The sequence below is a fragment of the Stenotrophomonas sp. WHRI 8082 genome, from assembly GCF_040223995.2.
GTDB lineage: Bacteria > Pseudomonadota > Gammaproteobacteria > Xanthomonadales > Xanthomonadaceae > Stenotrophomonas.
This window is the reverse complement of the sequence record NZ_CP167826.1, coordinates 514060-567910: the sequence shown is the minus strand read 5'-3', so window position 1 is coordinate 567910 and position 53851 is coordinate 514060. Positions and strand designations below refer to the sequence as shown.

At 65.4% G+C, this 53851-nt stretch carries 57 protein-coding genes and 7 tRNA genes (2 of these 64 running past the window's edge); 51 read left to right on the top strand and 13 right to left on the bottom strand.

The window, feature by feature from the left end; translation table 11 throughout:
* The 9 genes from ABRP17_RS02555 to ABRP17_RS02515 form a co-directional block, all read left to right on the top strand.
* Nucleotides 1–777 carry the 3' portion of a hypothetical protein gene (locus tag ABRP17_RS02555; RefSeq protein ID WP_349984775.1) on the top strand. Its footprint begins 636 nt before the window's first position, so only the last 777 of its 1413 coding nucleotides appear in the window; its start codon lies off the left edge, out of view; it ends in the stop codon at nucleotides 775–777.
* The gene (gene uvrC / locus ABRP17_RS02550; protein ID WP_188324457.1) at nucleotides 774–2615 is read left to right on the top strand and encodes an excinuclease ABC subunit UvrC; all 1842 of its coding nucleotides are present in this window, start codon (nucleotides 774–776) and stop codon (nucleotides 2613–2615) included. The genes ABRP17_RS02555 and uvrC overlap by 4 nt, the downstream gene beginning before the upstream one ends.
* Nucleotides 2616–2624: 9 nt before the next feature.
* Nucleotides 2625–3248: a CDP-diacylglycerol--glycerol-3-phosphate 3-phosphatidyltransferase gene (gene pgsA, locus ABRP17_RS02545; protein ID WP_188324456.1), complete on the top strand. Its 624-nt coding sequence runs from the start codon at nucleotides 2625–2627 to the stop codon at nucleotides 3246–3248.
* A 48-nt stretch (nucleotides 3249–3296) separates the two neighbouring features.
* Nucleotides 3297–3372, top strand: a tRNA-Gly gene (locus tag ABRP17_RS02540).
* Between the two features lie 86 nt (nucleotides 3373–3458).
* Nucleotides 3459–3534 (top strand) — tRNA-Gly (locus ABRP17_RS02535).
* Between the two features lie 154 nt (nucleotides 3535–3688).
* A tRNA-Gly gene (locus ABRP17_RS02530) sits at nucleotides 3689–3764 on the top strand.
* 154 nt (nucleotides 3765–3918) lie between these two features.
* A tRNA-Gly gene (locus tag ABRP17_RS02525) sits at nucleotides 3919–3994 on the top strand.
* Between the two features lie 67 nt (nucleotides 3995–4061).
* Nucleotides 4062–4135 (top strand) — tRNA-Cys (locus tag ABRP17_RS02520).
* Between the two features lie 490 nt (nucleotides 4136–4625).
* On the top strand, nucleotides 4626–5030 hold the full coding sequence (locus tag ABRP17_RS02515) for a hypothetical protein (protein ID WP_188324451.1): 405 nt from the start codon (nucleotides 4626–4628) through the stop codon (nucleotides 5028–5030).
* A 436-nt stretch (nucleotides 5031–5466) separates the two neighbouring features.
* Here the strand turns inward: ABRP17_RS02515 and ABRP17_RS02510 are convergent, their stop codons facing one another.
* Both ABRP17_RS02510 and ABRP17_RS02505 read right to left on the bottom strand, forming a co-directional pair.
* Nucleotides 5467–6120, bottom strand: coding sequence for a glycoside hydrolase family 19 protein (locus tag ABRP17_RS02510; RefSeq protein ID WP_349986499.1), 654 nt, complete (start codon nucleotides 6118–6120; stop codon nucleotides 5467–5469).
* Between the two features lie 259 nt (nucleotides 6121–6379).
* Entirely contained in the window at nucleotides 6380–6553 is a 174-nt protein-coding gene (locus ABRP17_RS02505; RefSeq protein WP_349986497.1) for a hypothetical protein, read from the bottom strand.
* Between the two features lie 232 nt (nucleotides 6554–6785).
* On the opposite strand from ABRP17_RS02505, the gene ABRP17_RS02500 reads away from it, so the two are divergent.
* Nucleotides 6786–7022, top strand: coding sequence for a hypothetical protein (locus tag ABRP17_RS02500; RefSeq protein ID WP_188324448.1), 237 nt, complete (start codon nucleotides 6786–6788; stop codon nucleotides 7020–7022).
* Nucleotide 7023: 1 nt separating this feature from the next.
* Here the strand turns inward: ABRP17_RS02500 and ABRP17_RS02495 are convergent, their stop codons facing one another.
* Together ABRP17_RS02495 and ABRP17_RS02490 are read right to left on the bottom strand one after the other, a co-directional pair.
* Nucleotides 7024–8070 (bottom strand): 4Fe-4S dicluster domain-containing protein, encoded by a 1047-nt coding sequence (locus ABRP17_RS02495; protein ID WP_349986495.1) that lies wholly within the window; start codon nucleotides 8068–8070, stop codon nucleotides 7024–7026.
* Nucleotides 8067–8360, bottom strand: a complete 294-nt coding sequence (locus tag ABRP17_RS02490) for a hypothetical protein (RefSeq protein ID WP_188324447.1) — start codon at nucleotides 8358–8360, stop codon at nucleotides 8067–8069. The genes ABRP17_RS02495 and ABRP17_RS02490 overlap by 4 nt, the downstream gene beginning before the upstream one ends.
* A gap of 182 nt (nucleotides 8361–8542) precedes the next feature.
* Between ABRP17_RS02490 and ABRP17_RS02485 the strand changes: the two genes are divergently transcribed.
* Nucleotides 8543–8968 carry a group III truncated hemoglobin gene (locus ABRP17_RS02485; RefSeq protein ID WP_349986493.1) on the top strand — a complete coding sequence of 142 codons (426 nt, stop codon included), beginning with the start codon at nucleotides 8543–8545 and terminating at the stop codon, nucleotides 8966–8968.
* A 49-nt stretch (nucleotides 8969–9017) separates the two neighbouring features.
* A complete protein-coding gene (gene hemN / locus ABRP17_RS02480; RefSeq protein WP_349986491.1) occupies nucleotides 9018–10427 on the top strand; it encodes an oxygen-independent coproporphyrinogen III oxidase in 1410 nt (469 codons plus the stop codon).
* Between the two features lie 25 nt (nucleotides 10428–10452).
* Here the strand turns inward: hemN and ABRP17_RS02475 are convergent.
* Nucleotides 10453–10539 (bottom strand) — tRNA-Leu (locus tag ABRP17_RS02475).
* 132 nt (nucleotides 10540–10671) lie between these two features.
* Here ABRP17_RS02475 and ABRP17_RS02470 point away from each other — a divergent pair.
* From ABRP17_RS02470 to ABRP17_RS02455, 4 genes are all read left to right on the top strand, one after another.
* Complete coding sequence (locus ABRP17_RS02470; RefSeq protein ID WP_349986489.1) at nucleotides 10672–11118, top strand: BLUF domain-containing protein; 447 nt, start codon at nucleotides 10672–10674, stop codon at nucleotides 11116–11118.
* A 110-nt stretch (nucleotides 11119–11228) separates the two neighbouring features.
* The gene (locus ABRP17_RS02465) at nucleotides 11229–12515 is read left to right on the top strand and encodes a nucleotide sugar dehydrogenase (RefSeq protein WP_349986487.1); all 1287 of its coding nucleotides are present in this window, start codon (nucleotides 11229–11231) and stop codon (nucleotides 12513–12515) included.
* 65 nt (nucleotides 12516–12580) lie between these two features.
* The gene (locus tag ABRP17_RS02460) at nucleotides 12581–14203 is read left to right on the top strand and encodes an FMN-binding glutamate synthase family protein (RefSeq protein ID WP_349986485.1); all 1623 of its coding nucleotides are present in this window, start codon (nucleotides 12581–12583) and stop codon (nucleotides 14201–14203) included.
* 14 nt (nucleotides 14204–14217) lie between these two features.
* Entirely contained in the window at nucleotides 14218–14694 is a 477-nt protein-coding gene (locus ABRP17_RS02455) for a GNAT family N-acetyltransferase (RefSeq protein WP_349986501.1), read from the top strand.
* Here ABRP17_RS02455 and ABRP17_RS02450 read toward each other — a convergent pair.
* Nucleotides 14680–15930: a TIGR03862 family flavoprotein gene (locus ABRP17_RS02450; RefSeq protein WP_349986483.1), complete on the bottom strand. Its 1251-nt coding sequence runs from the start codon at nucleotides 15928–15930 to the stop codon at nucleotides 14680–14682. The two genes, ABRP17_RS02455 and ABRP17_RS02450, sit on opposite strands and share 15 nt — an antisense overlap.
* Nucleotides 15914–16345, bottom strand: coding sequence for an FKBP-type peptidyl-prolyl cis-trans isomerase (locus ABRP17_RS02445; RefSeq protein WP_188324440.1), 432 nt, complete (start codon nucleotides 16343–16345; stop codon nucleotides 15914–15916). The genes ABRP17_RS02450 and ABRP17_RS02445 overlap by 17 nt, the downstream gene beginning before the upstream one ends.
* A gap of 120 nt (nucleotides 16346–16465) precedes the next feature.
* Here ABRP17_RS02445 and ABRP17_RS02440 point away from each other — a divergent pair, with 120 nt between their 5' ends.
* The 4 genes from ABRP17_RS02440 (at nucleotide 16466) to ABRP17_RS02425 (ending at nucleotide 19440) form a co-directional block, all read left to right on the top strand.
* Nucleotides 16466–16831: a DUF6164 family protein gene (locus ABRP17_RS02440; RefSeq protein WP_349986481.1), complete on the top strand. Its 366-nt coding sequence runs from the start codon at nucleotides 16466–16468 to the stop codon at nucleotides 16829–16831.
* Nucleotides 16832–16859: 28 nt separating this feature from the next.
* On the top strand, nucleotides 16860–17627 hold the full coding sequence (locus tag ABRP17_RS02435) for a sulfurtransferase (protein ID WP_349986479.1): 768 nt from the start codon (nucleotides 16860–16862) through the stop codon (nucleotides 17625–17627).
* 224 nt (nucleotides 17628–17851) lie between these two features.
* The gene (locus ABRP17_RS02430) at nucleotides 17852–18847 is read left to right on the top strand and encodes an LLM class flavin-dependent oxidoreductase (RefSeq protein ID WP_349986477.1); all 996 of its coding nucleotides are present in this window, start codon (nucleotides 17852–17854) and stop codon (nucleotides 18845–18847) included.
* Nucleotides 18848–18942: 95 nt separating this feature from the next.
* On the top strand, nucleotides 18943–19440 hold the full coding sequence (locus ABRP17_RS02425; RefSeq protein WP_188324436.1) for a pyridoxamine 5'-phosphate oxidase family protein: 498 nt from the start codon (nucleotides 18943–18945) through the stop codon (nucleotides 19438–19440).
* A gap of 169 nt (nucleotides 19441–19609) precedes the next feature.
* Here the strand turns inward: ABRP17_RS02425 and ABRP17_RS02420 are convergent, their stop codons facing one another.
* Nucleotides 19610–20272 carry an exopolysaccharide biosynthesis protein gene (locus ABRP17_RS02420; RefSeq protein ID WP_349986476.1) on the bottom strand — a complete coding sequence of 221 codons (663 nt, stop codon included), beginning with the start codon at nucleotides 20270–20272 and terminating at the stop codon, nucleotides 19610–19612.
* The gene (locus tag ABRP17_RS02415) at nucleotides 20256–21566 is read right to left on the bottom strand and encodes a hemolysin family protein (RefSeq protein ID WP_188324434.1); all 1311 of its coding nucleotides are present in this window, start codon (nucleotides 21564–21566) and stop codon (nucleotides 20256–20258) included. Before ABRP17_RS02415 ends, ABRP17_RS02420 begins: the two co-directional genes overlap by 17 nt.
* A 283-nt stretch (nucleotides 21567–21849) precedes the next feature.
* Here ABRP17_RS02415 and ABRP17_RS02410 point away from each other — a divergent pair, with 283 nt between their 5' ends.
* Nucleotides 21850–22476, top strand: a complete 627-nt coding sequence (locus ABRP17_RS02410; protein ID WP_188324433.1) for a DUF47 domain-containing protein — start codon at nucleotides 21850–21852, stop codon at nucleotides 22474–22476.
* A gap of 12 nt (nucleotides 22477–22488) precedes the next feature.
* Nucleotides 22489–23610 carry an inorganic phosphate transporter gene (locus tag ABRP17_RS02405; protein ID WP_188324432.1) on the top strand — a complete coding sequence of 374 codons (1122 nt, stop codon included), beginning with the start codon at nucleotides 22489–22491 and terminating at the stop codon, nucleotides 23608–23610.
* Between the two features lie 100 nt (nucleotides 23611–23710).
* Here the strand turns inward: ABRP17_RS02405 and parE are convergent, their stop codons facing one another.
* A complete protein-coding gene (parE, locus tag ABRP17_RS02400) occupies nucleotides 23711–25600 on the bottom strand; it encodes a DNA topoisomerase IV subunit B (RefSeq protein WP_188324431.1) in 1890 nt (629 codons plus the stop codon).
* A gap of 164 nt (nucleotides 25601–25764) precedes the next feature.
* Here parE and ABRP17_RS02395 point away from each other — a divergent pair, with 164 nt between their 5' ends.
* The 9 genes from ABRP17_RS02395 (at nucleotide 25765) to truD (ending at nucleotide 33296) form a co-directional block, all read left to right on the top strand.
* Entirely contained in the window at nucleotides 25765–25989 is a 225-nt protein-coding gene (locus tag ABRP17_RS02395) for a hypothetical protein (protein WP_188324430.1), read from the top strand.
* Nucleotides 25990–26342: 353 nt separating this feature from the next.
* On the top strand, nucleotides 26343–28007 hold the full coding sequence (locus tag ABRP17_RS02390) for a CTP synthase (protein WP_188324429.1): 1665 nt from the start codon (nucleotides 26343–26345) through the stop codon (nucleotides 28005–28007).
* A gap of 93 nt (nucleotides 28008–28100) precedes the next feature.
* Nucleotides 28101–28931 carry a 3-deoxy-8-phosphooctulonate synthase gene (gene kdsA / locus ABRP17_RS02385; RefSeq protein WP_188324428.1) on the top strand — a complete coding sequence of 277 codons (831 nt, stop codon included), beginning with the start codon at nucleotides 28101–28103 and terminating at the stop codon, nucleotides 28929–28931.
* Nucleotides 28928–29284: a hypothetical protein gene (locus ABRP17_RS02380; protein WP_349986473.1), complete on the top strand. Its 357-nt coding sequence runs from the start codon at nucleotides 28928–28930 to the stop codon at nucleotides 29282–29284. Before kdsA ends, ABRP17_RS02380 begins: the two co-directional genes overlap by 4 nt.
* Before the next feature lie 124 nt (nucleotides 29285–29408).
* Complete coding sequence (gene eno, locus ABRP17_RS02375; protein ID WP_188324426.1) at nucleotides 29409–30701, top strand: phosphopyruvate hydratase; 1293 nt, start codon at nucleotides 29409–29411, stop codon at nucleotides 30699–30701.
* A 4-nt stretch (nucleotides 30702–30705) separates the two neighbouring features.
* Nucleotides 30706–31053 (top strand): cell division protein FtsB, encoded by a 348-nt coding sequence (gene ftsB, locus ABRP17_RS02370; RefSeq protein ID WP_188324425.1) that lies wholly within the window; start codon nucleotides 30706–30708, stop codon nucleotides 31051–31053.
* Nucleotides 31050–31748 (top strand): 2-C-methyl-D-erythritol 4-phosphate cytidylyltransferase, encoded by a 699-nt coding sequence (gene ispD / locus ABRP17_RS02365; RefSeq protein WP_188324424.1) that lies wholly within the window; start codon nucleotides 31050–31052, stop codon nucleotides 31746–31748. Before ftsB ends, ispD begins: the two co-directional genes overlap by 4 nt.
* 34 nt (nucleotides 31749–31782) lie before the next feature.
* Complete coding sequence (gene ispF, locus ABRP17_RS02360) at nucleotides 31783–32280, top strand: 2-C-methyl-D-erythritol 2,4-cyclodiphosphate synthase (protein ID WP_188324423.1); 498 nt, start codon at nucleotides 31783–31785, stop codon at nucleotides 32278–32280.
* Nucleotides 32277–33296: a tRNA pseudouridine(13) synthase TruD gene (gene truD / locus ABRP17_RS02355; protein WP_192093819.1), complete on the top strand. Its 1020-nt coding sequence runs from the start codon at nucleotides 32277–32279 to the stop codon at nucleotides 33294–33296. Before ispF ends, truD begins: the two co-directional genes overlap by 4 nt.
* Before the next feature lie 140 nt (nucleotides 33297–33436).
* Here the strand turns inward: truD and ABRP17_RS02350 are convergent, their stop codons facing one another.
* Complete coding sequence (locus ABRP17_RS02350; RefSeq protein WP_188324421.1) at nucleotides 33437–33973, bottom strand: Smr/MutS family protein; 537 nt, start codon at nucleotides 33971–33973, stop codon at nucleotides 33437–33439.
* 199 nt (nucleotides 33974–34172) lie between these two features.
* Between ABRP17_RS02350 and surE the strand changes: the two genes are divergently transcribed.
* From surE to ABRP17_RS02330, 4 genes are read left to right on the top strand one after another with little or no spacing between them, the layout of a single operon-like run.
* Nucleotides 34173–34952 carry a 5'/3'-nucleotidase SurE gene (surE, locus tag ABRP17_RS02345; protein ID WP_349986760.1) on the top strand — a complete coding sequence of 260 codons (780 nt, stop codon included), beginning with the start codon at nucleotides 34173–34175 and terminating at the stop codon, nucleotides 34950–34952.
* On the top strand, nucleotides 34949–35626 hold the full coding sequence (locus ABRP17_RS02340; RefSeq protein ID WP_188324420.1) for a protein-L-isoaspartate(D-aspartate) O-methyltransferase: 678 nt from the start codon (nucleotides 34949–34951) through the stop codon (nucleotides 35624–35626). Before surE ends, ABRP17_RS02340 begins: the two co-directional genes overlap by 4 nt.
* A 21-nt stretch (nucleotides 35627–35647) precedes the next feature.
* Nucleotides 35648–36262: a YqaA family protein gene (locus ABRP17_RS02335; protein WP_192080526.1), complete on the top strand. Its 615-nt coding sequence runs from the start codon at nucleotides 35648–35650 to the stop codon at nucleotides 36260–36262.
* Nucleotides 36259–37041, top strand: a complete 783-nt coding sequence (locus tag ABRP17_RS02330) for a peptidoglycan DD-metalloendopeptidase family protein (protein ID WP_188324418.1) — start codon at nucleotides 36259–36261, stop codon at nucleotides 37039–37041. Before ABRP17_RS02335 ends, ABRP17_RS02330 begins: the two co-directional genes overlap by 4 nt.
* Before the next feature lie 435 nt (nucleotides 37042–37476).
* On the opposite strand, the gene ABRP17_RS02325 is transcribed toward ABRP17_RS02330, so the two are convergent.
* Both ABRP17_RS02325 and yhbY read right to left on the bottom strand, forming a co-directional pair.
* A complete protein-coding gene (locus ABRP17_RS02325; protein WP_188324417.1) occupies nucleotides 37477–37851 on the bottom strand; it encodes an Mth938-like domain-containing protein in 375 nt (124 codons plus the stop codon).
* A gap of 18 nt (nucleotides 37852–37869) precedes the next feature.
* Nucleotides 37870–38175, bottom strand: coding sequence for a ribosome assembly RNA-binding protein YhbY (yhbY, locus tag ABRP17_RS02320; protein ID WP_188324416.1), 306 nt, complete (start codon nucleotides 38173–38175; stop codon nucleotides 37870–37872).
* 65 nt (nucleotides 38176–38240) lie between these two features.
* Here yhbY and rlmE point away from each other — a divergent pair, with 65 nt between their 5' ends.
* The 16 genes from rlmE to ABRP17_RS02240 form a co-directional block, all read left to right on the top strand.
* Entirely contained in the window at nucleotides 38241–38873 is a 633-nt protein-coding gene (gene rlmE / locus ABRP17_RS02315) for a 23S rRNA (uridine(2552)-2'-O)-methyltransferase RlmE (RefSeq protein ID WP_188324415.1), read from the top strand.
* 63 nt (nucleotides 38874–38936) lie between these two features.
* On the top strand, nucleotides 38937–40889 hold the full coding sequence (ftsH, locus tag ABRP17_RS02310; RefSeq protein ID WP_188324414.1) for an ATP-dependent zinc metalloprotease FtsH: 1953 nt from the start codon (nucleotides 38937–38939) through the stop codon (nucleotides 40887–40889).
* 125 nt (nucleotides 40890–41014) lie between these two features.
* Entirely contained in the window at nucleotides 41015–41200 is a 186-nt protein-coding gene (locus tag ABRP17_RS02305) for a hypothetical protein (protein WP_188324413.1), read from the top strand.
* A gap of 92 nt (nucleotides 41201–41292) precedes the next feature.
* Complete coding sequence (folP, locus tag ABRP17_RS02300; RefSeq protein ID WP_349986755.1) at nucleotides 41293–42189, top strand: dihydropteroate synthase; 897 nt, start codon at nucleotides 41293–41295, stop codon at nucleotides 42187–42189.
* Nucleotides 42189–43142 (top strand): tRNA (adenosine(37)-N6)-dimethylallyltransferase MiaA, encoded by a 954-nt coding sequence (gene miaA, locus ABRP17_RS02295; RefSeq protein WP_349986753.1) that lies wholly within the window; start codon nucleotides 42189–42191, stop codon nucleotides 43140–43142. The genes folP and miaA overlap by 1 nt, the downstream gene beginning before the upstream one ends.
* Before the next feature lie 102 nt (nucleotides 43143–43244).
* On the top strand, nucleotides 43245–43523 hold the full coding sequence (gene hfq, locus ABRP17_RS02290; RefSeq protein WP_188327310.1) for an RNA chaperone Hfq: 279 nt from the start codon (nucleotides 43245–43247) through the stop codon (nucleotides 43521–43523).
* A gap of 14 nt (nucleotides 43524–43537) precedes the next feature.
* Entirely contained in the window at nucleotides 43538–44848 is a 1311-nt protein-coding gene (gene hflX / locus ABRP17_RS02285) for a ribosome rescue GTPase HflX (RefSeq protein WP_188324411.1), read from the top strand.
* A 30-nt stretch (nucleotides 44849–44878) separates the two neighbouring features.
* Nucleotides 44879–45373: a CinA family protein gene (locus ABRP17_RS02280; protein WP_188324410.1), complete on the top strand. Its 495-nt coding sequence runs from the start codon at nucleotides 44879–44881 to the stop codon at nucleotides 45371–45373.
* 36 nt (nucleotides 45374–45409) lie between these two features.
* On the top strand, nucleotides 45410–47092 hold the full coding sequence (gene ubiB / locus ABRP17_RS02275; RefSeq protein ID WP_188324409.1) for a 2-polyprenylphenol 6-hydroxylase: 1683 nt from the start codon (nucleotides 45410–45412) through the stop codon (nucleotides 47090–47092).
* An 809-nt stretch (nucleotides 47093–47901) separates the two neighbouring features.
* Nucleotides 47902–48546, top strand: coding sequence for a transcriptional repressor LexA (lexA, locus tag ABRP17_RS02270; RefSeq protein ID WP_192080535.1), 645 nt, complete (start codon nucleotides 47902–47904; stop codon nucleotides 48544–48546).
* A gap of 155 nt (nucleotides 48547–48701) precedes the next feature.
* Nucleotides 48702–49742 carry a recombinase RecA gene (recA, locus tag ABRP17_RS02265; protein WP_188324407.1) on the top strand — a complete coding sequence of 347 codons (1041 nt, stop codon included), beginning with the start codon at nucleotides 48702–48704 and terminating at the stop codon, nucleotides 49740–49742.
* A gap of 112 nt (nucleotides 49743–49854) precedes the next feature.
* Complete coding sequence (gene recX / locus ABRP17_RS02260; protein ID WP_188324406.1) at nucleotides 49855–50352, top strand: recombination regulator RecX; 498 nt, start codon at nucleotides 49855–49857, stop codon at nucleotides 50350–50352.
* Between the two features lie 104 nt (nucleotides 50353–50456).
* Nucleotides 50457–53108, top strand: coding sequence for an alanine--tRNA ligase (gene alaS / locus ABRP17_RS02255; RefSeq protein ID WP_349985945.1), 2652 nt, complete (start codon nucleotides 50457–50459; stop codon nucleotides 53106–53108).
* Between the two features lie 145 nt (nucleotides 53109–53253).
* Entirely contained in the window at nucleotides 53254–53454 is a 201-nt protein-coding gene (gene csrA, locus ABRP17_RS02250) for a carbon storage regulator CsrA (protein WP_349985946.1), read from the top strand.
* Between the two features lie 81 nt (nucleotides 53455–53535).
* Nucleotides 53536–53628, top strand: a tRNA-Ser gene (locus ABRP17_RS02245).
* A 208-nt stretch (nucleotides 53629–53836) separates the two neighbouring features.
* On the top strand, nucleotides 53837–53851 hold the start of the coding sequence (locus ABRP17_RS02240) for a response regulator transcription factor (RefSeq protein ID WP_349985947.1). It continues 753 nt past the right edge of the window; only the first 15 of its 768 coding nucleotides appear in the window; it begins with the start codon at nucleotides 53837–53839; its stop codon lies beyond the right edge, outside the window.

Sequence of the window (53851 nt, the reverse complement as noted above, 5' to 3'; positions counted from 1 at the left end):
GCGCAGGAGGCGGCGTTCAACCGCCCGCAGTCCTTGGTGGTGGAGCGTGAATGCCTGTACGTCGCCGATACCGGCAACCATGCCCTGCGGCGGATCAACATCATCACCGGCCAGGTCGACACGTTGTGTGGCAACGGGCGCTGCGGCGAGCCGGTGGAGGGCGAGCTGAGCGATCCACGGTCCTCGCAGCTCAATCACCCCATCGGCCTTGCCCTGGCCGACAACGAACTGCACATCGCCATGGCCGGTGACAACCGGATATGGAGCTATCACCTCGGCCAGCGACGCCTGCAGCGGCGCGCCGGGAGCGGGATCATCGATCAGCGCGACGGCGCCGGCAACGTGGCGGCGTTTGCCCAGCCTACCGCCCTGGCGGTAGTGCAGCAGGCGCTGTACGTGGCCGATGCGCTGGGGTCGTCGATCCGGTCGCTGCAGTTGCGCGGTGATCTGGTGCAGACGCTGGTGGGGCAGGGGATGTGGAGCCACGGTGCCGAAGACGGCCCGCGCGAGCAGGCCAGCCTGCAGTTCCCGCAGGCCATCGCACTGAGCCCGGACGCGCCACTGCTGTGGATCGCCGATACCGGCAACGGACGGCTGCGCACGCTCCGCTTGGGCGGCGGCGAGCTGCTGACCCAGGCGCTGCCACGGCGGCTGCATGGGCCGGCGGGGCTGGCGGCCGGCGCAGGCGCGGTATGGATCGCCGAAACCGATGCACATGCCGTGCTGCGCCTGGACCCCGCCAGTGGCGTGCTGAGCGAAGTGCCGATCACCGAATGAACGAAGTACCCGCTTTTGATGGCAAGGCGTTCGCCGCTGCCTTGAGTACCGCACCCGGCGTCTACCGCATGTACGGTGCCGACGATGCGCTGCTGTACGTGGGCAAGGCGCGCGCGCTGCGCAACCGCGTCGGCAGCTACTTCAACGGCAGCCCGAAGAACGCACGCATCATGTCGATGCTGTCGCAGATCGTCAGGATGGACGTGACGGTCACGCGCTCGGAAGGCGAAGCGCTGCTGCTGGAAAACCAGTTGATCAAATCGCTGTCGCCGCGTTACAACGTGTCGCTGCGCGACGACAAGACCTATCCGCACGTCCTGCTGACCCGCGAGCAATGGCCACGCATTGCGCTGCACCGCGGCCCGCGCGCGGTGCCGGGCCGCTACTTTGGCCCGTATCCCGGCGTCACCGCCGTGCGCGAAACGCTGAACCTGATGCACAAGCTGTTCAAGCTGCGCAGCTGCGAAGACAGCGTGTTCCGCAACCGCTCGCGGCCCTGCCTGCAGTATCAGATCGGTCGCTGCAGTGCGCCGTGCGTAGAGCTGGTGCCGGCCGAGGACTACGCCGAGTCGGTGCGCCGGGCGTCCATGTTCCTGGAAGGCAAGAGTGATGACCTGACCCGCGAGCTGGGCGAACAGATGCAGGCCGCGAGTGAGTCGCTGGAGTTCGAGCAGGCCGCGCGCTTGCGTGACCTGGTCAAATCGCTGCGCAGCATGCAGACCCGGCAGTATGTCGATGGCCGCGCGGCCGACCTGGACGTGCTGGCGGTGGCCACGCGCGGAGCGCAGGCCTGCGTGATGCTGCTGGCGTTCCGTGATGGCCGCAACATGGGCACGCGGCCGTTCTTCCCGCGCACCAATGGCGAAGACAGCCCGGACGAAGTGCTGGGCGCGTTCGTATCGCAGTACTACGTGGAATTCCAGCCGCCGCGCGAGATCCTGCTGGACCGCGAAATTCCCGATGCGTCCCTGCTGGAGGTGGCGTTGTCCGCCTCCGCCGAGCACAAGGTGCAGTTGAAGTGGAACGTCCGCGGCGAACGCGCGGGGTATCTGGAACTGGCCAGCCGCAATGCGCAGTTGACCTTGGCCACCGAGCTCAACAGCCGGGATTCGCAGCACGCGCGCAGCGAGGCCGTGCGCGAGATGCTGGGCCTGGCCGAGCCGGTGAAGCGGGTGGAATGTTTCGATATCAGCCACACCATGGGCGAGGCTACGGTGGCATCGTGCGTGGTGTTCGACGCCGCCGGTCCAGTGAAAGCGCAGTATCGCCGTTTCAACATCACCGGCATCGAGCCGGGGGATGACTATGCGGCCATGCGCCAGGCCATCGACCGACGCTTCCGCCGGGCGGTGGAAGAGCAGGGCGTGCTGCCGGATGTGCTGTTGATCGACGGTGGTGCTGGCCAGCTCACCCAGGCGCAGGAAGCGCTGGCCGACCTGGGCGTGGAAGGCGTGCTGCTGGTGGGCGTGGCCAAGGGGGCGGAACGCCGCGCCGGACACGAAGCGCTGGTGCTGCCCGACGGTCGCGAGCTGCGCCCGGGCGCAGCCTCGCCAGCCCTGCAGTTCATCCAGCAGGTGCGCGATGAGGCGCACCGCTTCGCCATCACCGGCCATCGCGGCCGCCGCCAGAAAGCGCGGATGACCAGCAAACTGGAAGATATCGCCGGCATCGGCCCACGGCGGCGGGCCAGCCTGCTCAAGCATTTTGGCGGACTGGTCGGCCTGAAGGCGGCAGGCGAGTCGGAAATAGCCAAGGTCGAGGGCATCAACGATGCCCTCGCTGCCCGTATCTACGCTAACCTTCATGGACTGCCCGAGCCGAATGCGGCGGGCGAGTAGAGAGATCTGATGACGTTGACCCTCCCCACCTGGCTGACACTGCTGCGGATCCTGATGATCCCGGTGCTGGTGCTGGTGTTCTATCTTCCCTATACATGGACGAACTTCGCCTCGGCGGCCCTGTTCGGCTTGGCAGCGATCACCGACTGGCTGGATGGCTGGATCGCGCGGCGCTACAAGCTGGAATCGGCGTTCGGCGCGTTCCTGGACCCGGTGGCTGACAAGCTGATGGTGGCCGTGGCGCTGTTCCTGATCGTGCAGGGGCACCCGACCCCGTGGATGGCCTTCTGGGCGGCGGTGATCGTCGGTCGCGAAATCGCCGTGTCCGCGCTGCGCGAGTGGATGGCGGAACTGGGCCAGCGCGCGAAGGTGCGCGTGGCGATGATCGGCAAGGTCAAGACCACCGCGCAGATGGTGGCCTTGCTGTGCCTGCTGTATTCCGTAGCGCCCAACACCCCGGTCGAGTCGATCTGGATGGGCCCGCCGGTGTTCCATATCGGCGACTGGACCCTGGCGATCGCCGCCATGCTGACGCTGTATTCGGGGCTGCAGTATCTGCATGCCGCCTGGCCGAGCCTGCGCGCCGATGAACGCGCCGCACGCGAACGGGCGCGATTGAAGAAAGGCGGCTGAAAGGCCTGTTGACACCGATGTGAAGACAGGTAAAATGCCGCCTCCCAAGCGGGAATAGCTCAGTTGGTAGAGCGCAACCTTGCCAAGGTTGAGGTCGCGAGTTCGAGTCTCGTTTCCCGCTCCAGAATCTGAAAAGAGGCCGAAAGGCCTCTTTTTTGTTTTCGCGTTTCTTGACTCCTGCGCTGGCTGCTGTAGAATGCCGCCTCCCAAGCGGGAATAGCTCAGTTGGTAGAGCGCAACCTTGCCAAGGTTGAGGTCGCGAGTTCGAGTCTCGTTTCCCGCTCCAGGTTTTCGAAAAGAAGCCCACGTGGCTTCTTTTTTTTGCCTGCATCCCGCGCTGGAAAACCAGCATCCGGACTGTTCGATTGCAGATGAACAGGCTTGACGAGATGAAGGTTTTTAGACACAATATCGCTTCTTCGGCGCAGGTCGAAGAAAACGCGGGAATAGCTCAGTTGGTAGAGCGCAACCTTGCCAAGGTTGAGGTCGCGAGTTCGAGTCTCGTTTCCCGCTCCAGTTTTACCGGGCCCCGGAAGGGGCTTTGTTTTTCTCCCGCGCTGGCTGCGCGGGGCAGCGCTCCAGTCAGCGGCCTGCAACGGGAAAAACGATGTGTTGAAGCGTGAAAAACGCTGGTGTGGTCCCGGGTCATCCGGTAGCATGTCGGCCTCACGCGGGAATAGCTCAGTTGGTAGAGCGCAACCTTGCCAAGGTTGAGGTCGCGAGTTCGAGTCTCGTTTCCCGCTCCAAATCCCGACAGGTTCCAATACGGAACTTCGTCTTACCAGGGTCTCGCATCCTTGGTTGCTGTACACCGGCCTGGTGGCAGAGTGGTTATGCAGCGGCCTGCAAAGCCGCGTACGCCGGTTCAATTCCGACCCAGGCCTCCAGACTGAAGCCCTGATCTTGATCAGGGTTTTTTTTATGCCTGTAATTCGGCGTGTGCTTCGGTCGGCGGTCTTGGCTGCATGTCGCATGCTGCCCACTGCCGTATGGATGGTGGCCAATGCGGCGTCATCTCTGGCCCCGCGCTTCGCGCCATCTCATGTCTTTGATGGCTACCCGGGATACATGGCGCACATGGGCGGAACTTCGCAATTTTCCTCATGGACGCAGGCACTTGCCGCTGCGCACGATGATCCCGCTGGTGCCACGGGGCATCAGCCGGGATTGCCATCCTGATCGTGCTGATAACTGTTGACTCTGTTCTGCCCTGAGGGGCACGGCGGAGAATGCACTGCATCGCCTACCGGTTTCATGGCAGGCGATGCGGGGGATCCCTGATCCGCCGGTTAATAGTTTTCAGCACCCGGTATGGCAACCCGCATCGCCCGCCACCCTGCGCTCAGGCGCAGGTGGCCTCATTGCGAGGTCCTGCCGTTGACTACCGAACATCCCCTGAGCTCCGCGCGTCTCGCCTCCCTGCTAGGCGAGCAGATCCACGACGTGCCGCAGAAATTCATCGAGACGCTGGAACGCCGTCTGCAGCAGTACGCCGCTGAGCACCCGGCGAGTACGCGACTGACCCACCTGACGCTGGTGCCGTCGCTGCCTGCACCTGAGGTAGACCCGTCCGCCGAACTGGAGCGCGTCGGTAAAGTCGCCGTGCCAATCCGCGTGATGCAGGCTCTGGATGCGGCTTTGGAAATCCTGCATGCCGAGCACATAGCGCGTTGCGATGGGGATAGCACGTCGTTGCTTGGAGAGCACCTGGTAGATGGCTTGCTGGTTGCTGGCCGGGAACTGATCAAGGCCTCGGCTGGGAAGCAGTTGCAAGTGCGATGAGCGCGGCGGTCCTTGGCCCTTTGCACACCTGAATCAGTGGGCGCGGTGGTGCGTTCCATCTTCGCCGCGCTCGGGTCATTCAATACCTTTCGAGAGGGTCACAGCGATCCCGTATGGCTGTAGCGCATTGGCAGAACAGTAGGTATGCGGCAGCGGGGATAGCGGTTTTTGAGTCCCACATACGTGATCCTTGGCGTCGTTGGGTCGCTGCTGAGGCAACAGAAGGCTGCCTGCGGGTAGAGGTAAACCAGTCTGGTAGAGCGGACTTCAGTCCGCTGCCGTCCCGCATCGCAGCAGCCGCGACGGCAACGGCAACCGCAACGGCAACCGCAACCGCAACGGCAGCCGACTGAAGTCGGCTCTACCGGGTATCAGTGTGGCCAGTGCCAACAGGTCACGGCGCGTGCGGGCATCAGTCACACGCCATTGCGCGTCTTTACCAGCCATCTGCGCGCGGCATCGTGCCCAGTGCCAACAGAGCACGGCGCGTGCGGGCGCCGCGTTCGCTCAGCGCCTGCGGTGTGGCTTTGCAGGCGGCGTTTCCCAGGTTGACGTGTCGGCTTATTGCCAGCAGATCGTCCTTGTCGGCCAGTACGTTGAGTCCGGCGTCGTGCCACCTCGCGGCTGCCGCCAGCGCAGCCACTTCCGGGGATTCCATCAACTCGGGTTGTTCTTCCAGTGGCATGCCGATCAGCACGCCGATGCGCCGATAGTCGCCACGCCCGCGTAGCGGTAACGGTCCGCGACCGCGATACCGATATCCGTCGCCGCTGGCTTCGTCGCCGTTGCCACCTCGATCAGCGTGCACGCGATTGGCCAGTCGCTCTGGCTTACGGGCGTAGGACGCATGCTCCGCTTCGGCAACGCGACAGCCGTATTCGTCTCGGATGCGCTTGGGGCTGTACGACAGCAGTTCCTGCAACGTCTGCAGGCTGTGGCTTTCATGCCCCAGTTGGGCCAGGAAGTGGGCCTGGCGCCGTGGTGTGGTGATGTCGAAGGTGTCCATGGCCACGTTCAACGGATCTGCCCAACGCTGCGCCAGCGTCAACGGGCACATGAGAATCTGCGAAAGGTGTGCTGCGGTGAGCATCTGACGCTCCGGGAGCCGGGGCGCGCATCGGCCCTGCGCGCGATAAGGCTGCACGAAGGCGGTGGAGCCGCTGTGTCCTGTCAGCAGAAGGCGGCTTGCGCGCGACGTGCAGCCTACACAGTGCCGCAGGCTCGCTGGATATCCCTCTGTTCCGTCGGCTGCGCCCCGCCGCCGCGTGGTACGCAGCCCGCGGCGTCGCATGGGGCAGGGCGCAACCTGTCAACCTGCGCAGCGAGTGCCCCCACAGGCTGGGGAGGTCTCAGCCGATGATCGGCTCGACCTGCTGTCGGCCTTCCTGGCTCAGGTCGATGTCACCATCTTCGGCCTGTACGGCCAAGCCGGCCTTGACTGCCCACGTCGCGTCTTCGGCAGACACCTCACGCGTTGCGTGGATGTCCTCAAGGATCCTGCGCTGCTCGGTCGTCAGTTGCATGCTCGTCTCACCTGTCTGTTTCCACCAACCTTAGCGGTACGCGGTGAGGGCGGTGTCGGTGGTACGCGACGTAACCGGGCGCGAGGAGGTTAATCGTTCAGGTTAATGGCGATGATGTGTTCTTCTTGTCATTGACGTGTAGTCAAATTTATGACTAATTCAATAGGCAGCATAAGCAGGCTTTCTGGACGAGAGAGTCGAAACCGGGCGTTTATTCCTTGGAGGGTCGTACATGGACTACGGCACGCAGGATCTGGCAGACCAGGTTCGCAACGAGCTGGAAGACAGTTACCAGAAGCACGGATGCGGTCCAGAGTTCTGGAACACCTATCAGCAGGTGCTCGCGCGATTGGTGCCACAAGGCGGCCAGCGCACGCAGGTCACCAATGAAATGGCGTTGTTGATCGAGCAGCTTGGCATCGTGCGGCAGGCGCAACTTGTGCCACCTGCCGAGTCGCCAGCGCGCTGAGTCAGCCCGCGAACAGGCGCGCCACCAGCCACGCCCCCAGCACGCAGAGCGGGACCAGCAGCACCAGCGTGACCGGTCGCAGCATGCTGCGTGGCGCGGACAGGCCGCGGTCGGGCCGCGTGTAACGGATCAGCCCGGAGGTGCCCATCGTGGCGTGCTGCACGTTGTTGCAGGCCACCAGGCATGCGCCACACGCCAGACAATCCGCCTGTGGCCCCTCACGTACGTCCAGCCCTACCGGGCAGGCGCTGACGCAACGGCGGCAGTCGATGCAGTCCCCCAGCCGGTCAGCGGCGAAGAACGGCATGGGCCCGGCAAGTTCAGGATGCGCGGCGCGAAACACGTAGTCCTGCGCGGTAGTGGGGTCGAGCAGCCCCCGGCCGCGCGCCGCCACGCTGCCCAACCCGGCAGCGCGCATGCCTCGGGGCTCGCCGCGCGGCGCCAGGTACAGCATGCGTGGCGTATGCGCATCGGCCAGCAGGGGCTGGACGCGTGCAAACGGACACAGCGCCCTGCATACATGACGGCGCAGGAATCCTGCATTGCCCCATGTCGCGGCAGCATAGAACACGATCCAGAACGTTTCCCAGGCACCCAGCCGGCACTGCACCGCCCGCATCAGCAACGGGTGGAACGGCGTGAAAAGGCCGACGACGGTCAGGCCGGTGGCCAAGGCCAGGCAGGCCCAGATCGCATGCCGCAACAGCGGCTCAACGGACGCATTAAGAAGTGCCCACCGGGTGCCACGTTCTACCCAGCCAAACAGCTGGCTCCACAACGTCTGCGGACAGGCATGGCCGCACCACAGTCGCCCCGCCAAGTGGGTGAACAGCGCCAGCAACACGGCGGCAAACGCCAGCAGAGCCAACAGCAGGCCCACATCGTCCGGCCACAGGGTGAGCCCGAACAGGTCAAACCGGCGCTTCACGAGATCCAGCAACAGGGCTTGTCTGCCGTTCCACTGCAGCCACGGCAACCCGTAGAAGCCTGCCAGCAGCGCAAGCGTCAGTCCGGTTCGCAGATAGGGCGTGCGCAGCAGCCAGTTCACCCCAGCGGCACCTCATCGTCGTCCGCATCCATCGGCCGCAGCAGGTACGCGGTGACGGCGCTGGAGGCGGCGGTGACCGTCCAGAACATGAAGAACCCCAGCGTGTAGCCCAGTTCACGGCTGATCACGTGGTCTGGAAAGGTGATGGCACACAAGCGCACCGGATCAACGAAGGCGAAGAACACCCCGCTGGCCAGCCCCGCCGCTATGAAGCTGGGCCACAGCACCATCCCCCACCGCTCGACGCGTTGTCGGCAGGGCAGGCGATGAGGGACAGGCGACAGCGGCATGCGGGTCAGTCCGGCAGGAGGCAGTGGGGCGACGTGCTGCGGGTGCATCGCGCGCCGGCGAGCGATCAATCTAGGAAGCCCGCCCGGCGCAGGCATTGATCTAGATCAAGCGCTGCAGGGTCCGCCCGCTGCGCGCACGCGCGCGCGGTGGGATAATCGCGGTTCGACACCTGCTGGATCCCATGAACACTGCCCCGCTGCCCCTGCCTGACGCCTCGCCCGATCTGTGTACGGAGGAAGAGGTCACCCGTCTGGTGCATGACTTCTATGCGCGCGTCCGCGACGAGCCCCGACTCGGCCCGGTGTTCACCGCGCATGTCGTCGACTGGCCTACGCACCTGCGCCAGCTGGTGGATTTCTGGTCGGCCCTGCTGCGTGGCACCCGCCGTTTCCAAGGGTCGCCGATGTCCAAGCACATGGCGATCGACGACATGGACCGCGATCTGTTCGATCGTTGGCTGGCGCTGTTCCGGCTGACCTCGGCGGAGTGCGGCAATCCAGACATGCAGCGGCTTGCCGACGATATCGCCGCGCGTATCGCTGATACCTTCTGGAAGCGCTATCGGATGCTGCGCTTGCCGTCGCTTGGCCTGCCGATCGTCGGCTGATTTGATCTGGGTCAAAGCGCGGCGTGTCCGTTGGCGGGATGCTTGCGTCATGGATACGTACTCTCCCGTGCACGGTGGCTTGGCCTGGTGCTTCGATGCCGAGGTGCTGCAGCGGCATGACAAGGCCGGCCCGCGCTATACCTCCTACCCGACCGCGCCGCACTTCCACGATGGCTTCGGCGAACGGCAACTGGCCGATTCGCTGGCTGCCAGCAATGGACCAGGCAAGGCGCTGTCGCTGTATGTGCACGTGCCCTTCTGCAGCAGTCCATGTTTCTACTGTGGCTGCAACCGGGTAATCACCCGCGACCGCAGTCGCGGCCAGGCTTATGTGGCCCGCGTGCTGGCCGAGGCAGAGCTGCTGGCGTCGCATGTCGATCCGCGGCGCGAGGTGATTCAATTGCATATGGGCGGTGGCACGCCGAACTTTCTCACCCGCGACGCGCTGGCCGAGCTGGTCAGCGGCCTGCGGCGTCGTTTCACGTTCAGTTCCTCGCCATCGCGTGATTTTTCGATCGAGCTGGATCCGCGTTTCATCGACCGTGACGACGTGGCGCTGTTGGCCGAGCTGGGATTCAACCGGGCCAGCCTGGGGATCCAGGATTTCGATCCGGCCGTGCAGGTGGCGATAAACCGCGTGCAGGGGGTCGGGCAGACGCTCGACATCCTGCAGGCCTGCCGCGATTACGGCATGCGCTCGGTCAACGTGGATCTGATCTACGGATTGCCGGGTCAGACCCCACAGGGATTCGGGCGTACGCTGCAGCAGGTGCTGGCCCTGCGTCCGGACCGGTTGGCGGTTTACGGCTACGCACACCTGCCGCACGTGTTCCGGGCACAGCGGCAGATCGACGAAGCCCAGCTGCCCGCGCCGGGACAGAAACTCGCCCTGCTGGGGTTGGCGGTGCAGCAGCTGATGGCGGCGGGGTATCAATACATCGGCATGGACCATTTCGCGCTGCCCGAAGAGGACCTGTCACGCGCGCAGCGGGCAGGGCAGCTGCATCGCAACTTCATGGGCTACACCACCCATGCCGATACCGATCTGCTGGGGCTGGGGGTGAGCGCGATCAGCAACGTCGGTGCCAGTTACAGCCAGAATCCGCGCGACCTGCCTTCGTGGGAAGCCGCGGTGGATGCCGGCCACATGCCGGTATGGCGGGGACTGCAGCTGGACCCCGACGATGTGCTGCGTGCGGAGATCATCCAGCAGCTGATGTGCCACGGCGAAACGGACGTTGCCGCGGTGTGTGCTGCGCGCGGCGAGCACTTCGACACGTACTTCGCCGATGCGTTGCCACGCTTGGCGGCCCTGCAGGCCGATGGGCTGGCCGAGGTGATCGAAGGACGCGTGCGCGTGACCGAGCAGGGCAGGCCGCTACTGCGCCTGCTGGCCATGTGTTTTGATCGATATCTGTCGCAATCAGCACCCGTGGCGCAATATTCGCGCGCGATCTGAGCGGTGCAGACGCAAGGGTGATGGCTGGTGCCCGGACCCGGAATCGAACCGGGATGACCTTGCGGTCGGCAGATTTTAAGTCTGATGCGTCTACCAGTTTCGCCATCCGGGCCGCGCGCATAGGGTGCACCACGCGGCGCCAATTTGGAATGGTGACGTGCCGCCGGCAATTCGTTTCTGCATTACCTACCAACACAAATAGGTTCATGCCATATTTGAATCAGGCGTACCTGGGGAGGGAAACATGCCACTGCGCGCGATTGTCTATGTCAGTCAGGCCCGGGCGGAACTGTCCCTCGCCGAGCTGGACGGGCTGATGGCCGATGCCACCGCGTTCAATCGCATGGCCGGGGTCACCGGCGTGCTGATGTTCGATGGGGCGTGCTTTCTGCAGTATCTGGAGGGTCCCGCTGATGGGCTGGATTCGGTGTATGCCCGGGTGGTCAACGCGCGTCGACATCACGGCCTTCGACAATTGGCCAGCGCACGCGTGCAGGCACGCTGGTTTCCGCGCTGGACCATGGCCAGCCGGCAGATCGATGCCCAGGCATTGGCGGCCATCGTGGACGCGCCATGGGAAGGTCTTTCGCTGGAGCCGGCGCTGGCTGGGCACGGCTTCGAGCGGCTGCTGTACACCTGGATGGGCGGCGGCGGCGAGCTGGAGCCTGCGGCGGTCAGCCTGGGGTCGTGAGGCAGGACGTGGTCAGCGACCAGCAGGGCGGTTAACCTTGTCGCTCTTTATGCAGGAGCCGGGTGCGCCATGGAACGTTCCGATCGCATCACGTGCTGCCGGTGGATGGCATGAGTACGCCGCTGTCGGCGGCGCAGTCGCCGCGTCCGGCGATCATCGGACTGGGCTATGTGGGCTTGCCGTTGGCCGTCGCTTTCGGTCGGTTGTTCCCCACGCTGGGCTTCGACATCGATGCCGCCCGCGTGGCCGAACTGCAGCAGGGCCATGATCACACCCTCGAGCTGGAAGACGGCGAACTGGCACAGGCCACGCACCTGCGCTGCACGGCCGATGCCGGTGAACTGGCGGCGTGCAATGTCTACATCATCACCGTGCCCACGCCGATCGACGTGCATGAGCAGCCCGACCTGGGGCCGTTGCGCTCGGCCAGCGAACGGGTGAGCAGCGTGCTGCAGCCCGGCGATCTGGTCATCTACGAATCCACGGTATATCCCGGCACTACCGAAGAAGTGTGCATCCCGCTGCTCGAGGCCGGTTCGGGCCTGCGCTTCAACGATGACTTTTTCTGCGGCTATTCGCCGGAGCGGGTCAGCCCGGGTGACCGCCAGCGTCGCCTGGCCGACATCCGTAAGATCACCTCCGGCTCCACGCCGGAAGTCGCTGCCGTAGTGGATGCGCTGTACCGGCAGATCATTACGGCAGGCACCTTCCCGGCACCGTCCATGCGCGTAGCCGAAGCAGCCAAGGTGGTGGAGAACATCCAGCGCGACGTCAACATCGCCCTGGTCAACGAGCTGGCGCTGATCTTCGACAAGCTGGGCATCGATACGCAGGACGTGCTGGAAGCGGCGGGCAGCAAGTGGAATTTCCTGCCGTTTCGGCCGGGCCTGGTGGGCGGGCACTGCATTGGCGTGGACCCGTATTACCTGCTGCACAAGTCGGAGAGCGTGGGCTACCACCCCGATCTGATCCACACCGCGCGACAGGTCAACAACCGCGTCGGTGCACATGTCACCCAGCGCGTGCTGTCGTTGCTGGCCGGACGTGGGCGAGCACCCGAGGCAGCGCGCGTGCTGGTGCTGGGCGTCACCTTCAAGGAAGACTGCCCGGACCTGCGCAACAGCCGTGCACTGGAACTGGCCCAGCAGCTGCAGGCCAGTGGCGCACGCGTACAGGTGCAGGACCCCTGGGTAGGGCCGGCCGCGCTGCAGGATGCGGGCGTCGAATGGGTGGCCGAGGCCGAAGCGGGGGTGTATGACGCGGTCGTGCTGGCGGTGGCGCACCAGCGCTTCCGGCAGATGGATGCGGCCGCGATCAGGGCGTTGCTGGCACCGCAGGGTGTCGTCTATGACGTCAAATCGGCCTGGCCGCGTGACGTGGTGGACGACCGGCTCTGAGGCCGTTGGCGGGGCATTGATCAGCGGCGGGGTAGACTGGCCACAGCTACGCTAAGAGGAACGCCATGCACCGCTATCTGGCCTACGTGCTCGCCATCATCCTGTTTCCGGTCTGCCTGTGGTTGGCCACCTTTTGGCCTGCCTGGTACTGGGGCGTAGCGTTCACGGCGACCGTCTTCGTGGTGGGTACGTGGGATCTGCTGCAGACGCGCAGCACGCTGCGTCGCAATTATCCGGTACTGGCCCACTTCCGCTACGGCTTGGAGTCGATCGGTCCGGAGATCCGCCAATACTTCGTGCAGAGCGATCTGGAAGATGTGCCGTTCTCGCGCCAGCAACGTGCGTTGATCTACCAGCGCGCAAAGAACGAGATGGACGTGGTGCCGTTCGGCACGCTGCGCAGCACGTATGCGGTGGACTACGAATGGATCAATCATTCGCTCGCTCCGACCAGCATCGGGCATCAGGATTTCCGCGTGTTGATCGGGCCGAACTGCGCCAAACCCTATTCGGCCAGCATCTTCAATATCTCCGCGATGAGCTTCGGCTCGTTGTCGGCCAATGCCATCCGCGCACTCAACGAAGGCGCGCGCCGCGGCGGGTTCCATCACGATACCGGTGAAGGCTCGATATCGCCGTACCACCGTGAAAAGGGCGGTGACCTGGTATGGGAAATCGGGTCGGGCTATTTCGGCTGCCGGGACGAGCAGGGCGGCTTCAGCGAGGAACGTTTCGTTGCCAATGCCACGCACGATCAGGTCAAGATGATCGAGATCAAGCTGTCGCAGGGCGCCAAGCCGGGCCACGGTGGCGTGCTGCCGGCGGCGAAGGTCAGCGAAGAAATCTCGGTGACGCGCGGTGTACCGATGGGCGTGGACTGCGTGTCGCCGTCGCGGCATTCCGCCTTCTCCACCCCGATCGAACTGCTGCAGTTCGTCGCGCGCCTGCGTGAGCTGTCCGGTGGCAAGCCGGTCGGCTTCAAGCTGGCGATCGGCCATCCGTGGGAATGGTTCGGCATTGCCAAGGCGATGAGTGAAACCGGCCTGCTGCCTGATTTCATCGTCGTGGACGGTGCGGAGGGTGGCACCGGTGCGGCCCCGTCGGAGTTCATCGATCATGTCGGGGTACCGATGCATGAAGCGCTGCTGCTGGTGCACAACACCTTGGTCGGACTGGACCTGCGTGACCGCATCCGCATCGGGGCGGCCGGCAAGATCACCAGTGCCTTCGACATCGCGCGGATCATCGCGCTGGGCGCGGACTGGTGCAACGCGGGGCGGGGTTTCATGTTCGCGCTGGGCTGCATCCAGTCGCTCAGCTGCCACAGTGACAAATGTCCCACCGGCATCGCCACCCAGGATCCGAAACGCTGGAAGAGCCTGGACCCGACCGACAAGGCCGAGCGGGTGCACAACTACCACCGGCAGACATTGCATGCGTTGAAAGAACTGCTGTGCGCGGCGGGACTGAACGATCCTGCCGAGCTGGGGCCGGAACACATCCTGCGTCGGGTGTCGCCGGTGGAGATACGCTCGCTGGCGTCCCTGTATCGCTATCTGGCGCCGGGCGAGCTGCTGCGGCAGGTGCCCGACCATGCGGTGTTCCACGATTACTGGGGCGATGCGCGCAGCGATTCCTTCCAGCCGCCGTCACGCATCCAGGCACTGCGCGCCAGCAAATCGCGATGAGCACTGCCGGCGCGCTGCGCTTTCGCGTGGGCAGGTCGGGCGATGAAGCGGTGCTTTGGGCAATGCGGACGCGTTGCGTGCGCGAGCTGTGCAGCAGCCATTACCCCGCTGACGTGATTGCGCGCTGGTCCGCATCGCCGCCGCCTGCTCACTATGCCGCGCTGCTGGGGCAGGGCGGCTGCGTGGTCGCCGAGGATGCGCAGGGCCGCGTGGTCGGCTACGGCATGCTGGTTCTGCAGGACAACGAGGTCGATGCGCTGTTCGTGGATCCGGATGCGGCGGGTCAGGGGGTCGGACGGGCGCTCCTGCAGCAGTTGTTCGTCCTTGCCGCACCGGATGCCGACATCGTGCTGTCGGCATCGTTGAATGCGGTGGCGTTCTACCAGCGTGGCGGATTCATTGCCGAAGGACCGCAGGATTACCTGCACCCCAGCGGAATCACCTTGGCCGCGATCCGCATGCGGCGGCCCGCCGCGTCAGCGGGCAGCTAACCACGCGACCACACCATCGGCCGCACGTTGCGCGCTCGCATAACACGCGGTCAGCAGGTAGCCGCCGGTCGGCGCTTCCCAGTCGAGCATTTCGCCGGCGCAGAATACGCCCGGCACCGCCTGCAGCATCAAGTCGGCATCCATCGCGGGCAGCATCACGCCGCCCGCCGTGCTGATCGCCTCTGCCATCGGTCGCGGCCGCTGCAGGACCACCGGAAGGCGCTTCAACGCGGCCGCAACGCGGTCGACGTCCTGGCCCGCTTCCTTGCCCAGTACCTCGAACAGCAGCGATGCCTTCACTGCATCCACGCCGGTCTGGCGACGCAGATGCTCGCCGAAACTGCGTCCTTTGCGGGGGCGTGCAAGATCGGCTGCCAAGCGTTCCTGCGACCGTCCCGGAACGAGATCCAGCCACAGCGTCGCCGTGCCATCGCGGGCGAGTGCATCGCGCAGGTCTGCAGATACGGCATAGACCAAGCTGCCTTCAATGCCGTACTCGCTCACCACGCATTCGCCCTGCTGCTGGTGATCCGTACCCTGCAGGTCGGTCCAATGCGCCACCACGGATTTCAGTGGGGTGCCGGCGTGGCGCTGCACGAACCAAGGCGTCCATGCCACATCAAAACCGCAGTTGGCCGGCTGCAGGGGCGCAACGGCGACGCCACGTTCCTGCAGCAGCGGTACCCAGCTGCCATCGGAACCGAGCTGCGGCCAGCTGCCACCGCCGAGCGCCAGGACGGTGGCGTTGGCGACAACGCGGGTGTCGCCCTCAGCCGTGGCAAAGCGCAGCGCGCCGTCGGCGTCCCATCCCTGCCAGCGGTGCTGCACATGGAAACGCACGCCCTGTTCCTTCAGCCGGCGCACCCAGCCGCGCAACAGCGGCGCGGCTTTGCGGTCCACCGGGAAAACGCGACCGGAACTGCCCACGTAGGTTTCCACACCCAGCCCAGCAGCCCACCGCCGCAGCGCATCGGCATCGAACGCATCCAACCAGCTGGCCACCGCCGTGGATTGCGATCGGTAGCGGCTGTCGAACAGCGGGCGCGCGTCGGAATGGGTCAGGTTCAAGCCACCCTTGCCGGCGATCAGGAACTTGCGGCCAGGCGAGCCCTTGGCCTCATACAGATCCACCGCCAGTCCCGCCGCGCACAGCTGCTCGGCGGCAAACAGCCCTGCCGGGCCGCCACCGATCACCGCAACGCGCGGCACCGCTACCGGATCAGCGGGGCTGGACATCAAGCAGCTCGACATCGAAGACCAGCGAGGAGCCGGCGGGAATCGGTCCGACACTGCGCTGCCCATAGCCCATGTCCGGGGTGATCATCAGGGTGCGCTTGCCGCCCACCTTCATGCCCGCCACGCCTTCGTCCCACCCGCGGATGACCTGTCCGCCCCCCAGTTCGAAGGAGAACGGTTCGCCACGCGTCACCGAGCTGTCAAAGGTCTTGCCGTGCTTGTCTTCAGCGCGCTCGTCGTATATCCAGCCGGTGTAGTGGACGGTCACCTTGCTGCCGGGTGTGGCGACAGCGCCGGTACCTGCCTGCGTGTCGATGGTCTCAAAGGCGGCAATGGAGCCGCCCGGCGGCGGACCGGCCGGTGCGCATGCAGCGAGGGCCAGGGACAACAGGAGGGGAGCGAGCAGGCGGCGCATGGGCGGCATCCGAATTCGAGGGGATGCAAGGGTAACGCATCGCATCCACGGCAGAGACAGGGCGGGCCGTCGCCCCTCTCCTCTCGCTGAGGAGGGTGTTCGCCGGGCTATGATGGCGGCATGTCAAAGCTGCTCTTGAACCTGCGCCACGTCGGCAACGATGAATACCATGACGTCTGCACGCTGCTGGATCAGCACCGTATTGCGTGGTATCGCACCGAGCCGAGCCCTTGGGGCATCTCGAACGGGGGGCTGTGGATCCGCGACGACGACGATCTTGCGCGAGCCCGCGACGTGATGGGCGCGTACCAGCGCGAGCGCAGCGTGCGGATGCGTGCCGAGCGTGAGCAGGCCCTGCAGGACGGCAGCGCCGAGACCTTTCGCGGCCTGTTGCAGCGTCGTCCCGGCTTTGTGGCGCTGGTGCTGCTGGGCATGGTCGGCGCGGCCGCGCTCGTGCTTCTACCGTTCATGCTGCTACGAGGCTGAACCGGCGCGCAGCGGGTAAAATGGGCGGATGATCGCCAATACCGCCGCCTATCATTTCGTCACCATCGACGCGCCGCAGGTGCTTGCCGACCGCTTGGTTGCCGACGCCGAGGCTGCAGGCCTGCGCGGCAGCATCCTGGTCGCCGCTGAAGGCCTGAACCTGTTCCTTGCAGGCAGCCCGGCGGCCATCGATGCCTTCTACGATGCGCTGCATGCCGACCCTCGGTTTTCCGATATGCGGGTCAAGACCAGCTTCAGCGAGCACCAGCCGTTCGCTCGGTTGAAGGTCAAGGTCAAGGACGAGATCATCAGTTTCCGGCGCGATGACGGCCAGCCGCTGGATTATCCGCGCGCACCGGCCGTGGACCCGACGACGGTGCAGCGCTGGCTGCGGCAGGGCCACGACGATCACGGCAAGCCGGTGGTGATGCTCGATACGCGCAACGTGCAGGAGATCGAGTACGGCACGTTCAAGGATGCGCTGGTGTTGCCCATCGACAAGTTCACCGACCTGCCCGCCGCGCTGGCGCCGCATCGGCAGGCGTTGAAGGACAGCACCGTGGTGAGCTTCTGTACCGGCGGCATCCGCTGCGAGAAAGCGGCACTGTGGATGCAGAACGATGGCATGGACAATGTGCTGCAACTGGACGGCGGCATTCTGGGTTATTTCGAGGAAGTGGGAGGCGAGGGCTACGAAGGCCGCTGCTTCGTCTTCGACGAGCGCGTAGCACTGGATTCCCAGCTGCAGCCCCTGGTGGACCAGCCACTGCCCGAGCCGAAGCCGAGCGCGTTCTGATACCGCGCAGGTAGCGCAGACAGGTGGAGCCGACTTCAGTCGGCTGAGCAATAACGCCAACAGGTAGAGCCGACTTCAGTCGGCTGAACGAGAACGCTGCCGGCTGAAGCCGGCACTACCGGCGCCTGTTGCCTTGGCGGGAATCAGCGTCCCGCGGCGTCCGCTGGCAATCCATCCCGCGCGGCCCCACACAAGGGAGAGTCTCCTGAAGAAAAGCCGCGCTGATGATTCCCTTGTCGATCCTCGATCTGGCCCCCGTCTGCGAGGGCAGTGACACAACCGCTGCCTTCGCCAACATGCTTGAGCTGGCCCAGCAGGCCGATGCGCTGGGCTACCGGCGCTTCTGGCTGGCCGAGCACCACAACATGCCCGGCATCGCGAGTGCGGCCACCGCGGTGCTGATCGGTCACGTCGCCGGTGGCACCCAGCGCATCCGCGTCGGCGCGGGCGGCATCATGCTGCCCAACCATGCGCCGCTGCAGGCCGCCGAGCAGTTCGGCACGCTGGCCTCCCTGTACCCGGACCGCATCGACCTGGGCCTGGGGCGGGCCCCGGGCACCGATCAGCCGACCGCTCGCGCGCTCCGCCGGTACTTCGATGGGGCCGATAATTTCCCGCAGGACGTGCGCGAGCTGCTGCACTACTTCGAGCCGGCGAAGCCGGGCCAAGCGGTGCAGGCGGTGCCGGGCGCGGGTCTGCGGGTGCCGGTCTGGATCCTCGGTTCCAGCCTGTTCGGCGCACGCCTGGCCGCTGCGCTGGGCCTGCCTTACGCCTTCGCGTCGCACTTCGCGCCCGATGCGATGGACGAAGCGTTGGCCGTGTATCGGCGCGAGTTCCGTCCCTCCGGCTCGCTCCAGCAGCCGCATGCCATGCTGGCGTTGAACGTGGTGGCCAGTGAAAGCGAAGCCGAGTCGCGCCGCTTGTTCACCAGCCAGCAGCAGAGTTTCGTCAATCTGCGGCGCGGCAGCCCGGGCAAGATCCCACCGCCGGTGGATGACATCGAAACCTTCTGGCAACCGCACGAGAAGGTCGGCGTGGAGCGTGCGCTGGCCTGCACGGTGCTGGGTGACGCGCAGCAGGTAGGCGAGGGCATTGCGGCCTTCGTCGAGCGCCACCAGCCCGACGAACTCCTGCTCACGGCGAACATCTACGACCACCGCGCGCGCCTGCGTTCGTTCGAATTGGCCATGCGGGCCTGGCACGCGCGCCACGCAGCCTGAATGCAGCGCGCAGGCCACCACGCGCACTGAACATCCGCCTCACGCAGCGTTGCACCGCGCTCGCGTGAGATGGGGCCCTACCCACGGAGTTCCCCATGAACGCAGATCGCCAGCAGCACATCACCCAGCTTGCCGCCCTGATCAAGGACGTCGAGGTGGCGATGTTCACCACCACCGGCGTGGACGGCCGCCTCTACAGTCGCCCGCTGGGCACGCAGGAAGTGGAGTTCGACGGTGACCTGTGGTTCGCCACGTCGGCCGACAGCCCGAAGGTGGCCGAGATCGCACTGAACCCCCGCGTCAACGTCGCCTATGCGTCAACGTCCAAGAACAGCTATGTGTCGGTATCGGGCACCGCGGAGATCGTTGCCGACCGCGCGAAGATCGACGAACTGTGGTCGCCGGCGATGAAGCTGTTCTTCCCGGAGGGCAAGGACGATCCGAACCTGCGCCTGATCCATGTGCATGCCGAGTCGGCCGAGTATTGGGACGGTCCGGGCACCTTGCTGGGCAAGGCGCTGAGCTTCGTCCTGTCCGCAGTGCAGGATGAGCCCGCGCGTCTGGGCGACAACGGGTTTGTTGATCTGCGCTGAGGTCTGCAGCGCACGGCAGCCGACTGAAGCAGGGCAGCCGACTGAAGCAGGGCAGCCGACTGAAGCAGGGCAGCCGACTGAAGTCGGCTCTACCGGGAAAATGAAACAGGGGTAGAGCCGGCTTCAGCCGGCTGTTTTTCAGCAGCCGACTGAAGTCGGCTCGACACAGCTAGAACCAGCGCTGGAACAACTCGGCGATATAGCCAACCAGTTGCCCGGAGCTGAAGCCGAAGAAGACGATGGCGGCGATCGCCGCTATCCAGTTCACCAGCATCAATGCACCGTCCCGTTCCAGCAGCGCCAGCGCGAACAGCAGCAGCTGGAAGCCGAACAGATAGTTCGTGAACGGTATCGGCAACGACAGCAGGACGGCCAGCAATACCAGCAGCAGGCCCGTAAACGCATGCGCCAGCACCGGCACCAGCAGCTGCGGCATGCGCGGCTTCAGCAGGCGATCCAGCCGGCGCAGGGCGCCGTCGATCCGGTCCAGGAACTTGTGCATGGTGCCGCGCCGTGGACCGCGACGGGCGATGAACCCCGGTACCCACGGCTTGCGCAGGCCGAACATCATCTGCGTGCCCATCAGCAGTATCAGCGGGCCACTGACCGCGCCGCCCACGCCCGGGATCGGGATGAAGGCGGGCAGGATCGCAATGAACAGGAAGACCCCGTACGCACTCTGCTGCAGATTCTGCAGGATCTCCCCCAGCTTCATGTGCTGGGCGGGATCGCCGAACTGGAACATCGCCAACAGCGTGCGGATGCCCTCGTTGCGGTAGAGCGGGGCCTCGTCCGGCGACGGCGACGGCGACGGATCAGGCGGTGAGTTCATCGGCCTGCTCGTCAGACAGCATGCGCAGCAGCAGCTTGTCGACACGCGCGCCATCCAGATCGATGACTTCGATCCGCCAGCCGGCCCAGTCGAAATACTCGCCGACATGCGGGATGCGGCCGAAGTAGTGGATGCACATGCCGGCCAGCGTGTAGTAATCGCCATCCTCGGCGTCAGGCAGGTTGCTGGTACCCAGCAGTTCGCGCAGGTCTTCGATGGGCAGCGACCCATCCACCAGCAGCGAGCCGTCTTCGCGCGTTACCACCAACGCATCTTCATCGGCGTTTTCGGTGGCCTGCAGGCGGCCCACCACGGCGCCCATCAGGTCGCTGATGGTCACCAGACCCTGGATTTCGCCGTACTCGTCCACCACCAGGGCTACGGACTGCTGTTCTTCGCGGAAGATCTCCAGCAGCTTCATGGCATGGGTGCTTTCCGATACGTACAGCACCTCGCGCAGGTTCTGGAACAGCGCATGGTCACCGCGTGCCATCCGCGTGGCGAGGGTCTTCACCTCGAGGATGCCGACCACGTCCGAGTCGTTCTCGCGGTATACCGGATAGCGCGAGAATTCGTTCTCGCTCATGATTTCCAGGTTCTTTTCCAGCGCGCCCTGGGTGTCCAGCCACGCGATGCGGTTGCGCGGGGTCATCAGGCTGTCCGCGGTGCGGTCGCCCAGTCGCATGACGCGGTTCATCATGTCGCGCTCGTGCGCATCGATGACGCCGGCTTCGTGGCTTTCGGCCACCAGCATGCGGATCTCTTCTTCACTGACGCTGGCGGCTTCGTCCTTGCCCAGGCCGATCACCCGCAGCACCAGGCGCGTGGTATGCGACAGCAGCCAGACGCCGGGGGCGGCCACCTTGGCCAGCCAGCTCATCGGCAGGGCGACCAGCCCGGCGATATCCTCCGATCGGGTGATGGCCAGGCGCTTGGGCACCAGCTCACCGAAGATCAGGGTCAGGAAAGTGATCAGGGCCACGGCCAAGGTCTTGCCCACGCCGGACGCATAGGCGAACCCGGGGGCGACCTCATGGATCCACGCCCCGATGGCCTCGCCGATGGCTTCGCCGCCGAACAGGCCGGTCAGCACGCCGATCAGGGTGATGCCGATCTGCACCGTGGACAGGAAGTTTTCCGGCCGTTCGGACAGCTCCAGGGCGCGCGCCGCACGCTTTGAGGAGTGCGCCATCTGCTTCAGGCGGCTCTTGCGTGAGGTCATGACCGACATCTCGGACATGGCGAAGAAACCGTTCAACAGAACGAGGGCGAGGACAATGATCAGTTCAAACACGGGCGGCATCCCCGGTTGGTGGCAGGGAGGGCGGGTGCTTGCGATGGCGGCAGGCGCTGGGGAGGTAAGTCCGGCGCGGCGGCGGGGGGTAAGGGTCGTCTTCCATAGGTGTGCGCCCGTGGGCGCGCTGGCATCTTAGCAAACGGGGGGTGGAATGCTGCAAGTGCCTGTTCAGGTAGAGGGGAAAACCTGACAGAAGTGTCGGGGAGTACCCGGAACGGTCATCTAGCCGTCATAATTCCGTCTGGTGCCGTCCTTCCCGCGACGGCGAACAGGTTTCTCGATGTTCTCTCTGCAGACCATTTTCGGCTCCGGCAAACAGTTCTACACCCTGCTTGATGAGGCTGCCGTCGCGGCCAACGACAGCGCCCGGGCCTTGCACGCCATGATGCGCGAGTCCGACCGCCAGCCTGCGCTGGACGCCTTCAAGCTTGCCCGCCTGCGTGAGCGCGCCGCGTCGGACAAGATCAGCCAGGCCCTGGTCGACAGCTTCATGACCCCGATCGAGCGCGAGGATATCGAAGCGCTGGGTTCGGCGCTGTACAAGATCCCCAAGCAGATCGAGAAGTTCGCCGATCGCTATTCGCTGGCGGTGGCCCATCTGGAACACATCGATTTCGCGCCGCGCGCGGCGATGCTGGAACAGGCGGCCGGCGTGGTGGTGGAGATGGTGGCCGACCTGCGCCACATGAACCTCGATCGCATGACCGCGCTGAACGAGAAGCTGCGCGCGCTGGAGAACGAGGCCGACCGGCTGATGCTGGAGCTGTACCGCGATATCTACTCCGGTCGCCTGGACCACGTGCAGATGTTCCTGTTGAAGGAGTTCTTCGAGATTCTGGAAAAGGCCATCGACCGCTGCCGTGAAGCGGGCGTCGTGGCGTACCAGATCGTGTTGAAGAACAGCTGACGGGCCGCACGGATGCTGACCCTTGTCCTGGTGGTGATCTTCACCGCTCTCGTCTTCGAGTTCATCAACGGCTTCCACGATACGGCGAACTCGATTGCCACCGTGGTGGCGACCAAAGTGCTGTCCCCGGGCTGGGCAGTGATGATGGCCGCCTTCATGAACCTCATCGGCGCGCTCACCGGCACCGCCGTCGCGCTGACCATCGCCTCGGGCCTGCTCAACACCAACGTGGTCGACGTGACGCCGCAGGTGATCCTGTGCGCGCTGCTGGGCGGCATCATCTGGAATCTGATCACGTGGTGGAAGGGGCTGCCTTCCTCGTCGTCCCACGCGCTGATCGGCGGTCTGTGTGGTGCAGGCCTTGCGGCCGCGCAGAACAACTGGGATGCGCTGATCTGGTCGGAACGGCTCGGCAGCTGGGCGCAGAACAAGGGCCTGCTGTGGAAGGTCTTCGTGCCGATGATCACCTCGCCGGTGGCGGGTTTCCTGCTCGGCATCCTGGTGATGCTGCTGCTGTGGGCGCTGATTGCGGCCCTGGCCAAGGTCGGGGGTGCGATCGGTCGCCTGGCGCGTCCGCGTTTCGTCAACATGTTCTTCGGCAAGGCGCAGATCGTCTCGGCGGCCTACATGGGCTTCGCCCACGGCCACAACGATGCGCAGAAGACCATGGGCATCATCGCGATGACCTTGATCGGTGCCGAAGCCACGGGCGCCTTGAACGACCTGCCGTCCTTCCTGGCGTTCATGCACCCTGACGCGAGTGCCGGCGACGGCATCGCGATGTGGATCGTGTTGACGTGTGCGGTGGTGATGGCGGCCGGTACGGCGTCGGGCGGCTGGAAGATCATCAAGACGCTGGGCCACAAGATGGTCAAGCTGCACCCGATCCATGGCTTTGCGGCGGAAACCAGCTCGGCAACGGTGCTGACGGTGGCCGCGCACTTCGGCATGCCGGTGTCGACCACGCACAGCATCTCCACCGCGATCATGGGCGTGGGTTTTGCCAAGAACCCGCGTTCGCTGCGCCTGGGCGTGATCGAGCGCATCGTGTGGGCATGGATCCTGACCATCCCCGCTGCAGGCGGTTGCGCCTACCTGATCCTCAAGCTGTTCGAGATGATCGGCTGGGCCTGACGGCTGGTACCTCGCTGATGGAAACCGCCGAGCATGGCTCGGCGCTACCGGGTCCACCGCGGCACAAAAAAACGCCGGCCCTCGAGGCCGGCGTTTTTGTTCAGGCTTCCAGCGACGCCAGGTCGCCCTTGGTCTCCAACCACCCCTTCCGGTCCGATGCCCGCTTCTTCGCCAGCAGCATGTCCATCAGCGAATGGGTCATCTCGCCGTCGTCGATGGTCAGCTGCACCAAGCGGCGTGTATCGGGATGGATGGTCGATTCGCGCAGCTGCGGCGGGTTCATCTCGCCCAGGCCCTTGAAGCGGGTGACACTGATCGCGCCCTTGATCTTCTCGCGCTCGATCTTGTCCAGCATGGTGCGCTTTTCTTCTTCATCCAGCGCGTAGAACACCTGCTTGCCCACGTCGATGCGGAACAACGGCGGCATCGCCACGAACACGTGGCCGGCATCGACCAGCGCCGGGAAGTGCTTCAGGAACAGCGCCGTAAGCAGGGTCGCAATGTGCAGGCCGTCGGAATCGGCGTCGGCCAGGATCACCACCTTGCCGTAGCGCAGGCCGCTGATGTCGTCCTTGCCCGGGTCACAGCCGATCGCGATGGCCAGGTTGTGTACTTCTTCCGACGCCAGCACGCTGTTGGACGACACTTCCCAGGTGTTCAGGATCTTGCCGCGCAGCGGCATGATCGCCTGGAAATCCTTGTCACGCGCCTGCTTGGCGCTGCCGCCTGCGGAGTCACCCTCCACCAGGAACAGCTCGGTGCGGGACAGGTCCTGGCTGATGCAGTCCGCCAGTTTGCCGGGCAGGGCAGGGCCCTGGGTGACCTTCTTGCGGACCACCAGCTTTTCCGTCTTCAGGCGGGCGCTGGCGCGCTCGATGGCCAGCTGCGCAATCCGCTCGCCCATCTCCACGTTCTGGTTGAGCAGCAGGCTGAAGGCGTCGTGGGCGGCGCCCTCGACGAAACCGGCGGCCTGGCGCGAGGACAGGCGTTCCTTGGTCTGGCCACTGAACTGCGGGTCGGTCATCTTCACCGAAAGCACGAAAGCCACGCGGTCCCACACGTCTTCCGGTGCCAGCTTGACGCCACGCGGCAGCAGGTTGCGGAAGTCGCAGAACTCGCGCAGGGCTTCGGTCAGGCCGGTGCGCAGGCCGTTGACATGGGTGCCGTGCTGGGCGGTCGGGATCAGGTTGACGTAGCTTTCCTGGACCAGCTCGCCCTCCGGCATCCAGGCAACGGCCCAGTCGGCGATCTCGTTCTCTTTCTTGACGTGGCCGACGAACAGGTTGGTCGGCAGCATTTCGCGCTCGCCGAGCTCGACCTTCAGATAATCGCGGAGGCCATCTTCGTAATGCCAGGTATCGACCTCACCGGTCGCCTCGTCGGTCAGCTTCACGGTCAGGCCCGGGCACAGCACCGCCTTGGCGCGGAGCAGGTGCTTGAGGGCACGTACGGCGAACTTGGGGGTGTCGAAGTACTTCGGGTCCGGCCAGAAGCGCAGGCGCGTGCCGGTGTTCTTCTTGCCCACGCTGCCCACTACTTCCAGCGGCGAGGCCAGGTCGCCGTTGCGGAAGGTGATGCGGTGCTCGGCGCCTTCGCGCTTGATGTGCAGCTCCACCAGGGTGGACAGCGCATTCACCACGCTCACGCCCACGCCATGCAGGCCGCCGGAGAAGGTGTAATTGTTGTTGTTGAATTTGCCGCCGGCATGCAGGCGGGTCAGGATCAGCTCCACGCCCGGAATCTTTTCTTCCGGGTGGATGTCCACGGGCATGCCGCGGCCGTCATCGCTGACCTCCACGCTGCCGTCCTTGTACAAGGTGATCTCGATGGAACGGGCGTGGCCGGCCAGCGCTTCGTCCACCGAGTTGTCGATCACTTCCTGCGCCAGGTGGTTCGGGCGGGTGGTGTCGGTGTACATGCCGGGGCGGCGCTTGACGGGGTCAAGGCCGGACAGGACTTCGATATCGGCGGCGTTATAGCGGGCGTTCATCTATATTTCAAAGCGTTGGAGCGACGCGCAAGTGTGCGGTCTGGGCGGGTATTTTGCACGCCTGCGGTTCATCTGGCAGGGCCGGCGGGGCGCTAAAATGGCCACAGCTGGGAAAAGGACGCCAGCACCCCCCGTTTCCGGGTCGATACCGCGAGGAGGACTCCATGAAGAAGCTGCTTACCATCGCTGTCATCGCTGCTGCCGTGGTCGCCGTGCCACTGGCAATGGCGCAGAACGCACCGCCGCAGGGTGATCAGGCCAACGCCGCGCAGGCCGAGGCGGACGCCAAGGCCAAGCGCCGTGCGCAGGCCAACGCGGAACTGAAGGCCAAGGGCCAGCAGACGCCGCCGCGCGAGGAAGAAGAGGAAGAGGCGCGCAAGAAGCGCTGACGTCCGCTGTTTCGGTAACCAGGCCCCGGCATTGCCGGGGCTTTCTTTTTGGCCGGTTGACGGCGCCCCCTTGGGCTTGGGCGCTTCAATCTGTAAACTATCGCTTTCCGGGAGTAGTGCGTGTCCACCATCAGCGATTGGACTGGCAAGGCCATGCATGGCGGCCAGCAAGGCTGGGCGCAGGTGACGGTCTCCATGACCGGCACGGCCAAGCTGACCTCGCACGATGGTCATCGCACCGCCCACTCCCTCGCTGCTCCAGCGAACCGGAAAACCCCCTTCCAGCCCACCCCCTGCCCCTCGGGACAGGGGAGTGCGGCCGTTTTCCAATTCAATACAGGATGCTTGCAGCCATGACTCCCTTGATTTTCGTAACCGGCGGCGTGGTGTCCTCGCTCGGCAAAGGCATTGCCGCCGCGTCACTGGCCGCCATCCTCGAGGCGCGTGGCCTGAAGGTCACGATGATGAAGCTCGACCCGTACATCAACGTCGACCCGGGCACCATGAGCCCGTTCCAGCACGGCGAGGTGTACGTCACCGATGACGGCGCCGAGACCGACCTGGATCTGGGCCATTACGAGCGCTTCGTGCGCACGCGCCTGAGCCGCAAGAACTCGGTCACCACCGGCCGCATCTACGAGAACGTGATCCGCAAGGAGCGTCGCGGCGACTACCTTGGCGCCACCGTGCAGGTCATCCCGCACATCACCGACGAGATCCGTCGCTGCATCGATGAAGCGACCGAAGGCTTCGACGTGGCACTGGTGGAGATCGGTGGCACGGTCGGCGACATCGAGTCGTTGCCGTTCCTGGAAGCAATCCGCCAGGTGCGCACCGAGCGCGGCCCGGAAAAAGCCTTGTTCATGCACCTCACCCTGGTGCCCTACATCAGTGCTGCCGGTGAGCTGAAGACCAAGCCGACCCAGCATTCGGTGAAGGAACTGCGCTCGATCGGCATCCAGCCGGATGTGCTGCTGTGCCGTTCCGAGCAGGCAGTGCCGGATTCGGAGCGTCGCAAGATCGCCCAGTTCACCAACGTCTCCGAGCGCGCGGTGATCAGCGTGCCGGACGTGGACGTGCTGTACAGCATCCCGATGGGCCTGCATGCGCAGGGCCTGGACGACATCGTGGTCAACCAGTTCAAGCTGGCCGACAAAGTCGGTCCGGTGGATCTGTCGATGTGGGAAGACGCGGTGGATGCCACGCTGAACCCGCTCGATGCGGTCACCATCGCCGTGGTCGGCAAGTACGTCGACCATCAGGACGCGTACAAATCCGTTGGCGAAGCGCTCAAGCACGGTGGCCTGCGCCAGCGCACCAAGGTCACCCTGAAGTGGCTGGAAGCACAGGAGCTGGAAGGCAGCGACATGTCCGCGCTGGCCGATGTCGACGGCATCCTGGTGCCGGGTGGCTTCGGCGACCGCGGCTTCGAAGGCAAGGTGCTGACCTCGCAATACGCCCGCGAGCACAAGGTGCCGTACTTCGGCATCTGCTACGGCATGCAGGCTGCGGTGGTGGATTACGCACGCCACGTGGTCGGCCTGGAAGGGGCCAACAGCACTGAGAATGACCGCCAGTCGCCGAACCCGGTGATCGGCCTCATCACCGAATGGCGTACCGCCACCGGCGACGTTGAAAAGCGCGACGACAAGAGCGACCTGGGGGGCACGATGCGCCTGGGCCTGCAGGAGCAGCGCCTGAAGCCGGGCACCCTGGCCCGCGAGCTGTATGGGCAGGACGTAGTGTCCGAGCGTCATCGCCACCGCTACGAGTTCAACAACCGCTACCGTACCCAGCTGGAAGACGCCGGCCTGGTGATCGCCGGCAAGTCGATGGACGACACGCTGGTGGAAGTGGTCGAGCTGCCGCGCAGTGCACATCCGTGGTTCCTGGCCTGCCAGGCGCACCCGGAATTCCTGTCCACGCCGCGTGCGGGGCACCCGTTGTTCATCGGTTTCATCCGGGCCGCGCGAGAGCGCAAGGCCGGTGGCCAGCCGCTGGCCGAAGCAAACGCCTGACTTGCAGCGGGGGCGAGCCGCCCCCATCTTCGGCACTGAAAACCCTGCTGCCTGCCGGCCCTGTCGGCACCGCGCAACTACCAAGGAAATGCCATGAAACTGTGTGGATTCGAGGTCGGGCTGGACCAGCCCCTGTTCCTGATCGCCGGCCCCTGCGTGATCGAGTCGATGCAGCTGCAGCTCGACGTTGCCGGCCGTCTGAAGGAAATCACCGGGCGGATGGGCGTCAACTTCATCTTCAAGTCGAGCTTCGACAAGGCCAACCGTACCTCCGGCACGTCCTTCCGTGGCCCGGGCCTGGAAGAAGGCCTGAAGGTGCTGGCCGAGGTGAAGAAGCAGATCGGCGTGCCGGTGCTGACCGACGTGCACGAATACACCCCGATGGACGAAGTGGCCTCGGTGGTCGATGTGCTGCAGACCCCGGCCTTCCTGGTCCGGCAGACCGACTTCATCACCAAGGTCTGCGCCGCTGGCAAGCCGGTGAACATCAAGAAGGGTCAGTTCCTGTCCCCTTGGGACATGAAGCCGGTGGTGGAGAAGGCCAAGGCGACCGGCAACGAGCAGATCATGGTCTGTGAGCGCGGCGCCAGCTTTGGTTACAACAACCTGGTCAGCGACATGCGCTCGCTGTCGGTGATGCGCGATACCGGCTGTCCGGTGGTGTTCGATGCCACCCATTCGGTGCAGCTGCCGGGCGGGCAGGGCAACAGCTCCGGTGGCCAGCGCGAGTTCGTGCCGGTGCTGTCGCGTGCCGCGGTCGCGGTGGGCGTGTCGGGGCTGTTCGCCGAGACCCACCCGGACCCGTCCAAGGCATTGTCCGACGGCCCGAACGCCTGGCCGCTGGACCGCATGGAAGAACTGCTTGAAACCCTGATGGAGCTCGATGCCGTGACCAAGAAGCACGGGTTCTCGCGCTTCGCATGAGTCAGGACCCGTGGGCGGCGCTGGATGCGCGCCGCCAGCGGCGGCACTGGCGCCAGTGGCCCTGGGGCTGGACGGCGTTGGCGCTGTCCATTGCGGCCTGGATCTGCCTGTTCGCGCTGGCATTCCTGGTGGCGGCCAGCGTCGGCATGCCCGGCGACGGCGACCATGCCATGCGCGCCACCCGCGTTCCCCTGTTCATCACCGTGGCGTTTGGCGGGTTGGTGGTGATCGGTTGCCTGATCGCCAGCGTGCTTTCGCTGCGCTTGCCGCAACGGCCAGCAGGTGGTGCCGCAGCGCTTGCGTTGCTGACGCTGCTGGTGGCCTGCCTGGCGTTGCCTGCGCTGCTGCCCTGAACGCTGCGCGGGGTGGCGTCACCGGTGCCCTGCGCGCCGATTTGGCATCTGACCGGTGTGCGGGGATAATCACGCGGCATTCGTTTTTGTCGCATCCCTCTACAAACAGGTAACCGGCCAGCCCATGAGTACGATCCGCAGCATCCACGCCCGTGAAATCCTCGACAGCCGTGGCAACCCCACGCTGGAAGCCGACGTCATCCTGGAGGACGGTTCGTTCGGTCGTGCCGCCGTGCCCTCCGGCGCCTCGACCGGCACCAAGGAAGCGGTGGAGCTGCGTGACGGCGACAAGACCCGCTACCTGGGCAAGGGCGTGCGCAAGGCCGTGGAGAACATCAACGGCGCGATCGCTGGCGCGCTGACCGGTTTCGATGCCGCCGACCAGGAAGGCCTCGACCGCCGCCTGATCGATCTGGACGGAACCGAGAACAAGGGCCGCCTGGGCGCCAACGCGCTGCTGGGTGTTTCCATGGCCGCCGCGCATGCCGCCGCTGCTTCCAACAAGCAGGCGCTGTGGCAGTACCTGGCCGGCAAGACCGGCGTCACCCCGTCGTTGCCGGTGCCGATGATGAACATCATCAACGGCGGCGCGCACGCGGACAACAACGTGGACTTCCAGGAGTTCATGGTGCTGCCGGTTGGCTTCACCTCGTTCTCCGAAAGCCTGCGTGCCGGTACGGAAATCTTCCATTCGCTGAAGTCGGTGCTGAAGGGCCATGGTCTGAGCACGGCGGTCGGCGACGAAGGCGGTTTCGCGCCGGACTTCCGCAGCAACGTCGAAGCGCTCGACACCATCCTCGAAGCGATCGGCAAGGCCGGCTACACCGCCGGTGAAGACATCCTGCTCGGCCTGGACGTGGCGTCCAGCGAGTTCTACGAGAACGGCAAGTACAACCTGGTGGGCGAGAACAAGCGCCTGACCTCGGATCAGTTCGTCGACTTCCTGGCCGACTGGGCCGCGCAGTACCCGATCATCACCATCGAAGACGGTCTGGCGGAGAACGATTGGGCAGGCTGGAAGCTGCTCACCGACCGCATCGGCAAGACCGTGCAGCTGGTGGGCGACGATCTGTTCGTGACCAATCCGCGCATCTTCAAGGAAGGCATCGATTCGGGCACCGCCAACGCCATCCTGATCAAGGTCAACCAGATCGGCACGCTGAGCGAAACGCTCGAAGCGATCGCCATGGCCGACCGTGCCGGCTATGCCGCCATCGTGTCGCACCGTTCCGGTGAGACCGAAGACACCACCATCGCCGACATCGCCGTCGCTACCACGGCGACCCAGATCAAGACGGGTTCGTTGTGCCGCAGCGACCGCGTGGCCAAGTACAACCAGCTGCTGCGCATCGAAGAAGCGCTGGGTGCCGGTGCGCGCTATGCCGGTCGCGACGCTTTCGTTTCGCTGAAGCGCTGATCCCATGCGCAACTGGCGGTGGGTGCTGTTGGCGTTGGCCCTGCTGCTGGCATGGTTGCAGTACCGCTTCTGGTTCGGCCCGGGCAATTCAGGGGAAGTGATGACCCTGGAGGCCCAGGTCGAGCACCAGAACCGCGATAACGACGGTCTGCAGCAGCGCAATGATGCGCTGGCTGCGGAAGTGCAGGACCTCAAGGACGGCCAGGCCGCCATCGAAGAGCGCGCGCGCAGCGAGCTGGGCATGATCAAGCCCGGCGAGAAGTTCTACCGCGTGGTGGAAGATGCGCCGGTGGCCCCGGTGCGGGCGCCTGCCGCAGTACCCGTAGTCGAGCACCCGGCGGACGTGCCATGAGCGCGGCGATCTGGGTGGTGGTGCCTGCCGCCGGTCGGGGTGCGCGCTTCGGCGCTGCCCTGCCCAAGCAGTACCTCGAGGCTGGCGGGCAGAGGGTGATCGCGCACACGCTGGACGCCTTGCTGGTGCACCCGGCCGTGGCCGGCGCGATGGTGGTCATCAGCCAGGATGATGTCGACTGGCCAGGCTGGACCGAATGGGCGGGCAAGCCGGTGTTGACCTGCGTTGGCGGCGCTACCCGCGCGGACTCCGTGCTGGCGGGTCTGCAGGCCCTGCCGGACAGCGTGCGTGCCGATGAGTTCGTGCTGGTGCACGATGCGGCGCGACCGAACCTGGCACTGGTCGACCTCAGCCGCTTGTTGGAAGTAGGGCGGGCCGATCCGGTGGGCGCGATCCTGGCCGCACCGGTCCGCGACACGCTGAAGCGTGCAGGCGATGACGGTGGCATCGATGGCACCGAGCCGCGTGCACGGTTATGGCGTGCATTGACGCCGCAGCTGTTCCGCCGCCATCAGCTCAGCCGCGCGCTGGCCGAGGCCGCCGCTGCCGGGGTCGAGGTCACCGACGATGCCATGGCCATGGAGCGCCAAGGCCAGCGCCCGCTGCTGGTGGAAGGCAGCGAGGACAATTTCAAGGTCACTACGCCGTCCGACCTGGACCGCTTCGAATTCGTACTCTCCCGTCGCGCCGGCTGATCCAGCCGCGCGTGGCATTGCAAAGGCATCACCCATGACCACCCTTCCTTTCCCGCCTGTCCGCATCGGCCAGGGTTACGACGTCCATGCCTTCGGCGAGGGCGACCACATCATGCTGGGGGGCGTGCGCGTGCCGCACAGTGCCGGCGTGCTCGCACACAGCGACGGCGACGTCATCCTGCACGCGCTCTGTGATGCCATGCTGGGTGCCCTGGCGCTGGGCGACATCGGCCAGCATTTCCCACCCAGCGACGAGCGCTGGAAGGATGCCGACAGCCGTGATTTCGTCATCCACTGCGATGCGCTGCTGCGCTCGCGTGGTTGGCAGGTCGGCAACACCGACATCACCGTGATCTGCGAGCGCCCGAAGGTCGGGCCGCATGCGATGGCCATGCGCGAGCGCATCGCCGAACTGCTGCAACTGCCGCTGGATGCAGTGAGCATCAAGGCAACCACCTCGGAGAAGCTGGGGTTCACCGGTCGCAGCGAAGGCATTGCCGCCCAGGCCATCGTACTGCTGGTGGCGGCATGATTCCGTTGCCGCTGGCCTTCGGTGCGCCGCTGTTTTCCAACGCCCGCATCCGCACCACGCCGGAAGATTTCCAGGTAGACGAGCTGCCTGCCTTCGAGCCGACCGGCGAGGGCGAACACCTGCTGCTCGAGATCCGCAAGCGCGGTGCCAATACCGTGCACGTGGCCACGCTGCTGGCGAAATGGGCGGGACTGCCGGAAATGGCAGTGAGCTTCGCCGGGATGAAGGACCGCCATGCGGTGACCACGCAGCGTTTCAGCGTGCACCTGCCCAAGCGCGTGGCCCCCGACCTGGCGCTGCTGGCCAGCGACGAAGTAGAGGTCGTGTCGTCGACCTGGCACAACCGCAAGTTGCAGCGTGGGGCACTGGCGGGCAACCGCTTCAAGCTGGTGCTGCGCGAGGTGGACGGCGATCCGCAGGCCATCGACGAACGGCTGCAGCAGATTGCCGTGCGCGGCATTCCCAACTGGTTCGGTGAGCAGCGGTTCGGCCGTGACGGTGGCAACGTACCGGCGGCGCTGGCGATGTTCGGTGGCCGCCGCATGCGCAAGGACCAGCGCTCACTGCTGCTGTCGGCTGCCCGCTCGGCGCTGTTCAACCGCGTGCTGGCCGCGCGCGTGGAGCAGGGCAGCTGGGATCAGCCGCTGGACGGCGAAGTGTGGATGCTGGACGGCAGCCGCAGCGTGTTCGGCCCGGAAGCCTGGACCGACGTGCTGGCCGAGCGCCTGGCGCGTTTCGACATCCATCCCAGCGGCCCGTTGTGGGGTGCCGGCGAACTGCGCAGCACCGATGCCGCACGCGAACTCGAACTGGCCGCGATCAGCGACGAGGAGTCGCTGGCGCTGCGCGCAGGGCTGGAAGCGGAAGGACTGAAGCACGAGCGCCGCGCCCTGCGCCTGCGTCCGGCATTGCTGCAGCACCAGTGGCTGGAAGAAGGCGTGCTGGAGCTCAGCTTCGCCCTGCCGCCGGGCTGCTACGCGACGGCCGTCCTGCAGGAACTCGGCCCCGTCAGCTGAAAAAAGGGGACGGAGGGGATTAAGTAAAAAGGGGACGGAGGGGGTTAAGTCGCATTTGGCCCACGCGTGGGCCAAATGCGACTTAACCCCCTCCGTCCCCTTTTTGAGCGACTTAATCCCCTCCGTCCCCTTTTTTTGCTCTACCGCGCCAGCAGTACCAGCACCGCGCCGGTGCCGCCTTGGCCGGCGGGGGCCGAGTGGAAGGCGAGGATGTCGTTGCGCAGCCGCAGGTGCCGGTCGACCAGGTTCTTCAGCACCGGGGCGCCGCCGTCGGCCTGCAGGCCCTTGCCGTGGATGATCCGGACGCAGCCGTGGTCGTGGGCGTGCGCTTCCAGCAGGAACTGGCGCAGCAGGGTTTCGGCCTGGGCGGCCGTGGCGCCGTGCAGGTCCAGCTCGTCCTGTACCGAGTACTGGCCTTTCTTCAATCGTTGGAACATGCGCGGGGGCAGGTTGTCACGGCGGTAGCTCAGCGCGTCGCCGGCATCCAGCGGCGGCCCTGCCCGCAGCAGGCGGGCGAACTCCCCCAGTGCTTCCTGATCGTCGCGTTCGGCCATGCGCGCACGCGGGCGCGGCTTCGGCGCGGCCGGAGCCGGCTCGCTGACCTTGCGCAGCGGCGTGATCTCGCCGATGGCCGAGCGGAACAGTTCGGCAGGATCTTCGTCATGCGGATGCGACATGCTCACAGATTACCGCATGCGGCCCCGGCCATGAGCGCTGTCCAATGACCCATGGCAGGGTAGGCCATGGGGGCGGCTTGCGGCACAATACAGAACGCACTTGCGAGGTTGCGGCATGCGCCGGGGGGAGCGCCGCGACATGTCCATGTCAGCAGTGATGGAAGCAGAAGTCTTGAACGATCAAGTGGTTAAAACGCAGATGCGGGTCCTGGTCAGCAACGATGACGGCGTCGACGCCCCCGGTATCGGCATGCTGGCGTCTGTCCTGCGCGAAGCGGGCCATGAGGTCACCGTGGTGGCGCCCGACCGTGATCGCTCCGGTGCCAGCAATTCGCTGACGCTGGACCTGCCGATCCGCGTGAAGCGCCTGGACCCCTCCACCGTCTCGGTCGCCGGTACGCCTACCGATTGCGTGCACTTGGCGCTAACCGGCCTGCTGGACAACGAGCCGGACATGGTGGTTTCCGGCATCAACAACGTGGCCAACCTGGGCGACGACGTGATTTATTCCGGCACCGTGTCCGCCGCGATGGAGGGCCGCCACCTGGGCCTGCCCGCGGTCGCGGTGTCACTGGTGAGCCGCAACCATGAGCCGAAGCATTTCGAGACGGCGGCGCGAGCGGCAGTGGAGATCGTCGCGCAGTTGAAGGCCGATCCGTTGCCGGCCGACACCATTCTCAACGTCAACGTGCCCGACCTGCCCTGGGACGAAGTGAAGGGATTCGAGGTCACGCGTCTGGGCAACCGCCATCGCGCCGAAGGCTGCATCGCGCAGAAAGATCCGCGCGGCAACACGGTGTACTGGATCGGACCGGCCGGTCGTGAACAGGATTCCGGTCCCGGCACCGATTTCCATGCGTTACGTACCGGCTTCATCTCCATCACGCCGATCCAGGTCGACCTGACCCGTTACCAGGCGCTGGAGAACGTTGCCAGCTGGGTAGGTGGGCTGACTGCCGCGCTGGGCCGACCGGCATGAGCCAGCGCCTGCGCCTGCAGCCGGAAGCCGTCGGCATCGGCATGACCTCCCAGCGGGTGCGTGACCGACTCGTCGAGCGTCTGCGTGAGGCGGGCATCGTGGACGAGGCCACCCTCAACGCCATCCGCGTCGTGCCGCGCCACCTTTTCATCGACGAAGCGCTGGCTTCGCGTGCCTATGAAGATACGGCGCTGCCGATCGGCCATGGGCAGACCATTTCGCAGCCGTGGGTCGTGGCGCGGATGACCGAGGCGGTGCTGCAGGTCGCACCGAAGAATGTGCTGGAAGTCGGCACCGGTTCTGGGTATCAGGCGGCTGTGCTCGGTGCCGTAGGCCTGGAGGTGTTTACCGTGGAGCGGATCGGCGACCTGCTGCGCCAGGCGCGCAAGCGCTTCCGTTCGCTGGCGATGAACATCCGTACCAAGCACGATGACGGCCGCGTGGGCTGGCCGGAGCATGGCCCGTACGATGCGATCGTGGTGACTGCTGCAGCGCCTGCGTTGGTCGACGCGCTGGTGGAGCAGCTGGCGGTCGGTGGCCGCTTGGTCGCGCCGGTCGGCGGCCCGGGCGCGCAGTCGCTGGTGCAGTTGGACCGGCTGGAGGATGGCAGCATCACGCAGTCCGTGTTGGCGCCGGTCACCTTCGTCCCGTTGCTGTCTGGCATGCTTGACTGAATTTCACGGAGCAGGGCATTCATGAAGATCTTTGGGCCGCTGTACGAGCGGGCGTTGAAGTGGGCCAACCATGAGCGGGCACCGACCTACCTGACGGTGCTGAGCTTCATCGAGGCGATCATTTTCCCGGTGATGCCGGAAGTGATGCTTGCCCCGATGTGCGTTGCCCAGCCCAAGCGCGGCTGGTGGTTCGCCACGCTCAGCCTGTCCGGCTCGATGGTCGGCGCGGTGGTGGGCTATGCGCTGGGTCACTTCGCCTACGAGGCGGTCAAGCCGTTGCTGGATACGATGGGCATGCTGCCGGGCATCGAACGCGGTATCGCGATCGTGCAGGAAAAGATGGCTGATTCGCCGTGGGCGGTGTTCACGTTCCTGGTGCTGGGCGGCTTCATGCCGATCCCGATGAAGGTCTTCACATGGGCGTCGGGTATCGTCGGTGTTCCGATGCCGCAGTATCTGCTGAGCATGCTGATTGGTCGCGGCAAGCGCGTATTCGTGCTGGCCGCCGTCATCCGCATCGGTGGAGCGCGCGCTGAAGCGGCGTTGCGTCGCTGGATTGAACCGCTGGGCTGGATCGCTACTGCATTGGTAGTGGCGATGGTGGCTTGGCTTGTATGGAGGTCGAAGTTCGCATGAGTGCTGATTGTTTGAACAGGGGGTTGCGCCTGGGCGCGCTGGCCATGGCGCTGTCCGCGCTGACCGCGTGCGGCACGGCCACCGTGGTGCGTCCGTCCGGTGGGGGGAGCGGTGGGGCCTCGTCCACGCCGAAGACCTCGGTGGCGCAGCCGGGCAAGACCGTGCGCGTACAGAAGGGCGATACGGTCTACGCCCTTGCGCGCATCCACAGCATCACGCCCTCCGACCTGATTGCCTGGAACAGCCTGTCCAATCCCTCGACGATCTATCCGGGGCAGATCATCCGGCTGTATCCGCAGGGTGCGGGCGGCGGTCGGGTGCCGACCACGGTGGTCACGGCGCCGCGGCCTTCGGGTGGCACGACGACCACGACCACGCCGGTGTCCACGGTGGCCCCGGTGCGCAGCAATGTCAGCTGGCGCTGGCCGGCCGACGGCGCGGTCGTGGGCCGCTACGTAGCGGGTGAAACGACCAAGCAGGGCGTAGACATCGCCGGCACCAGCGGACAGGCGGTGAAAGCTGCCGCCGATGGCGTGGTGGTGTATTCCGGTGCCGGTCTGGTGGGCTATGGCGAGTTGATCATCGTCAAGCACAACGAGCAGTGGTTGTCGGCCTATGGTCACAACCGCAAGCGCCTGGTCAATGAAGGACAGAGCGTGAAGGCCGGTCAGCAGATCGCCGAGATGGGCCGCACCGGTGCGAACCGGGACATGCTGCATTTCGAGATCCGCTACAACGGCAAGCCGGTCGATCCCCAGCAGTACCTGCCAGCGCGCTGAGGTGTCGCGCCGAGGGCGCGGATGCCGAGTTGGTTGTGGGGTTTGGCAGCGGGCAGGTGCCGGCGGGACAGATGGGACCCGCCGCAAGTACGTCCCTGTAGGCTCGTTTCCGCCCATCCATGGGCTCCAACGGTCCCATCTGCCCCGCCGGCACCCGCCTTCGACACATCCCCTCGGCGGGGTAAGAAAGAAAAGCAAAGCAAAGCGAAGCAAAGCAGCCGATCGTTGGATCGGCTTTGTTTTGCTTTTGCTTTTTTTCTTTTTCCCCGGCCACCGGCGGACTGTCGGGGCGAGGGGGAAGGGCGCTGGGCGGGACCTTGAGCGGCAGGAGCCGCGAAGAGCTACACGGACGTACTTGCGCGTGTCCCGCACAGGGGCGTTCCCCCTCGCCAAACACAGAACCCATGGCCGAAAGCCGCTCTCAGCGGCCAACCCTCATCGCTCGAGAATGAACGCGGCGGCGACCTTGCGGCCTTCGCCGGCGAGGATGTTGAACGTGCGCGCGGCGGCCGGGTTGTTCATCACTTCCAGGCCGATACCGCGCGACAGGCACGTGGCCATCAGCTGCGGTGACGGAAATACCTGACGGGCACCCGTGCCCAGCACGATCAGCACCGGCTCCAGTGCCAGGATCTGCTCCAGATGGGCGACCGTCAGCGCGGCCACCGAAGCGACCGGCCAGTCCTCCACCAGCACTTGGGGGGTGACGATGAAGCTGCTGGCCAGCTCGCGGTCGTTGATGCGCGCCGAATGACCATCCGCACCCCGCAGGGTGTAGGCGTAATCAGGCGCTTCGTGACTGAGTTGCATACGGGGACGGGGCTCCGATCAACCGCGCGGAAGCACGATCTGGCGGTTTTCCTTGCTCGGGCGGTACAGCACGGCGACGTGGCCGATGCGCTGCACCAGGGTGCTGCCGGTCGTGGTCACCAGCTCGGCGATCATGGCGTCGCGGGCTTCGCGATCTTCCGCACCCACCTTCACCTTGATCAGTTCGTGGCGCTCCAGCACCTCTTCCAGCTCGGCCAGGAAGGCCGGGGTCACGCCTTTGCCACCAATCTGGAGCAGGGCTTTGAGGTCGTGGGCTTGGCCGCGAAGAAAACGGGTCTGGGATGCGGTCAGGGCAGTGGACATGCAGGAAAGCGCTGTGACTTGGGGGGTTCAGGGTATCATGGCGACCCCACCCGGCTGTATTTACTATGGTTTCCCGCAGCAAGAGCAGCCAGCGTTGGCTGAAAGAACACTTCTCCGACCCCTATGTGAAGAAGGCGCAGGCCGAGGGCATGCGCTCGCGCGCCGCCTACAAGCTGGAAGAGCTGCTCGAACGTGACCGGCTGCTGAAGCCGCACATGCTGGTCGTGGACCTCGGCGCGGCGCCCGGTGGCTGGTCGCAGCAGGTCCGCCGGCAGATGGGCGATACCGGTCGGGTGTTCGCACTGGACATCTTGGAGATGCCGCCGCTGGCCGGCGTGGACTTCCTTCACGGCGACTTCAGGGAAGAAACCGTCCTATCGCAGTTCGAGGCAATGGTCGGTGAGCAGCCGGTGGACCTTGTGCTCTCCGATATGGCCCCCAATAAGAGTGGAATGGATGCGGTGGACCAGCCGCGGATGATGCACCTGGCAGAGCTGGCCATGGATTTCGCCGACAACCACCTCAAGACCGGTGGGGCATTCCTGATCAAGCTGTTCCAAGGGGTAGGCTTTGACGACTACGTGCGTGAAATGCGCCGGCGGTACGACAAGGTCTCCATCCGTAAGCCGGACGCCTCACGCAAGCGCTCCCCCGAGGTCTATGCCCTCGGACAAGGCAAGCGCGCCACGATCAAGTAAGCTCGACACGCAAGCAGTACCCACGCGCCACCCAGCACAAGAGGAATACCGGAGCCAATGAGGATGAACGACTTGACCAAGAACCTCCTGCTATGGGTGGTCGTCGCCGTCGTGCTGATGGTGGTATTCCAGAGCTTCTCGCCCAAGACCAGTGGTGCGGGCGCTCCGGGTGCCACGTATTCGCAGTTCCTGGACCAGGTGGACAGCGGCACGGTACAGAAGGTGACCTTCGCCGGCGACATGCGCGGCGGCACCAACGAAATCACCTACACCACCCGTGGCGGCCAGACCTCCACCATCACCGCGCCGTTCGATCGCGACCTGATCAACGTGCTGCGCACCAAGAACGTGGAAATCGTCCAGCAGGAGCCGTCCAGCGGCATCTCGCTGGGCGCCATCCTGATGAACTTCCTGCCGGTCATCCTGATCATCGGCTTCTGGCTGTTCATCATGCGCCAGATGCAGGGCGGTGGCGGCGGCGCCAAGGGCGCCATGTCCTTCGGCAAGTCGCGGGCCAAGCTGCAGGGCGAAGACCAGGTCAAGGTCACCTTCGCCGACGTGGCAGGCTGCGACGAGGCCAAGGAAGAAGTCGGCGAACTGGTCGACTTCCTCCGCGATCCGTCGAAGTTCACCAAGCTGGGCGGCAAGATCCCGCGCGGCGTGCTGATGGTCGGCCCGCCCGGTACCGGCAAGACGCTGCTGGCGAAAGCCATCGCCGGCGAAGCCAAGGTGCCGTTCTTCTCGATCTCCGGGTCGGACTTCGTGGAAATGTTCGTCGGCGTCGGCGCCAGCCGCGTGCGCGACATGTTCGAGCAGGCCAAGAAGCACGCGCCGTGCATCATCTTCATCGACGAAATCGACGCCGTCGGTCGCCATCGTGGCGCCGGCCTGGGCGGCGGTCATGACGAGCGCGAGCAGACCCTCAACCAGTTGCTGGTCGAGATGGACGGGTTCGAAGGCGGCGAAGGCGTGATCGTCATTGCCGCGACCAACCGTCCGGACGTACTGGATCCGGCGCTGCTGCGTCCGGGTCGCTTCGACCGTCAGGTCGTGGTCGGCCTGCCCGACGTGAAGGGCCGCGAGCACATCCTCAAGGTGCACATGCGCAAGCTGCCGCTGGCCGACGATGTCGTACCGATGGTAATCGCCCGCGGTACGCCTGGTTTCTCCGGTGCCGACCTGGCCAACCTGTGCAACGAGGCCGCCCTGTTTGCCGCGCGCAACAGTGAGAAGGAAGTCCGCATGGACCACTTCGACCGTGCCCGCGACAAGATCCTGATGGGTGCCGAGCGTCGCTCGATGGCCATGAGCGAAGAAGAGAAGACGCTCACCGCCTACCACGAGGCGGGCCACGCCATCGTCGGCCGTCTGGTGCCCGAGCATGATCCGGTCTACAAGGTCACGATCATTCCGCGCGGTCGTGCGCTGGGTGTGACCATGTACCTGCCGGAAGGCGACAAGTACTCGATCAACCGCGTGGCGATCAATTCGCAGCTGTGTTCGCTGTACGGTGGTCGCGTGGCCGAGGAGCTGATCTTCGGTGCGGACAAGGTCACCACCGGTGCCTCGAATGACATCGAGCGTGCCACCAAGATGGCCCGCAACATGGTCACCAAGTGGGGCCTGTCCGAGACCCTCGGTCCGATCGCCTATGGCGAGGAAGACGACGAGGTATTCCTGGGCCGTTCGGTCACCCAGCACAAGAGCGTATCCAACGATACCGCGCGCCGCATCGATGAAGAGGTGCGCAGCATCCTGGACAAGGCGTATGCCCGTACCACCGAGCTGTTGACCGCCAACGTCGACAAGCTGCACGCGATGACCCAGCTGCTGCTGCAGTACGAGACCATCGACGCGCCGCAGATCGACGCCATCATGGAAGGCCGCGATCCGCCGCCGCCGATGGGCTGGGCCAAGTCGCCGAACAACAGCGACAACAAGGATGGCGGCAACAATGACAAGGGCGGTGACGCCCGTCCGGTGCCGCCGATCAGTGGGCCGGCCGAGCAGATCTGATCCGCCAAGCGTGATCGTGCAGGAAAAGGCCGGGGAAACCCGGCCTTTTCCGTTCATGTGTTCCGTGCACGGGGCGGGCCGGTGCGGGACAATAGGACGACGTTCCTTCCACCCCCGGATGCCTCATGTCGACGCCCCCTCCCGAGCCGATTTCCCACACCACCGAAATGGTCATCGCCACCGTCGTCGGCGTGGCCGTCGGGTTGGGCATGGACAACCTGCTGCTGGGCTGCGGGGTCGGTATCGCGCTGGGTATCGTGCTGAGCATCGGCAAGACGCTGTACGTGGATCGCAAGCGCCGCAAGCGCTGACTCCCCCTGCTGGTCGCGCCGCGGTATGCCAGGCGGATCGGTTGAATTTCCTGTTCGCGGCCAGCGGCCGTCACTACGCCCGAGGGTCCGCCATGTTCGATATCTCCCCCCAGCTTGATTGCGCCGGTCGTGTTCTGCGGCTGGACCGTGCGCAGGTGATGGGTATCGTCAACGTCACCCCGGATTCTTTCTCCGACGGCGGCGCACACGACAGTACCGACGCCGCGGTAGCCCATGGCCTGAAACTGGTGGAAGAAGGAGCGGACCTCCTCGATATCGGCGGGGAATCCACCCGCCCCGGCAGTGCGCCGGTGTCGCTGGAGGAAGAACTGCGCCGGGTACTGCCGGTCATCGAGCAACTGGCGGCGCGCACCGCTGTGCCGATCAGCATCGACACCTTCAAGCCGGAGGTGATGCGTGCCGCCGTCGCTGCGGGCGCCGGCATGATCAACGACATCCATGCGCTGCGTCAGCCTGGCGCGCTGGAGGCCGCGGCGGATACCGGCGTGCCGGTGGTGCTGATGCACATGCAGGGCGAGCCCGGCAGCATGCAGGCCGACCCGCGGTACGACGACGTGGTGGCCGAGGTACATCGTTTCCTCGTGCAGCGGCTGTTTGCCGCCGAAATGGCAGGCATCGCCAAGAAGAACCTGATCGTCGATCTCGGTTTCGGCTTTGGCAAGACGCTGGAGCATAACCTCACGCTGTTGGCCCGCTCGGACCGCTTCATCGAACTCGGCGTGCCGATGCTGGCCGGTTTGTCGCGCAAGCGCATGCTGGGCGAGATCACCGGCCGCGACGTACCCGCGGACCGGCTCGCCGCCTCGGTGGCGGCGCACGTGATCGCCGTGCAGCGTGGCGCGCGCATCGTGCGCGTGCACGACGTGGCGGCCACGGTGGATGCCCTGAAGCTGTGGCAGGCGGTGCAGGCCGTGCCTGCCGTGCGCAAGGACGCCGCGCCGAGCATCCGTTGGCCGGACGAAGACTGATGGCCATCGATCGGCGGCCACTTGCCATCGCGGTGATGGGCCCGACCGCCAGCGGCAAGACCGCGACCGCGATCGCGCTGGCCCAGCAGCTGGATGGAGAAATCGTCAGCGTCGATTCGGCGCTGGTGTATCGCGGGCTGGATATCGGGTCGGCGAAGCCCGATGCCGCCGAACGCGCGCAGGCGCCGCATCACCTGCTGGACCTGTGTGACCCGTGGCTGGCGTTTTCGGCCGCCGAGTTCGCCACCGCCGCCCGCCGCGCCGTGGATGACATCGTCGCGCGCGGCAAGCTGCCGATCCTCGCCGGTGGCACCGGGCTGTACTTCCGCGCGCTGCTGGAAGGGCTGTCGCCCATGCCGCCCGCCGATGAGGCCACCCGGGCGGAGATCAGCGCGGAGGCGGCCGAGCGCGGCTGGGCGGCCCTGCATGCTGACCTGGCGAAGATCGATCCGCAGGCCGCCGCACGAATCCACGCAACGGACCCGCAGCGTATCCAGCGGGCGCTGGAAGTGCATCGGCTGACCGGCCAGCCGATCAGCCACTGGCAGCGCCAGCCGGGCGAGGGCAGGTTGCCGCTGCGGACGCTGAAGCTGGTGCTGGCGCCACAGGATCGCGCTGTGCTGCACCGGCGCATCAAACAGCGCTTCGACGCCATGCTGGCGCAAGGCTTCCTGGATGAGGTGCATGCGCTGCGCGCGCTGCCCGCCTTGGCCGCCGTGCCCAGCCCGTTGGATCTGCCCGCCGTGCGTGCGGTGGGCTACCGCCAGGCCTGGGAGTTCCTGGATGGCCACGTGGATGCGGCCGCTTTCCGTGACAAGGCGATATTCGCCACACGCCAGCTGGCCAAACGGCAACTGACCTGGTTGCGCGGGGAACTTGATGCGCGCTGGTTCGATCCCCATCTAGAACATCAGCGGATGGCTGCAGCGGTCTCCGCCTTCGTCCCGTCCTGAAAGCGTCCCGTGCGCCTGCCGTGTACCATCGGCAAGTCGGTGGTTGGCTGGGGGGCCGTGGTAGCTGCCGACACCCATAAAAACAATAATCAGGAGTTAGCCATGTCCAAGGGGCAATCGCTGCAGGACCCGTTTCTGAATGCACTTCGGCGCGAGCGCGTGCCGGTCTCGGTGTATCTGGTGAATGGCATCAAGTTGCAGGGCACGATCGAATCGTTCGACCAGTTCGTGGTGCTGCTGCGCAATACCGTCAGCCAGATGGTCTACAAGCACGCCATTTCCACGGTGGTGCCAGCGCGTAATGTGAAGATGGGCCCGGGCGGCGGTCTTGTGCAGTCCAACGAGGACGGCCAGCAGGCAGGTGATGACTCAATTGAATAACCTTGGAGTGGTTCGTGTTTGATCGCTCGAAAAAGGGCGAAAACGCCCTGTTGATCCAGCCCCATATGGGCAAGCTGGAAGAAGACGTGCTGGAAGAGTTCGGTGACTTGGCACGCTCGGCGGGTGCCAGCATCGCCGCCACCATCACTGCACGCATCGACCGGCCCAGTCCGTCGACGCTGATCGGCAGCGGCAAGCTGGAAGAAGTGAAGGCGGCGGCCGATGCAAGCGGTGCCGACCTGATCCTGGTCAACCATGCGTTGAGCCCGGGCCAGGAACGCAACCTGGAGAAATTCCTGGAGCGCCGGGTGATCGACCGTACCGGTCTGATCCTGGATATCTTCGCCCAGCGCGCTCGCAGTCATGACGGCAAGCTGCAGGTCGAGCTTGCCCAGTTGCGGCATATGTCCACGCGCCTTATCCGTGGCTGGACCCACCTGGAGCGCCAGCGCGGTGGTTCCATCGGCCTGCGCGGCCCGGGTGAGACGCAGCTGGAAACCGATCGCCGCCTGCTGCAGAAGCGCGTCGAACAGCTGCAGAAGCGCCTGGAAAAAGTGGAAGTGCAGCGCACGCAGATGCGTCGTGCGCGCCTGCGCAGCGAGCTGCCGCGCGTGGCGCTGGTGGGCTACACCAACGCCGGCAAATCCACGTTGTTCAATGCGCTGACCGGTGCGGACGCTTACGCGGCCGACCAACTGTTCGCCACGCTGGATCCCACCGTGCGCCGCATCGTGCTGCCCGGCGGCAACGTGGTGCTGGCCGATACCGTCGGCTTCGTGCGCGACCTGCCGCATGACCTGGTGGCGGCGTTCCGTTCCACATTGTCCGAGGCGCGCGACGCCGACTTCCTGCTGCATATCGTCGATGCCGCCGATCCGCACCGCGAAGAACGCATCGCGCAGGTGGACGAGGTGCTGACCGCCGTGGGGGCAGGTGATCTGCCGCAACTGCTGGTCTTCAACAAGATCGACCGCATCGACGGGGCCGACGTCCGCCACGACGGCCAGGATGGCGTGCCGGACGAGTCGCGCCGCGAACGCGTGTGGATTTCCGCGCGCGATGGGCGCGGCCTGGAGCTGTTGCAGAGCGTACTGGGCCAGCGCCTCGGCCTGCAGCATGTGACGGCTGAGCTGCGTCTGCCGCCCTCTGCGGGACGATTGCGGGCCAAGCTGCATCAGCTGGAGGTGGTGGGCGAGGAAGTGAGCGATGAAGATGGCTGGTTGCTGCAGGTCAACATCCCGATCGCCGAGGCGGAGAAACTCGCCGCCGGTGAAGACGGTGCTCCGATCCGCGCGCTGCTGCCCGAGAAACTGCCGGAGTGGTAGCGTGGGCTGCCCCCTTGCCGCAGGATCGCCATGACCGTTCCCACTGATGACATGCTGGCCACCCTGGCCAGCGAACTGGGCCAGACGCTGCGGCTCGCCCAGCTGCAGCTGGTCACCGCCGAAAGTTGCAGCGGCGGCTGGATCGCCAAGTGCATGACCGATATCGCCGGCTCGTCGGCGTTCTTCGACTGCGGGATGGTGGTGTACAGCTACGAAGCCAAGCAGCGCCTGTTGGGTGTCCGTGCGCAGACGCTGGAAGTGTTCGGTGCGGTCAGTCGCGAGACCGTGCTGGAGATGGTATCCGGTGCCCTGATCAATTCCGGCGCTGGAGTGGCGATCGCCGTGACGGGTATCGCCGGTCCTGGCGGTGGCAGCGATGACAAGCCGGTCGGCAGCGTCTGGATCGGCTGGAAGCGGCGCGGCGGCTACGCGCAGGCACAGCTGTTCCATTTCCACGGCGACCGCGACGCGATCCGTCGGCAGACCGTTTCGGCGGCGTTGCACGGGATGCTCGCCCAGCTGTGAGATGCTGGCCGCTCACTCGGCACGGAGCGGTCTTCGATGTGGGAAACACTGGGCACGGTCCGTGACCTTGGACGTCTGCAGGAAATTGCGGCGGTCCTGATCCGTTATGGGTTCGGTGATCTGGTGCGGCGAATCGGCCTGGCCGATGTGCTCGAGCGTGCAGGTCGCCTGCTGCACTGGGGCGATGACAGCAGCCAGCGGCTGCCGATGACCGCGCCGATGCGTGTGCGCCGTGCGATGGAAGAGCTCGGTCCTACGTTCGTCAAGTTGGGACAGGTGCTGGCTACCCGCGTGGACCTGTTCCCGCCCGAATGGATCGCTGAATTTTCCGAACTGCAGAATGCGGTGCCGGCGCTGCCCTATGCGCAGATCCACGAGCAGTTGAAGCGAGACGTCGGTGGAGAGCCGGCGCAGGTATTTGCATGGCTGGACGAAACGCCGCTGGCCGCCGCCTCGCTGGCGCAGGCGCATCGTGCGCGGCTGCACGACGGCCGCGAGGTCGTACTGAAAGTGCGTCGCCCCGGCATCCGTGACGTCGTCGAGGCGGATCTGCGCCTGTTGGCACGGCTGGCCGAGATCATCGAAGCGCGGCTGCCGGACCTGCGCCGCTATCATCCTGCCGAGGTGGTGCAGCAGTTCACCACATCGCTGCGTCGCGAGCTGGATTTCGCGGCCGAATGCCGCAACGCCGAGCGCATCGCACGCGACTTTGAAGGTCGCCAGGACATCCTGATCCCGCAGGTGCACTGGCAGTGGACCTGCGAGAGCTTGAACGTCCAGGATTTCGTCGACGGCATCTCCGGGCGTGACCTGGCCGGCGTGGATGCCGCCGGGCTGGACCGGCGCCAGCTGGCCAACCGCGGCGCCGATATCGTGCTGAAGATGGTGCTGCAGGACGGCTGTTTCCACGCCGATCCGCACCCGGGCAACATCATCTACCTGCGCGACGGGCGCATCGGGGTGATCGATTTCGGCATGGTGGGTACGCTCTCCGAGTCGCGTCGATTCCAGGTTGCACAGTTGCTGCACGGATTGGTCGAACAAGAGCCGGAGGCCGTCGCCGATATCCTGTTGGACTGGGCGGGCGGCGTAGCGGTGGACGAAGGACGCCTGCAGCAGGACATCAGCCAGTTCGTCGACCGCTATCGCGGTGTCCCGCTGAAGGACCTGCGCATCGGCTTGATGCTCAGTGACATCACCTTGCTGCTGCGCAGCTACAACCTGATGCTGCCGGCGGATCTGGCGCTGATGATCAAGGCCTTCCTGACCCTGGAAGGGATGGGGCGGCAGCTGGATCCCGAATTCGACATGGCCAGTGCCGCGCGCCCGTTCCTGGAGCGTGTGGTGATGCAGCGCTACGCGCCGCGCGCACTGCTGCGGCGGGGACGACGCAGCCTGCTGGGAATGATCGACCTGGCTGGCGAGCTGCCACGTGATCTACGTCGGCTGGTGCAGGCGGCACGCCGCGGTCGCCTGCAGATCAAGGTCGAAACCAATGCGCTGAAGGGTTTCGGCGATCAGGTGAACCAGGCAGCGAACCGGCTGGTGGTGGGCATCATCACCGCAGCGCTGATCATCGGCTCCTCGATCGTCATGCACAGCGTGGGTGGGCTTTCCAGCCGCTGGCTGCTGGTGCTGGGCGTGGGCGGCTTCATCGGCGCAGGGTTGTGCGGGGTGTGGATTCTGTTTTCGATCTGGCGCAGCGGCCGCCGTCGGTGAGGCGGGCGAACGGCTGAGCCCCTCGTGGTGGGTCGGTTGGAGCTCTCTGGGTTTGGCCGGGCGGGAGGGGTTGGTGGGGGACGGCAAGAGCTGCATCCATGCGGGCCTCGTTTCGTGCCATCCATGGCACTCAACGCCCCCACCAACCCCTCCCGCCCGGCCCTGACAGTCCGCGTGTGCGTCCCACCACGCAAAAAGAAAAAGGTAGCGCCGACCCATGGTCGGCGAGCGCAGCGGGCCGTTGGCGGAAACATCGGGCGAACGGCTGAGCCCCTCGTGGTGGGTCGCTTGGAGCTGCCTACTGTGGATGGGCCGGGCGGTGGGGCTGGTCGGGGGACGCGCACAAGTACGTCCATGTAGCGCTCGTTTCGCGCCATCCATGGCGCTCAACGCCCCCGCCCAGCCCCACCGCCCGGCCCTGACAGTCCGCGTGTGCGTCCCACCACGTAAAAAGAAAAAGGTAGCGCCGACCCATGGTCGGCGAGCGCAGCGGGCCCTTGGCGGAAACATTCCGCCGAGCACGGCTCGGCGCTACCGCTTCCGCTTCTGCTCCTTCTTTTTTTGTCCGTGGTGGGCGCACGCGAACCGTCACAGGGCCGGGCGATGGGGCTGGGCGGGGGCGTTGAGCGCCAAGGATGGCGCGAAACGAGGCCAGCATGGATGCAGCCTTTGCCGTCCCCCGCCCAGTCCCATCGCCCGGCCCAATCACCGTAACCCGCTCTCCGCGACCCACCACGAGGGGCCCAGCCGTTCGCCGCCACATCGGAGGCACTTGCGACACGATTGAGTTAGTAGTATTACTACTAACCATGGACACGACGACGCTCTCCGAAACCCAGCAGGCCATCCTGCAGATGATCACCGACCGCATCGAAAGCGATGGCGTGCCGCCGTCGCAGACCGAGATCGCGCGGGCCTTCGGCTTCAAGGGGGTGCGCGCAGCGCAGTATCACCTTGAGGCCCTGGAAGCGGCCGGGGCGATCCGCCGCGTGCCGGGGCAGGCGCGTGGTATCCGGCTGATGCAGGCCCCGCCGTTGAAGCAGGTGGCCGATCCGGCGCTGGATGACAGCGTGCTGCGCCTGCCCGTGCTGGGTCGTGTCGCCGCCGGCCTGCCGATCGGGGCGGACATCGGATCGGACGATTTCGTCGTGCTCGACCGGGTGTTCTTCTCGCCTGCGCCGGATTACCTGCTGAAGGTGCAGGGCGACTCGATGATCGACGAAGGCATCTTCGACGGTGACCTGATCGGCGTGCATCGCACCCGTGATGCGCGCACCGGGCAGATCGTGGTGGCGCGGATCGACGAGGAAATCACCGTCAAGCTGCTGAAGATCGGCAAGGACCGGATCCGCCTGCTGCCGAGAAACCCGGACTATGCGCCGATCGAAGTCCAACCTGACCAGGATTTTTCCATCGAAGGCCTGTACTGCGGCCTGCTGCGACCCAACCGCTGAACATCCCGGGGACGGCTGCCGCTGACGTCTGCGGCGATAATGTTCGACTTGCCCGGCCCGCGTCTCACTCTGTGCGATGAGCGGCCGCTACAGTCTCCCCCGAACCCGAGTTGACCACGATTAAAAAGATGACCACTACTTCAAGGACCAAGACAATGGACGAGAACAAGAAGCGCGCCCTGGCCGCCGCTCTGAGCCAGATCGAAAAGCAGTTCGGCAAGGGTTCGGTGATGCGCATGGGCGACCGCGTTGTCGAGCCTGTCGAGATCATCCCGACCGGTTCGCTGATGCTGGACATTGCCTTGGGCATCGGCGGCCTGCCGAAGGGCCGGGTAGTGGAAATCTATGGCCCGGAATCGTCCGGCAAGACCACGCTGACCCTGCAGGCCATCGCGGAGTGCCAGAAGAAGGGCGGCACGGCAGCGTTCATCGACGCCGAGCATGCGCTGGATCCGATCTATGCCGGCAAGCTGGGCGTCAATGTAGACGACCTGCTGCTGTCGCAGCCGGATACCGGTGAGCAGGCGCTGGAAATCGCCGACATGCTGGTGCGCTCCAACTCGGTGGACATCGTGGTGATCGACTCGGTCGCCGCATTGACGCCGAAGGCGGAAATCGAAGGCGAAATGGGCGACCAGCTGCCGGGTCTGCAGGCCCGTCTGATGAGCCAGGCGCTGCGCAAGCTGACCGGCAACATCAAGCGCTCCAACACGCTGGTGGTGTTCATCAACCAGCTGCGCCACAAGATCGGCGTCATGATGCCGGGCCAGAGCCCGGAAGTGACCACCGGCGGCAACGCGTTGAAGTTCTATGCCTCCGTGCGCTTGGATATCCGCCGTATCGGCGCGATCAAGAAGGGCGACGAGATCATCGGCAACCAGACCAAGATCAAGGTGGTCAAGAACAAGCTGGCGCCCCCGTTCAAGCAGGTCATCACCGAGATCCTGTACGGCGAAGGTATCAGCCGCGAAGGCGAGCTGATCGACATGGGCGTGGAAGCCAAGCTGGTCGAGAAGGCGGGCGCCTGGTACAGCTACGGTGAAGAGCGTATCGGCCAGGGCAAGGACAACGCCCGCGGCTACCTGCGCGACAACCCGAAGGTCGCCCAGAAGCTGGAAGCGGAACTGCGTGAGAAGTTCCAGCCGGCCGAGGCGCCCAAGGAAGCGGGCGACGAAGACGACGCCGAAGAAGCGTAAGCAGTGCCTGCGGGGCAGGGCGGCGCCGTCAGTGACGTCGCCCTGTCCCGCAGCTCTTGATGCCCGTTGGTCGGGTGGCGTGACGCCACGACGCTGACGGAAGGATGTGGACATGCACGACGAAACCGAACCGCCCGCCGCTCCGGCCCGCAAGCGCCGACGGCCTGAGCTGACGCCGCTGCAACGCGCGCTGGGCCTGCTGGTGCGGCGCGAGCACTCGCGCAAGGAGCTCGGCCGGAAGCTGGTGGCCCGCGGCATCGAACCCGAGCAGGCCCAGGCCGCCGTGGACCGGCTGACCAGCGAAGGCTGGCAGGACGATGAGCGCTTTGCGGAAACACTGGTGCGCAACCGCGCCAATGGCGGCTATGGCCCGCGCCATATCCTCGCCGAGCTGGGTACCCACGGTCTGGACAGCGACGCCGTGAGTGCGGCAATGGATCGGTACGAAGGGGATTTCCTCGACAACGCCCGCGACCTGGTTCGCCGTCGATTCGGCGAGGAAGGACCGCAGGATCTGCCCCAGCGGCGCAAGGCTGCCGACCTGCTGGCCCGCCGCGGGTTCGATGGCGACACCATCCGCCGCGCGACCCGCTTCGATGCAGAGGACTGAGCGGCGCTGGCCTGTTACCCTTCAGAGTTTCGGAGGTCCGAAATCCGACCCTGGCCAGTGTGGCTGGCGGCGGTGGCTCTCCGGCCCGCAGACTGCCAGCCCCCATGACCGCATCCGCCAAATTCACCACCTCCCAGATCCGCAGTGATTTCCTTGAGTTCTTCAAGGGAAAGGGGCACACCATCGTGCCGTCGGCCCCCTTGGTGCCCGGCAATGACCCGACCCTGCTGTTCACCAATTCCGGCATGGTCCAGTTCAAGGACGTGTTCCTCGGTGCGGAAAAGCGCAGCTACGTGCGCGCCGCCGATGTGCAGCGCTGCCTGCGTGCGGGTGGCAAGCACAACGACCTGGACCAGGTCGGCTACACCGCACGTCACCACACCTTCTTTGAAATGCTGGGCAACTGGTCCTTCGGCGACTATTTCAAGAAGGATGCGATCGCGTGGGCGTGGGAGCTGCTGACCCAGGTCTGGAAGCTGCCGGCCGATCGCCTGCTGGTCACTGTCTACCAGACCGATGACGAAGCCTATGCACTGTGGCGCGACATGGTGGGCATCCCTGAAGAGCGCATCGTGCGCATCGGCGACAACAAGGGCGCCCCGTACGCCTCGGACAATTTCTGGCAGATGGCCGACACCGGGCCGTGCGGTCCCTGCACGGAAATCTTCTATGACCATGGCGATCATATCGCCGGTGGTCCGCCGGGTTCGCCGGACGAAGACGGTGACCGCTTCATCGAAATCTGGAACCTGGTGTTCATGCAGTTCGATCGCCAGCCCGATGGCACGCTGATCCCGCTGCCCGCGCCGTGCGTGGATACGGGCATGGGCCTGGAACGGTTGGCGGCGATCCTGCAGCACGTGCATACGAACTATGAAATCGACCTGTTCCAGGCGCTGATCCGCAAGGCCAGCGAGCTGACCGGCATGGGCGATCTGGAAAACAAGTCGCTGCGCGTGATCGCCGATCACATCCGCGCCTGTTCCTTCCTGATCGTGGACGGCGTGCTGCCGTCCAACGAAGGCCGCGGCTACGTGCTGCGCCGTATCATCCGCCGCGCACTGCGCCATGGCTGGTTGCTCGGCGTGCGCCAGCCGTTCTTCAGCAAGTTGGTGCCCACGCTGGTGGAGCAGATGGGTGTGGCCTATCCGGAGCTGCCGGCCACGGCCGACACCGTGACCCGTGCGCTGAAGGCTGAGGAAGAGCGCTTCGCTGAAACGCTCGATGCCGGCATGAAGATCTTCGAAGACATCGCCAGCCGTGCCAGCAACAAGGTGATTCCGGGTGTCGATGCCTTCCGCCTGTTTGACACGTATGGCTTCCCGCTGGACCTGACTGCCGATATCGCCCGCGAGCGCGACATGACCGTGGACACGGCGGGGTTCGATGCGGCGATGGAACAACAGCGCGAAACCGCGCGCGCCGCGGGCAAGTTCGGTGGCGGCGTGTCGCTTCCGGCTGATCTGGTGGCCACGCTGAAGCCGACCGTGTTCCTGGGCTATGACGCGTTGCAGTCCGATGGCCTGCGCGTGGTGGCCCTGCTGAAGGACGGTCGCCCGGTACAGGCCGTGCAGGCCGGTGATGCGGTCATCGTGCTGACCGAGCAGACGCCGTTCTATGCCGAATCCGGTGGCCAGGTGGGCGATACCGGGGTGCTGTCGGCCAACGGCGTGCGCGTGGACGTAGCGGAAACGCAGAAGTTCGCGGGGCAGTTCCATGGCCATGTCGGCACGCTGGCCGAAGGCAGCCTGAAGGTCGGCGACGTGCTGGCCGGGCAGGTCGATGCCGAGCGCCGTGGCGCCACCATCCTCAACCACTCCGCCACGCACCTCCTGCATGCCGCCCTGCGCGAAGTGCTGGGTACCCACGTGCAGCAGAAGGGCTCGCTGGTGGCTCCGGATCGCCTGCGCTTCGACTTTTCGCATTTCCAGCCGATCAGCGCCGAAGAACTGGCGATCATCGAGCGCAAGGTCAACCAGCAGGTACGCATCAACAACGCCGTTGAAGTGCACAACATGGGCATGCAGGAAGCGCTGGACTTCGGCGCAATGGCCCTGTTCGGCGAGAAGTACGGCGAGAACGTGCGCGTCCTGAAGATGGGTGACTACTCGACGGAGCTGTGTGGTGGCACGCACGTCAGCCGCACCGGTGACATCGGTCTGTTCAAGATCACGTCCGAGGGCGGCGTGTCGTCCGGCGTGCGTCGCATCGAGGCCGTGACCGGCCAGGGTGCGCTGGACCATGTGGATGCCGAAGAAGCGCGTCTGGCCGAAGCCGCCCATCTGCTGGGTGGCAGCGCGGCCGATGTGGTGGAAAAGATCCGCGTGCAGGTCGCACGGCAGAAACAGCTGGAACGTGAGCTTGAATCGTTGAAGGCCAAGCTGGCCGCCGGTGCCACGGCGGACCTCTCGTCGCAGGCGGTGGACGTGGCCGGAGTGAAGCTGCTGGTCGCCCGGCTTGAAGGCTTTGACGCAAAAGCCCTGCGTGATGCGGTGGATCGCCTGAAGCAGCAGCTGGGTGATGCCGTGATCCTGCTGGCCGGCACCCAGGACGGCAAGGCAGCGCTGGTCGCTGGCGTGAACGGCAGTGCAACCGGCAGGGTCAAGGCGGGGGAACTGTTGGCCCACGTTGCCAGTCAGATCGGGGGCAAGGGCGGCGGTCGCCCGGACTTGGCCCAGGGTGGTGGTGAGGACGGGCCCGCCCTTGCATCTGCATTGGCGGCGGTTGCCGATTGGGTCGAGCCGCGTCTCGTATGAACCGCAGCCCTCTCGTGCCTTGTGGCTGCGGGAGGGCTGACGGTACCATTGGCCATCTTTTTCCCTTAAACGTGGGGCGGGCCTTGAGGGTCTGCCAGGCCGGTGGGGGATACCCTTCCACACGGTTTCATGGAGAATTACTGCAATGTTGATCTTGACCCGCCGCGTTGGCGAAACCCTGATGATCGGCGACTCGGTCAGCGTTACTGTGCTCGGCGTCAAGGGCAACCAGGTCCGTATCGGCATCACGGCGCCGAAGGATGTGGCCGTCCATCGCGAAGAAATCTACCAGCGCATCCAGCGCGGAGATGACGCTCCGACCAGCAGTGAAGATTCTGCTGAATAAGGCTTTACCTGCGGCCGCGAAAAACGTTATTATTCGCGTCCCCGCTGCGGAGTACTTCTCCACCAGCGGTTGCACCACCCCGGAGCGATGCCCGAGCGGCTGAAGGGGCTCCCCTGCTAAGGGAGTATAGGGTCAAAAACTCTATCGAGGGTTCGAATCCCTCTCGCTCCGCCACATACGAAAACGCCTGCAGAGTTGATCTGCAGGCGTTTTTTTTGCCTTCAGCCAGCGCACGCGCCGTGCCCCGCGGTGTTGAGAGTTGACCCGGTGGTCGAGCCGCCGAGCATTACGCCGCGCAACCGAGTCTCTGCATGTCGACGCCGTTGACGTCAGTGGACTGCAATACACTGGGCTTCGTCGTCCCGATGGTCCTGGTAGCGCCTTGAACGCTTCATCC

What these genes read in the sequence shown, in the direction of transcription:
- uvrC (WP_188324457.1), top strand. Translation starts at nt 774, where the DNA reads ATGAACGAAGTACCCGCTTTTGATGGCAAGGCGTTCGCCGCTGCCTTG.
- pgsA (WP_188324456.1), top strand. Translation starts at nt 2,625, where the DNA reads ATGACGTTGACCCTCCCCACCTGGCTGACACTGCTGCGGATCCTGATG.
- ABRP17_RS02510 (WP_349986499.1), bottom strand. Translation starts at nt 6,120, where the DNA reads ATGCTCACCGCAGCACACCTTTCGCAGATTCTCATGTGCCCGTTGACG.
- ABRP17_RS02505 (WP_349986497.1), bottom strand. Translation starts at nt 6,553, where the DNA reads ATGCAACTGACGACCGAGCAGCGCAGGATCCTTGAGGACATCCACGCA.
- ABRP17_RS02500 (WP_188324448.1), top strand. Translation starts at nt 6,786, where the DNA reads ATGGACTACGGCACGCAGGATCTGGCAGACCAGGTTCGCAACGAGCTG.
- ABRP17_RS02490 (WP_188324447.1), bottom strand. Translation starts at nt 8,360, where the DNA reads ATGCCGCTGTCGCCTGTCCCTCATCGCCTGCCCTGCCGACAACGCGTC.
- ABRP17_RS02485 (WP_349986493.1), top strand. Translation starts at nt 8,543, where the DNA reads ATGAACACTGCCCCGCTGCCCCTGCCTGACGCCTCGCCCGATCTGTGT.
- hemN (WP_349986491.1), top strand. Translation starts at nt 9,018, where the DNA reads ATGGATACGTACTCTCCCGTGCACGGTGGCTTGGCCTGGTGCTTCGAT.
- ABRP17_RS02470 (WP_349986489.1), top strand. Translation starts at nt 10,672, where the DNA reads ATGCCACTGCGCGCGATTGTCTATGTCAGTCAGGCCCGGGCGGAACTG.
- ABRP17_RS02465 (WP_349986487.1), top strand. Translation starts at nt 11,229, where the DNA reads ATGAGTACGCCGCTGTCGGCGGCGCAGTCGCCGCGTCCGGCGATCATC.
- ABRP17_RS02460 (WP_349986485.1), top strand. Translation starts at nt 12,581, where the DNA reads ATGCACCGCTATCTGGCCTACGTGCTCGCCATCATCCTGTTTCCGGTC.
- ABRP17_RS02450 (WP_349986483.1), bottom strand. Translation starts at nt 15,930, where the DNA reads ATGTCCAGCCCCGCTGATCCGGTAGCGGTGCCGCGCGTTGCGGTGATC.
- ABRP17_RS02445 (WP_188324440.1), bottom strand. Translation starts at nt 16,345, where the DNA reads ATGCGCCGCCTGCTCGCTCCCCTCCTGTTGTCCCTGGCCCTCGCTGCA.
- ABRP17_RS02440 (WP_349986481.1), top strand. Translation starts at nt 16,466, where the DNA reads ATGTCAAAGCTGCTCTTGAACCTGCGCCACGTCGGCAACGATGAATAC.
- ABRP17_RS02435 (WP_349986479.1), top strand. Translation starts at nt 16,860, where the DNA reads ATGATCGCCAATACCGCCGCCTATCATTTCGTCACCATCGACGCGCCG.
- ABRP17_RS02430 (WP_349986477.1), top strand. Translation starts at nt 17,852, where the DNA reads ATGATTCCCTTGTCGATCCTCGATCTGGCCCCCGTCTGCGAGGGCAGT.
- ABRP17_RS02425 (WP_188324436.1), top strand. Translation starts at nt 18,943, where the DNA reads ATGAACGCAGATCGCCAGCAGCACATCACCCAGCTTGCCGCCCTGATC.
- ABRP17_RS02420 (WP_349986476.1), bottom strand. Translation starts at nt 20,272, where the DNA reads ATGAACTCACCGCCTGATCCGTCGCCGTCGCCGTCGCCGGACGAGGCC.
- ABRP17_RS02410 (WP_188324433.1), top strand. Translation starts at nt 21,850, where the DNA reads ATGTTCTCTCTGCAGACCATTTTCGGCTCCGGCAAACAGTTCTACACC.
- ABRP17_RS02405 (WP_188324432.1), top strand. Translation starts at nt 22,489, where the DNA reads ATGCTGACCCTTGTCCTGGTGGTGATCTTCACCGCTCTCGTCTTCGAG.
- parE (WP_188324431.1), bottom strand. Translation starts at nt 25,600, where the DNA reads ATGAACGCCCGCTATAACGCCGCCGATATCGAAGTCCTGTCCGGCCTT.
- ABRP17_RS02395 (WP_188324430.1), top strand. Translation starts at nt 25,765, where the DNA reads ATGAAGAAGCTGCTTACCATCGCTGTCATCGCTGCTGCCGTGGTCGCC.
- ABRP17_RS02390 (WP_188324429.1), top strand. Translation starts at nt 26,343, where the DNA reads ATGACTCCCTTGATTTTCGTAACCGGCGGCGTGGTGTCCTCGCTCGGC.
- kdsA (WP_188324428.1), top strand. Translation starts at nt 28,101, where the DNA reads ATGAAACTGTGTGGATTCGAGGTCGGGCTGGACCAGCCCCTGTTCCTG.
- ABRP17_RS02380 (WP_349986473.1), top strand. Translation starts at nt 28,928, where the DNA reads ATGAGTCAGGACCCGTGGGCGGCGCTGGATGCGCGCCGCCAGCGGCGG.
- eno (WP_188324426.1), top strand. Translation starts at nt 29,409, where the DNA reads ATGAGTACGATCCGCAGCATCCACGCCCGTGAAATCCTCGACAGCCGT.
- ftsB (WP_188324425.1), top strand. Translation starts at nt 30,706, where the DNA reads ATGCGCAACTGGCGGTGGGTGCTGTTGGCGTTGGCCCTGCTGCTGGCA.
- ispD (WP_188324424.1), top strand. Translation starts at nt 31,050, where the DNA reads ATGAGCGCGGCGATCTGGGTGGTGGTGCCTGCCGCCGGTCGGGGTGCG.
- ispF (WP_188324423.1), top strand. Translation starts at nt 31,783, where the DNA reads ATGACCACCCTTCCTTTCCCGCCTGTCCGCATCGGCCAGGGTTACGAC.
- truD (WP_192093819.1), top strand. Translation starts at nt 32,277, where the DNA reads ATGATTCCGTTGCCGCTGGCCTTCGGTGCGCCGCTGTTTTCCAACGCC.
- ABRP17_RS02350 (WP_188324421.1), bottom strand. Translation starts at nt 33,973, where the DNA reads ATGTCGCATCCGCATGACGAAGATCCTGCCGAACTGTTCCGCTCGGCC.
- surE (WP_349986760.1), top strand. Translation starts at nt 34,173, where the DNA reads ATGCGGGTCCTGGTCAGCAACGATGACGGCGTCGACGCCCCCGGTATC.
- ABRP17_RS02340 (WP_188324420.1), top strand. Translation starts at nt 34,949, where the DNA reads ATGAGCCAGCGCCTGCGCCTGCAGCCGGAAGCCGTCGGCATCGGCATG.
- ABRP17_RS02335 (WP_192080526.1), top strand. Translation starts at nt 35,648, where the DNA reads ATGAAGATCTTTGGGCCGCTGTACGAGCGGGCGTTGAAGTGGGCCAAC.
- ABRP17_RS02330 (WP_188324418.1), top strand. Translation starts at nt 36,259, where the DNA reads ATGAGTGCTGATTGTTTGAACAGGGGGTTGCGCCTGGGCGCGCTGGCC.
- ABRP17_RS02325 (WP_188324417.1), bottom strand. Translation starts at nt 37,851, where the DNA reads ATGCAACTCAGTCACGAAGCGCCTGATTACGCCTACACCCTGCGGGGT.
- yhbY (WP_188324416.1), bottom strand. Translation starts at nt 38,175, where the DNA reads ATGTCCACTGCCCTGACCGCATCCCAGACCCGTTTTCTTCGCGGCCAA.
- rlmE (WP_188324415.1), top strand. Translation starts at nt 38,241, where the DNA reads ATGGTTTCCCGCAGCAAGAGCAGCCAGCGTTGGCTGAAAGAACACTTC.
- ftsH (WP_188324414.1), top strand. Translation starts at nt 38,937, where the DNA reads ATGAACGACTTGACCAAGAACCTCCTGCTATGGGTGGTCGTCGCCGTC.
- ABRP17_RS02305 (WP_188324413.1), top strand. Translation starts at nt 41,015, where the DNA reads ATGTCGACGCCCCCTCCCGAGCCGATTTCCCACACCACCGAAATGGTC.
- folP (WP_349986755.1), top strand. Translation starts at nt 41,293, where the DNA reads ATGTTCGATATCTCCCCCCAGCTTGATTGCGCCGGTCGTGTTCTGCGG.
- miaA (WP_349986753.1), top strand. Translation starts at nt 42,189, where the DNA reads ATGGCCATCGATCGGCGGCCACTTGCCATCGCGGTGATGGGCCCGACC.
- hfq (WP_188327310.1), top strand. Translation starts at nt 43,245, where the DNA reads ATGTCCAAGGGGCAATCGCTGCAGGACCCGTTTCTGAATGCACTTCGG.
- ABRP17_RS02280 (WP_188324410.1), top strand. Translation starts at nt 44,879, where the DNA reads ATGACCGTTCCCACTGATGACATGCTGGCCACCCTGGCCAGCGAACTG.
- ubiB (WP_188324409.1), top strand. Translation starts at nt 45,410, where the DNA reads ATGTGGGAAACACTGGGCACGGTCCGTGACCTTGGACGTCTGCAGGAA.
- lexA (WP_192080535.1), top strand. Translation starts at nt 47,902, where the DNA reads ATGGACACGACGACGCTCTCCGAAACCCAGCAGGCCATCCTGCAGATG.
- recA (WP_188324407.1), top strand. Translation starts at nt 48,702, where the DNA reads ATGGACGAGAACAAGAAGCGCGCCCTGGCCGCCGCTCTGAGCCAGATC.
- recX (WP_188324406.1), top strand. Translation starts at nt 49,855, where the DNA reads ATGCACGACGAAACCGAACCGCCCGCCGCTCCGGCCCGCAAGCGCCGA.
- alaS (WP_349985945.1), top strand. Translation starts at nt 50,457, where the DNA reads ATGACCGCATCCGCCAAATTCACCACCTCCCAGATCCGCAGTGATTTC.
- csrA (WP_349985946.1), top strand. Translation starts at nt 53,254, where the DNA reads ATGTTGATCTTGACCCGCCGCGTTGGCGAAACCCTGATGATCGGCGAC.